The sequence below is a fragment of the Enterococcus sp. S53 genome, assembly GCF_016516865.1.
In the GTDB taxonomy this organism is placed as follows: Bacteria; Bacillota; Bacilli; order Lactobacillales; family Enterococcaceae; genus Enterococcus_D; species Enterococcus_D innesii.
On record NZ_JACVUH010000017.1, the window covers coordinates 1 to 57671 of the forward strand.

General features: G+C 42.0%; 54 protein-coding genes (1 of these 54 running past the window's edge). 8 read left to right on the forward strand and 46 right to left on the reverse strand.

All coding sequences use genetic code 11. The features are described 5' to 3' along the window. The 3 genes from IAE45_RS15850 to IAE45_RS15860 all read right to left on the reverse strand — a co-directional run. A partial coding sequence (locus tag IAE45_RS15850) for an Ig-like domain-containing protein (RefSeq protein ID WP_233619119.1) occupies positions 1–1551 on the reverse strand: 1551 nt, incomplete at its 3' end. A 169-nt stretch (positions 1552–1720) separates the two neighbouring features. Then, the gene (locus tag IAE45_RS15855) at positions 1721–2062 is read right to left on the reverse strand and encodes a hypothetical protein (protein ID WP_200125997.1); all 342 of its coding nucleotides are present in this window, start codon (positions 2060–2062) and stop codon (positions 1721–1723) included. After that, the gene (locus tag IAE45_RS15860) at positions 2052–3482 is read right to left on the reverse strand and encodes a helix-turn-helix domain-containing protein (protein WP_061053835.1); all 1431 of its coding nucleotides are present in this window, start codon (positions 3480–3482) and stop codon (positions 2052–2054) included. Before IAE45_RS15860 ends, IAE45_RS15855 begins: the two co-directional genes overlap by 11 nt. 500 nt (positions 3483–3982) lie before the next feature. Between IAE45_RS15860 and IAE45_RS15865 the strand changes: the two genes are divergently transcribed. Next, a complete protein-coding gene (locus IAE45_RS15865; RefSeq protein WP_077453606.1) occupies positions 3983–4303 on the forward strand; it encodes a DMT family transporter in 321 nt (106 codons plus the stop codon). A gap of 222 nt (positions 4304–4525) precedes the next feature. After that, positions 4526–7147 (forward strand): HAD-IC family P-type ATPase, encoded by a 2622-nt coding sequence (locus IAE45_RS15870; protein WP_200125999.1) that lies wholly within the window; start codon positions 4526–4528, stop codon positions 7145–7147. An 89-nt stretch (positions 7148–7236) separates the two neighbouring features. On the opposite strand, the gene IAE45_RS15875 is transcribed toward IAE45_RS15870, so the two are convergent. The 6 genes from IAE45_RS15875 to IAE45_RS15900 form a co-directional block, all read right to left on the reverse strand. Continuing rightward, positions 7237–8046: a MerR family transcriptional regulator gene (locus IAE45_RS15875; RefSeq protein ID WP_233619120.1), complete on the reverse strand. Its 810-nt coding sequence runs from the start codon at positions 8044–8046 to the stop codon at positions 7237–7239. 189 nt (positions 8047–8235) lie between these two features. After that, entirely contained in the window at positions 8236–8688 is a 453-nt protein-coding gene (locus IAE45_RS15880; RefSeq protein ID WP_200126003.1) for a hypothetical protein, read from the reverse strand. A 531-nt stretch (positions 8689–9219) separates the two neighbouring features. Beyond that, a complete protein-coding gene (locus IAE45_RS15885) occupies positions 9220–9573 on the reverse strand; it encodes a RidA family protein (protein WP_077453995.1) in 354 nt (117 codons plus the stop codon). Between the two features lie 114 nt (positions 9574–9687). Then, positions 9688–10068, reverse strand: coding sequence for a DUF7006 family protein (locus tag IAE45_RS15890; RefSeq protein ID WP_200126005.1), 381 nt, complete (start codon positions 10066–10068; stop codon positions 9688–9690). 304 nt (positions 10069–10372) lie between these two features. Continuing rightward, positions 10373–11860: a helix-turn-helix domain-containing protein gene (locus IAE45_RS15895; RefSeq protein ID WP_077453997.1), complete on the reverse strand. Its 1488-nt coding sequence runs from the start codon at positions 11858–11860 to the stop codon at positions 10373–10375. Positions 11861–12151: 291 nt separating this feature from the next. Beyond that, the gene (locus IAE45_RS15900; protein ID WP_200126007.1) at positions 12152–12628 is read right to left on the reverse strand and encodes a DUF1456 family protein; all 477 of its coding nucleotides are present in this window, start codon (positions 12626–12628) and stop codon (positions 12152–12154) included. Positions 12629–12886: 258 nt separating this feature from the next. Here IAE45_RS15900 and IAE45_RS15905 point away from each other — a divergent pair, with 258 nt between their 5' ends. Continuing rightward, on the forward strand, positions 12887–13336 hold the full coding sequence (locus IAE45_RS15905; RefSeq protein WP_200126009.1) for a DUF305 domain-containing protein: 450 nt from the start codon (positions 12887–12889) through the stop codon (positions 13334–13336). A 132-nt stretch (positions 13337–13468) separates the two neighbouring features. Here IAE45_RS15905 and hisIE read toward each other — a convergent pair whose 3' ends face one another. The 22 genes from hisIE to IAE45_RS16015 all read right to left on the reverse strand — a co-directional run bounded on the left by hisIE (position 13469) and on the right by IAE45_RS16015 (position 35678). Continuing rightward, positions 13469–14101: a bifunctional phosphoribosyl-AMP cyclohydrolase/phosphoribosyl-ATP diphosphatase HisIE gene (gene hisIE, locus IAE45_RS15910; protein WP_200126010.1), complete on the reverse strand. Its 633-nt coding sequence runs from the start codon at positions 14099–14101 to the stop codon at positions 13469–13471. Positions 14102–14139: 38 nt separating this feature from the next. Further along, entirely contained in the window at positions 14140–14898 is a 759-nt protein-coding gene (gene hisF, locus IAE45_RS15915; protein WP_086293280.1) for an imidazole glycerol phosphate synthase subunit HisF, read from the reverse strand. Beyond that, complete coding sequence (gene hisA / locus IAE45_RS15920; RefSeq protein ID WP_194199805.1) at positions 14895–15614, reverse strand: 1-(5-phosphoribosyl)-5-[(5-phosphoribosylamino)methylideneamino]imidazole-4-carboxamide isomerase; 720 nt, start codon at positions 15612–15614, stop codon at positions 14895–14897. Before hisA ends, hisF begins: the two co-directional genes overlap by 4 nt. Beyond that, complete coding sequence (gene hisH / locus IAE45_RS15925; protein WP_200126012.1) at positions 15611–16234, reverse strand: imidazole glycerol phosphate synthase subunit HisH; 624 nt, start codon at positions 16232–16234, stop codon at positions 15611–15613. Before hisH ends, hisA begins: the two co-directional genes overlap by 4 nt. A 65-nt stretch (positions 16235–16299) precedes the next feature. Further along, entirely contained in the window at positions 16300–16893 is a 594-nt protein-coding gene (gene hisB / locus IAE45_RS15930; RefSeq protein ID WP_086293286.1) for an imidazoleglycerol-phosphate dehydratase HisB, read from the reverse strand. Next, complete coding sequence (hisC, locus tag IAE45_RS15935) at positions 16890–17948, reverse strand: histidinol-phosphate transaminase (RefSeq protein WP_200126014.1); 1059 nt, start codon at positions 17946–17948, stop codon at positions 16890–16892. Before hisC ends, hisB begins: the two co-directional genes overlap by 4 nt. Beyond that, complete coding sequence (gene hisD, locus IAE45_RS15940) at positions 17945–19225, reverse strand: histidinol dehydrogenase (RefSeq protein WP_200126016.1); 1281 nt, start codon at positions 19223–19225, stop codon at positions 17945–17947. Before hisD ends, hisC begins: the two co-directional genes overlap by 4 nt. Then, positions 19222–20781, reverse strand: coding sequence for an ATP phosphoribosyltransferase (gene hisG, locus IAE45_RS15945; protein WP_010747551.1), 1560 nt, complete (start codon positions 20779–20781; stop codon positions 19222–19224). Before hisG ends, hisD begins: the two co-directional genes overlap by 4 nt. Before the next feature lie 452 nt (positions 20782–21233). Beyond that, positions 21234–22076 carry a Cof-type HAD-IIB family hydrolase gene (locus IAE45_RS15950; RefSeq protein WP_200126018.1) on the reverse strand — a complete coding sequence of 281 codons (843 nt, stop codon included), beginning with the start codon at positions 22074–22076 and terminating at the stop codon, positions 21234–21236. Positions 22077–22325: 249 nt separating this feature from the next. Then, entirely contained in the window at positions 22326–22709 is a 384-nt protein-coding gene (locus IAE45_RS15955; protein WP_195266056.1) for a DUF7006 family protein, read from the reverse strand. A 552-nt stretch (positions 22710–23261) separates the two neighbouring features. Continuing rightward, entirely contained in the window at positions 23262–23918 is a 657-nt protein-coding gene (locus tag IAE45_RS15960) for an HAD family hydrolase (protein ID WP_200126020.1), read from the reverse strand. Positions 23919–24194: 276 nt separating this feature from the next. Then, a complete protein-coding gene (locus IAE45_RS15965) occupies positions 24195–24809 on the reverse strand; it encodes a transcriptional regulator (protein WP_077454014.1) in 615 nt (204 codons plus the stop codon). Positions 24810–25061: 252 nt separating this feature from the next. Continuing rightward, positions 25062–26330, reverse strand: coding sequence for a CapA family protein (locus IAE45_RS15970; RefSeq protein WP_200126022.1), 1269 nt, complete (start codon positions 26328–26330; stop codon positions 25062–25064). A gap of 302 nt (positions 26331–26632) precedes the next feature. Then, the gene (locus IAE45_RS15975; protein WP_200126024.1) at positions 26633–28774 is read right to left on the reverse strand and encodes a BglG family transcription antiterminator; all 2142 of its coding nucleotides are present in this window, start codon (positions 28772–28774) and stop codon (positions 26633–26635) included. A 23-nt stretch (positions 28775–28797) separates the two neighbouring features. Then, positions 28798–29703, reverse strand: a complete 906-nt coding sequence (dapA, locus tag IAE45_RS15980) for a 4-hydroxy-tetrahydrodipicolinate synthase (RefSeq protein WP_200126026.1) — start codon at positions 29701–29703, stop codon at positions 28798–28800. Continuing rightward, positions 29700–30365 (reverse strand): SIS domain-containing protein, encoded by a 666-nt coding sequence (locus IAE45_RS15985; RefSeq protein WP_200126028.1) that lies wholly within the window; start codon positions 30363–30365, stop codon positions 29700–29702. Before IAE45_RS15985 ends, dapA begins: the two co-directional genes overlap by 4 nt. Positions 30366–30389: 24 nt before the next feature. After that, positions 30390–31676, reverse strand: a complete 1287-nt coding sequence (locus IAE45_RS15990) for a PTS ascorbate transporter subunit IIC (protein ID WP_077454019.1) — start codon at positions 31674–31676, stop codon at positions 30390–30392. Between the two features lie 25 nt (positions 31677–31701). Further along, a complete protein-coding gene (locus IAE45_RS15995; RefSeq protein WP_140966256.1) occupies positions 31702–32067 on the reverse strand; it encodes a PTS sugar transporter subunit IIB in 366 nt (121 codons plus the stop codon). 1 nt (position 32068) lies between these two features. Then, on the reverse strand, positions 32069–32515 hold the full coding sequence (locus tag IAE45_RS16000) for a PTS sugar transporter subunit IIA (protein WP_200126030.1): 447 nt from the start codon (positions 32513–32515) through the stop codon (positions 32069–32071). Positions 32516–32944: 429 nt separating this feature from the next. Then, a complete protein-coding gene (locus IAE45_RS16005; RefSeq protein WP_005237465.1) occupies positions 32945–33076 on the reverse strand; it encodes a hypothetical protein in 132 nt (43 codons plus the stop codon). Then, entirely contained in the window at positions 33073–35211 is a 2139-nt protein-coding gene (gene feoB, locus IAE45_RS16010) for a ferrous iron transport protein B (RefSeq protein WP_200126032.1), read from the reverse strand. Before feoB ends, IAE45_RS16005 begins: the two co-directional genes overlap by 4 nt. Further along, entirely contained in the window at positions 35208–35678 is a 471-nt protein-coding gene (locus IAE45_RS16015; protein WP_086293300.1) for a FeoA family protein, read from the reverse strand. The genes feoB and IAE45_RS16015 overlap by 4 nt, the downstream gene beginning before the upstream one ends. Positions 35679–36035: 357 nt before the next feature. On the opposite strand from IAE45_RS16015, the gene nrdH reads away from it, so the two are divergent. The 3 genes from nrdH to nrdF all read left to right on the forward strand — a co-directional run bounded on the left by nrdH (position 36036) and on the right by nrdF (position 39580). After that, entirely contained in the window at positions 36036–36260 is a 225-nt protein-coding gene (gene nrdH, locus IAE45_RS16020) for a glutaredoxin-like protein NrdH (protein ID WP_005225182.1), read from the forward strand. A gap of 97 nt (positions 36261–36357) precedes the next feature. Then, positions 36358–38517, forward strand: a complete 2160-nt coding sequence (gene nrdE / locus IAE45_RS16025) for a class 1b ribonucleoside-diphosphate reductase subunit alpha (RefSeq protein ID WP_200126034.1) — start codon at positions 36358–36360, stop codon at positions 38515–38517. Between the two features lie 97 nt (positions 38518–38614). Beyond that, entirely contained in the window at positions 38615–39580 is a 966-nt protein-coding gene (gene nrdF, locus IAE45_RS16030) for a class 1b ribonucleoside-diphosphate reductase subunit beta (protein ID WP_005225180.1), read from the forward strand. 59 nt (positions 39581–39639) lie between these two features. Here the strand turns inward: nrdF and IAE45_RS16035 are convergent, their stop codons facing one another. The 6 genes from IAE45_RS16035 to IAE45_RS16060 all read right to left on the reverse strand — a co-directional run bounded on the left by IAE45_RS16035 (position 39640) and on the right by IAE45_RS16060 (position 47719). After that, entirely contained in the window at positions 39640–40695 is a 1056-nt protein-coding gene (locus tag IAE45_RS16035; RefSeq protein WP_081119082.1) for an alpha/beta hydrolase, read from the reverse strand. 90 nt (positions 40696–40785) lie between these two features. Then, entirely contained in the window at positions 40786–41502 is a 717-nt protein-coding gene (locus IAE45_RS16040) for an MIP/aquaporin family protein (protein WP_005225178.1), read from the reverse strand. Beyond that, on the reverse strand, positions 41495–43324 hold the full coding sequence (gene glpO / locus IAE45_RS16045; protein ID WP_200126036.1) for a type 1 glycerol-3-phosphate oxidase: 1830 nt from the start codon (positions 43322–43324) through the stop codon (positions 41495–41497). Before glpO ends, IAE45_RS16040 begins: the two co-directional genes overlap by 8 nt. Before the next feature lie 3 nt (positions 43325–43327). Continuing rightward, positions 43328–44848 carry a glycerol kinase GlpK gene (gene glpK / locus IAE45_RS16050; RefSeq protein ID WP_005225176.1) on the reverse strand — a complete coding sequence of 507 codons (1521 nt, stop codon included), beginning with the start codon at positions 44846–44848 and terminating at the stop codon, positions 43328–43330. A gap of 131 nt (positions 44849–44979) precedes the next feature. After that, entirely contained in the window at positions 44980–46422 is a 1443-nt protein-coding gene (locus tag IAE45_RS16055) for a helix-turn-helix domain-containing protein (RefSeq protein ID WP_200126038.1), read from the reverse strand. Further along, positions 46412–47719, reverse strand: coding sequence for an NAD(P)/FAD-dependent oxidoreductase (locus tag IAE45_RS16060; RefSeq protein ID WP_200126040.1), 1308 nt, complete (start codon positions 47717–47719; stop codon positions 46412–46414). The genes IAE45_RS16055 and IAE45_RS16060 overlap by 11 nt, the downstream gene beginning before the upstream one ends. A 136-nt stretch (positions 47720–47855) precedes the next feature. On the opposite strand from IAE45_RS16060, the gene IAE45_RS16065 reads away from it, so the two are divergent. Beyond that, positions 47856–48680, forward strand: coding sequence for a DUF92 domain-containing protein (locus tag IAE45_RS16065; protein ID WP_200126042.1), 825 nt, complete (start codon positions 47856–47858; stop codon positions 48678–48680). A gap of 60 nt (positions 48681–48740) precedes the next feature. Here the strand turns inward: IAE45_RS16065 and IAE45_RS16070 are convergent, their stop codons facing one another. The 3 genes from IAE45_RS16070 to IAE45_RS16080 all read right to left on the reverse strand — a co-directional run bounded on the left by IAE45_RS16070 (position 48741) and on the right by IAE45_RS16080 (position 51143). Then, the gene (locus IAE45_RS16070; protein ID WP_008377072.1) at positions 48741–49451 is read right to left on the reverse strand and encodes an MgtC/SapB family protein; all 711 of its coding nucleotides are present in this window, start codon (positions 49449–49451) and stop codon (positions 48741–48743) included. Between the two features lie 230 nt (positions 49452–49681). Then, a complete protein-coding gene (gene nagB, locus IAE45_RS16075) occupies positions 49682–50383 on the reverse strand; it encodes a glucosamine-6-phosphate deaminase (protein ID WP_200126044.1) in 702 nt (233 codons plus the stop codon). Between the two features lie 157 nt (positions 50384–50540). Then, positions 50541–51143 (reverse strand): LysM peptidoglycan-binding domain-containing protein, encoded by a 603-nt coding sequence (locus IAE45_RS16080; protein ID WP_200126046.1) that lies wholly within the window; start codon positions 51141–51143, stop codon positions 50541–50543. Between the two features lie 234 nt (positions 51144–51377). On the opposite strand from IAE45_RS16080, the gene IAE45_RS16085 reads away from it, so the two are divergent. Beyond that, the gene (locus IAE45_RS16085) at positions 51378–51767 is read left to right on the forward strand and encodes a DUF1093 domain-containing protein (RefSeq protein ID WP_005237494.1); all 390 of its coding nucleotides are present in this window, start codon (positions 51378–51380) and stop codon (positions 51765–51767) included. Between the two features lie 319 nt (positions 51768–52086). Here IAE45_RS16085 and glnA read toward each other — a convergent pair whose 3' ends face one another. The 6 genes from glnA to IAE45_RS16115 all read right to left on the reverse strand — a co-directional run. Next, positions 52087–53427, reverse strand: coding sequence for a type I glutamate--ammonia ligase (glnA, locus tag IAE45_RS16090; protein WP_005225167.1), 1341 nt, complete (start codon positions 53425–53427; stop codon positions 52087–52089). Between the two features lie 59 nt (positions 53428–53486). Continuing rightward, a complete protein-coding gene (locus IAE45_RS16095; RefSeq protein ID WP_005225166.1) occupies positions 53487–53867 on the reverse strand; it encodes a MerR family transcriptional regulator in 381 nt (126 codons plus the stop codon). Positions 53868–54155: 288 nt separating this feature from the next. Beyond that, positions 54156–55400, reverse strand: a complete 1245-nt coding sequence (gene hflX / locus IAE45_RS16100) for a GTPase HflX (protein ID WP_005225165.1) — start codon at positions 55398–55400, stop codon at positions 54156–54158. Continuing rightward, positions 55397–56314 carry a tRNA (adenosine(37)-N6)-dimethylallyltransferase MiaA gene (gene miaA, locus IAE45_RS16105; RefSeq protein ID WP_200126048.1) on the reverse strand — a complete coding sequence of 306 codons (918 nt, stop codon included), beginning with the start codon at positions 56312–56314 and terminating at the stop codon, positions 55397–55399. Before miaA ends, hflX begins: the two co-directional genes overlap by 4 nt. After that, positions 56311–57060 carry a glycerophosphodiester phosphodiesterase gene (locus tag IAE45_RS16110; RefSeq protein ID WP_200126050.1) on the reverse strand — a complete coding sequence of 250 codons (750 nt, stop codon included), beginning with the start codon at positions 57058–57060 and terminating at the stop codon, positions 56311–56313. The genes miaA and IAE45_RS16110 overlap by 4 nt, the downstream gene beginning before the upstream one ends. 223 nt (positions 57061–57283) lie before the next feature. After that, positions 57284–57671, reverse strand: partial view of a hypothetical protein gene (locus tag IAE45_RS16115; RefSeq protein WP_005231097.1) — the 3' portion only. The gene runs 131 nt beyond the window's last position; the window shows 388 of its 519 coding nt (coding positions 132–519); its start codon lies beyond the right edge, outside the window; its stop codon occupies positions 57284–57286.

Consider the following 57671-nt stretch of genomic DNA (forward strand, 5'->3'; position numbering starts at 1 on the left):
GTCGATTGCATCGAAGTAAATTTTTCCGTTGGCATCATTGCTCTTAGTTTGGAGCACTTCTCCTTGCTCATCCAACAGTTGGAATTGAAATTCATCCGCACTTAGTGCTTTGCCAGTTAGTTCTTTACTTGCTTCTAGAGTCAAAGCGACAGGTTTTTCTATTTTCTTGTTTACAACAGTTTTCGTCACTTCTTTATCGTTGCCAAAGTCGCTTGGGGTAACAGTTAGTACCTGATCCAATAATTCATAACCCGCAGGAGCTTTTATTTCCTTTATCGTATAATTATCCTTCAGAAGATCATTGATAGAAGCTCGCCCCTCGTCATCTGTTGTCAATTTTCCTACAACTTGTCCCGTTGACTCACGTAGAACTTCAAATTGTGCACCAGAAAGAACTTCCCCTGATTCATTCGTTTTAATAATACTTACCGTGTAATTATATCCTTCGGCTTCGCCTCCTCCTTTTTGGTAATTTGTATAGGCAATGCCATCCTTTATCACTACGTCATTTGATGTCAATACAGCCGTATTAACGACATTCTCTCCATCAACAGGTGTATAGGCTAGTTCTGCTTTATAGTAAATTGCATATTGATCTTCACTACCAATATCTCCAAAATCTATTGAGAATGATCGTTGATCACTAGAAATATTGATTTCATAATCTCCAGTCACGTTGACACGATTTACTAATTCCCAATCATTTCCAGCAGCATTTAATTGCCACTTTCCTTTATAAATAATGAACGAACCTGGAACATAAGTGACAGCCTGACTATTTATCGCATCGGTGATCGTAGCATCAGGATAATTACCGCTACTTCGATTGATTGCAACATAATATTGAATCGTTTGATCACTTCCGTCTGTAAACCAACCAGATTTCGTTAAAGGATATGTGGTTGTATCTATACCAGCATAATCAATTTCAATTGGAAAGGTCGTTCCTTCAACATCAATCGTCGTCGTGATTGTCTGTTCCTCTTGAACAATTGTTGAATCAACACCCGCGTAAAAATAAAAAGAGCCATGTATATCTGAATGGGTTTCTGCATAATCTGTATAGGTCAGAATAATCTGTTTTGAATCTGACAGAACGGTTGCATTGGCGACGATGTTTCCATTCGAATCTTTTAGTTCAAACGATTCGTTACTACCAAATCTAAGTTCAGACGGTAAGGTGATCGTTGTCGTATCTCCTTCTTTTACTTGGTTATTTGGTAGATCAAACGTCCCATTGATTCGAAATGTCTCCCACTGTCCAACAGCTTCCGTCAGAGGATCTCCATTTTCATCCGTGATACTAAAGGAAGTGATCACATCATCAACTGCTGAAAATGGAGCAATGGTTGGCGCTCTTGATTGTTTCTCCGAAGTCTGTAAAGTTTCTGATTTAAGATCTGATTGTACCTCTGTGTTCTGTAAATCTGTAGATTCTACCGATCCACTTGATATGGTGGTTGATGTTTCACTTTGAGACTCACTTGTTCTATTTGTTACATCACTCGTCTCACTTGTGGCTTGTGTAGCTTGGGTTTCACCAATACTCATTTCAGCAATCGCGTGCAATGGCGCAACTAAGATAGATGTTACAATTACTAAAAGGCTAAAATAAGTAGAAATTCTTCTTTTCATATTCACCGATTCCTTTTCTATACTATTAATGTGTTGCATACTGACATTTTTATACCGTTGCTATAAGATTCATCTATTTCAACTACTATCTTTTATGTAAATATTCCGTGTACTTTCTTCCATATAAAATTCCTCCAGACATGCTTTCTAAAATTTTTCCTAAATAAATGGGTTTCTCATTTGAAGGCAAATAAGGTTGTTCCGTTAACATTGTTAATTGTTGCTCAATTGAGAGGAAATTTTCCTTTTGTTTTCTGTATTTTGCTAATTTTTCTGAATCATTCTCAACGACGATTTCATTCTCATTGGAACCTACTTCAAACGCGTATACAGGTTCTTCTTCTTTCGTATGTTCGCTAGGCAAAAAACTCAATTGATTGATTAGAAAAAAGGGCAAAACTACCCATGAAAAATATTTATCTTTCAAAAGCTACCTCCTTTAGTTTTACTAGCAACTCTCCCAGTTCCTTCCAATCATTAGATGTTGGCGGTTTTTTCCAAATAAGTTGTTCACAGTTCAATTTATCCATGGCACAGTCCGAAAGAAATAACTTGGTATTATTACTAATTTTGGCTTCAAAGATAAGATTCATCGATTGTAACGACTGTAGCATCATTTTTATATAGCTGTTGTAATTATTCCCATGAGAAAAATCAATACAGATATTTAAAGGTGTCTCAATTTTTTCCATGGGTAGCTGCGTAACTAATAAGAAAAGATAGTCATAATAAAGCTTGTTTTTCTCGGAATCAGATTGGAAAAAAGTGGATTTTTCTATTTCCCGAAAAAAATCCTGAATAAATTTATCAATTGCTGGATTGGTTTCCTGAAAATAATTAAACTTCCCTTTGATAATGAATGACTGATTTTTAAAGCGATAAACTAACCATTTAATATGTATATTTGTTAGTTCCTTCTCTATAAAATCATCTTTTATTTCATAACTGAATGTGTCAAAAAACATAGAAATAAATTTTTGAGTTAACTTAACTGCTTCTTGATACAAATCAAATGTCCTAAACTTCGTAACGAATTGTTCATTGTCGATTTCAAAATGACAGAACATCAAAAAATAACCAATTTCATTCTCTAACTGCTCATCGTCGATCGAAGAGTCACTGTTTATCGCTTTTTTCAACCACTTCGTGAAATCATTTTTCACATAGTCCACATAATTCTCTTGTATAAAATGTTTATTTTTTATTCGAATGAACCAAATACTAATAAAGATTGCTAGTTTTATTTCTTTTGTTCTGGGGATAGTTACTATATATTGTGATGAAAATTGCTTTATAATTTTATCGGTCATTTGACGGATTTCTTTTGGAAAAGGATTTTCAATGCCGTTAAATAATTCATAGTAAGTACTAAAAAATATACTGCGTACGCTCAACTCATTCCCAATAATTCTGCTCTTTTTAATCAAAATGTTTTCTTCATTTAATAAAGACTTTAAATGGCGAAACTTCACATAGCTAGCTGTCTGGCTGCTGTGAAGCAAAGCAACTTGCTTTTTCATAGGAATCTCATTAATGAAAAAATTATCCAAAATATTAAAAAGTTCACAAATTTTCATAAACTTAATTCTTATTTTCTTTACCGTTACGTAGTCGAGATTAGCACAAGTGATTTCTCCTGATTTTTTGATACAAATTGCAGTATCCTTGGAAATTAAGCTCAAATACGTATTCAATTCATCTATGTAAGTTTCAACTTTATAGCTAGAAATAGCCAAAATCTTACTTAATTCTGAAACTGTACAATAATGATTTTTATAATTCTCTATGTATTTAAGAATTACCCACTCATAACGATACCTATCAATCAATAGTTCTTCTGACAACATAGAAATACGCCCTCCCCTATATAAGTTTACAAGATTAGTCAAAAAGTAGTATAAGCTTTTTTAAACAAAATTGCTTATTTTTTTTATTTATTAGAAAAATATAGTAATTTTGAATTGGATCTTTTGATTAGAATCTAAATTAAGAATTGATAATATAACTTTACGTATGATTAATAACTAGTTTTCCTAACATCTTTTCTTTTTACAACTATTTATTAATTACTTGCTAAAAAATAACTTAATGGCTAGTCAAAGACAAACTGATTGAACCTTGATTTCCTTGGCTATCTAGACGACAAAATTACCTTTCGTTCTTGAAAAAAACTTGATAGCTGACTTCGCTTATCGTTGACATTTCGCCTCTTTTCAACTAATATTTTATTATTGTTACATTAATTGAATATCCAAACCACCACCGGGTGATAGAAGTGTTTGGTAAACTCATTAGGTCCTTGAAGAGTTTACTGAATGCTTATTTTTTTTGAGGAGGAGAACAAATTATGACATGGATTTATTTATTTTTAGGAGGATTTTTTGAGGTGGTATGGGCATCTACCATGAAACTGAGCAACGGGTTTAGCCACTTTTGGTACAGTTTTTCAACGGTCATCGGAATGATTTTCAGTTTTGGCTTCTTGGCTTTAGCGGTCAAAAATCTACCATTAAGTATCGCTTATCCTGTTTGGACAGGGATCGGCGCGGTGGGATCGATTATTGTGGGGGTCGTGTTCTTTAAAGACCAGCTGTCTCTCCTGACTTGGGTTTTCGTCATCTTATTAATAGTTGGTATTTTGGGCATCAAGTTTACCAGTGGCCACTGATTTAGCCCTTTGATAATAGTTTTGCTAGCCTTTTTGTAGGTACCTTCATCAATCAAGCGCCTTGACTCCTAGAACGAAACCCTGATCCAAATCGCCTTTTTCAGCCCATCTAAAGATTTTTTTGCAATTAGCCTATAGGTACAAAATATTTTCAAAAAACATTTGACCTTATAGTCACTCTAACCTTTATGCTATTCATGTAAAGAAAACGGAGGGAAAATAATGAAACAATGGCATAATTTGGATATTGACAAGGTGCAGTCAGCGATAAGTGAGACGCTTGTCACAAATGAGGTACGTAAAGCGTATCAAGAAAAACACGGGAAAAATAAATTACAAGCATCAGAAAAGACACCCGAATGGAAGAAGTTTCTATCTTACTTCCACGATGCGTTAATGTATGTCTTGATCGGTGCAGCTGTTTTAAAATTTATGACGGGAAGTCTAATTGAAGGAGCGATCGTTTTACTAGTGGTCGTTTTAAACGCAATGATTGGTTATTATCAAGAGAGAAAAGCAGATGATTCACTATCTAGCATTTCAAAATTACTTAGTTCAAAGGCGACAGTCGAATCTGAAAACGGACGTCTTTCAATCGATGCAGAAGATTTGATTCCAGGGGACCGCGTTTATTTAGCACCGGGTGATATTATTCCTGCTGATTTGCGTATGGAAACCGTGAATGAACTAAAAATCGATGAATCGATTCTAACTGGAGAGCCTGACGCAGTCGTAAAGACAACTGCTCGTTTAGAGGGGCAAATAGCACTTGCTGAACGAACCAATATGGCGTATTCAGGTACCCAAGTTCAGTCAGGAACTGGAAAAGGGATCGTTGTTGAAATTGGTTCGGACACTGAGATTGGTAAAATCAATGCTTCTTTAGCAACCATTGAAGTGAAAGAAACCCCTTTATTGAAAAAAGTGAACGAAATGAATCATGCTATTTTTAAAGGGATCGGCGTTTTTATCTTCTTATTAGGATTGATCAGCTACTTCATTTATGGCATGAGTCCGATGTATATCGTGTCAGCAATCATTGCTTTGATCGTTTCTTCTATTCCTGAGGGGTTGCCTTCTATTTTGACAATTATTTTGTCTTCCGGCGTGAAAAATATGTCGGATCAAAATGCGATCGTAAAGGGACTGCCTACTGTCGAAACACTTGGCTCAATGACAGTCATCTGTTCTGATAAAACAGGTACTTTGACCAAAAACGATATGACCCTTACCAATGTGTTTTCTAATAATCAGGTAACAGTGATTGGTCATGAAGACCAAACAGATCTTTCGAACAATGAACTACTAGCCAAAATCATGCAAAACTGTCAAGAAACACAGAGTTTCGATGATCGCCACTGTCCAGTGACCGGAAATGCAACAGAATTAGCGTTATTACGTTGGACCAATCGTATTGGCACACCGCGGATCAAGAGTCTAGAAACATTACCTTTTGACTCAAAATATAAATATATGGCAACAAGCCATTTGATCAATGGGAAAAAGCGGATTTTTGTAAAGGGTGCTCCAGATATCGTTTTAAATAAAGCGACTGCTGCACATATTGATGGGCAGATAGCGGAGTTTGATCATGCACAGTGGGAAAAGATCAATTTGGCTTTTGCTTCAGAGGGACAACGAGTGATCGCGTTTGCTTATAAAGATGTAGATACAACGACTGAATTGACTCATGAAGAGATGGACGAGCTCGTAATCATCGGATTAGCTGGCATTATCGATCCAGCAAAAGAATCAGCGATCGAAGCGGTAGCAGATTGTAAAAAAGCCGGGGTCAGAGTCGTAATGATCACCGGGGATCACCCAACGACCGCAAAAGCGATTGCCAAAAAATTAGGAATCGACCATTCTGAACGGGCAATCACTGGAACTGAATTGGATCGTTTATCCACAGATGAGTGGCAAAGAGTGGTAAAAAATACGAATATTTTTGCCCGAACGACACCTGAGCATAAACTGATGATCGTTACTTATTTACAAGAACAAGGCGAAATCGTTGGAATGACTGGTGATGGGGTCAATGACGCACCCGCACTTAGAAAAGCAGATGTAGGGATCGCCATGGGAATTAAAGGAAGCGATGTTAGTAAACAAGCTGCCGACATGATCCTCATTGACGATAATTTTGAAACGATTGCAAAAGCAATCAAAGAAGGCCGTCGAATTTTTGATAATTTAAAAAAGACGATCCTCTTCTACTTGCCAACCTGTCTGGCCCAGGGGCTTTTGCTGATCGTCTCTATGTTGGGAAATCTCCCTTTACCACTAAGTACCGTGCAGATTCTTTGGTTAAATCTAGTTGCGTCAATTACACTCTCCTATGCGTTAGGTTTTGAACCAGCTCACAAAATGATCATGAATCGTGCACCTCGAGATATGAAAGAAAAAATCATTTCCAACTATACACTCTTTCGAATCGTTTATGTTGGCCTACTCTTGACCTTCTTCGGCTTTCTAACGATGAATGCATTCAGCGACGAAGCTGTCAGACAAACCGTTTTGATCAATGCGATCGTTTTCGGTCAAGCTTTTTACATGATCAACTGTCGTGAGATCACGGATTCAGCCTTCAGTAACAAAATCAAGCAGAATAAAGCCTTGATTTACTCATTACTTGTTATGGCAATTCTCCAATTAGGAATGGTCTACTTTTCACCATTGCAAAGTATCCTACAGACCACCTCTTTAACTTTATCCGAATTGCTTATCAGTGTTCTCCCAGCAACTCTACTTTTCTTGTTAGTAGAATCCGAAAAGCACGTAACACGAGTCATTCTAAAGGAAAATGTTCCCGCCTACTCAATGGATACCAAAGTAGAGAAATAAGAACAGCTCCATTTCATAAGTTATCTTATCGATAAACTTGCTGAATCACTAAGTACCAATAGATACGTTTCTCCTTGATCGATCCCGTTTTAATCGGGTTGATCAAGGAGAATTTCTATTTTACTCACGTATTCTTCCGGTAAATTCGTCTCATGAAAATCAATCAAGTAGAACTCATAAAAATTCCCTTTCGCGACCAGTCTATTTTTCTTTAGGTAACTGTTTAGTTCTGCTAAAGCAGCTAAGCGCTGCTTATACGTGCCTGTATAATAAATAGCGAGATACTCTCCTGCCGGCATGGTAAATGCCTTCTCATCTGCTAAATCGTTTGTCAGACAATAGAAAACTTGATGCCTAAATGCGTCTTCGTGCGGCAGTAAAATCGTTCCGAAAACATTTTGATTGTTGGCATGGAGTTCTTTTTCAAATTGTTTGTGCAGGCGCTTAAGTTCAAAGTATAGGTCTTTCCCCAACGTATCTTTTTCTTGGCTTAAAACAAGGTAGCGTTCTTCATAAAAAGTACGTTCAATTTCATGGTTTTGCTTTTTTTCAGCATAGACAAGCAAGTCAATTCGCTCTTTTAACAAATCTTGTTTCTCTTTTAACGCATGGATTCTGTCTTCTAATTGCTCCATCTCGAAATGCAGGATTTTTTTAGTCAACGCTTTATTCTTTGTATCCAAGTAGTTCTTAATTTCCTCAAGTGACACATCGAAAAAACGCAGATCTCTAATGGTATTTAATCGCTCAATATCCTCGTATGAGTAATCTCGATAGCCATTCTCAGTATAGTTGGGTGACAATAAACCAATCTGTTCATAGTATCTAAGAGTATGCGGTGTAATATCATAATTTTCACTCACTTGTTTTATCTTCATCATTCCATCCCTATCTTTCATAGCGTGTCTCTGTCACAAAATCATATCATAGTTTTCTACAGAAAACGAAGGAGTTTTTGTATTAAAGCAGTCAAAATTTTTGGTGTTTGTCAGTACTCGGGCAAGATTCAAATCGTAACAAAAAGACTACTGATAATTTTCCAAAATTAGTATTGGAAATAATCAGTAGTCTCCTACTTCGTCAGTACTCTATTCCATTTCAGCTGGCGCCGTCCCCCAATTGCCTGACCAAAGGATATTGTCTGATTCCGCTGCTTTTATTTTCAACTCCTCATCAGATGTTGTACCACTCTCAGTTACTTCTGCCTCAGTGGATGGTTCTACTATTTGCTCTGCGGATGATTCTGATTGAGAATCATTTGCTGTTGATGATTCCGCTAACGCTTGTTCTTCTGCGCTTTTTTCTATTTGTGTTTCTGAATTAACGGTTTCTTCGACTACTGCTTGCTCGGCTGTGACTGATTGTTGTTCAGGTACTAATTCGTTAGTACTTAGTGTTGTTTCTTCTGTCGGTGATGTATTGATCGTTTCCGCTGCTGCCGGAATACTGACAAATACTTGGGTAATCAAGGGACTGCCTAATATAAAAACAGAAGAGCTGACCAAAATACGTGATAAAAGCTCTCTCTTCACGGGTATCATCATTTTTCCTTCTTTCAGTTTAAGTAAATGAAATCAACGACACTCTTTCCAATTAAAAAAAGCTGCCCTTTGACAACTCCGTCTTACAGCTATGTAATGCGTTCGTAGTCTCATTCCTTATGATTGCATTATTGCATGGTTTTCAAGTGCGGACACGACAACAATCGTCACGAAAAAGACAAAATAAGTCCTATTTTATAAAGCGAAAATAAAAGAATATAAACACATCTGTTTCTGAAAGTGTTAACAAAATAAAAAAATATTACATAATTTGTTACCTAAAATTGATGTGCACCATTTTTATAAACTATTTGGGTACCTAATGAAAAAACTTTGAAACAATCGAACACTCCAATTATTTCTAAGGAAAAGATGGTTACAGAGGGTTAAAAAAGGAGACTGGATATTCAGCCTCCTTTTTATTACTCCTTTTTATAGGAACAGCCAAAAATCCCTGTTCTTTCAAGTTCCCCTGCGATTAAGGGTGAAAAACTAAACCGAATTTTGAATCCTCCATGCTTCCCAGACATGTTATCCTTTGAAAGCAATGGCGTCGATTTGAAAAAGGATCCCTACCTCACCCGAATGAGCAAATGCTGTCTGAATCGATTTTCTCACCGGAAATTTTCTATGGAATTTTTCTTTCAGAATCTTTTCCATAATCGGGATATCAAAAACATCTTTAAAAAGTACATCCATTTTGACTACATCTGTTAATGACAAATCCACTAATTTCAAGCGTTCTTCCAATTGATCCAGTGCTCCTACAATCTGTTGTTCGATAGACTGTCCGATATTTCCCACACAGTAGCCAACAAAAACAAAATTCCCTGCTTCGATCACGCCTGAAAGTGCCCAATCCTCATTGATATCATATCGTTTCATTCGCTTCTCCTTTATATTTCTTTTTGTAATAGACGCTGTCTAATACTTGCCTTGTTCTATTCTTGACCTTGTATGACTTCAATCGTCAACCATGGCATACCAACTGATGAATTCCTAATCCACCGAAAAATGCAAAGAGTGCGGGGTTGGGGCGGTCAAAGTCAGCCCACATCTTTCTTTAAAGTAAGTCTTGCTGTCTTCTTTTGCCACTTGCAAGATTTCCGCTTCAGTAAAAGGCACGACATCGTCACTTCCTCGAAGCTCAATACACTCCAAAATAATCAAAATTTCTGCTTCAAGCGTATTGATTCTCGCAAGCTGTTCGAAAAAATTTTCTTGATTGACTTCTTGAATCGCTCTGCGAATTTCTAAACAGTTTCTGTGAATCTTTTCTTTGAGTTTTAGATACTCATACTTACTGAAAATCCGTTCAGATTCCTCAATATAAAAGTTCAAATATTCATGCAGTGTGTGGATCTTAAATGGTTCAACCATCTTCAGCACCTCCTTTATTTTAGCTGTTGATTCTTATGTAAAAGGAATTGTTCTAGCATTGTATGTCTGTATTATCACACGGTTTTTAGCTGGAAACGCGTCAATATGTGACTGATTAAATACAAAATACGTCCTGTTATATACAGCGAATTGATTTACCTCCAAACTTCGTTGGCATTCAAGAGAACCTGAAACACTCCTGTACAACGAATTTATATCCTCTGGGTATAAAGAAAAACAGTCAATACTCTCAGATTTGAGAATACTGACTGTTTGCTGAAACTTGGATAAATCAATCACTTTTTTATTTTTGATTGGACCTATTCTGAAATGTTTCCACCGCCTCAATTAGTTCTAGCCAACGATCGCCAGTTGGAAAGCTATTCCATTTAAAAAATTGGACGTTCGGATTTTGATCAAGAAAGGCTTGCCGATCGACTGGATAATCGGTCACAACAAAATCTGGTTTCTCAGAAACGAAAGATAGGGTATAGCCAAACCAGCGTTTCAACCGTTCTTTTTGCCTGATTTCTTGGATTTTTCCGAATTTTGATTCATGAAAAATCCGCACGGTCGATCGATCGATCTTTGCTACAATTGAAAGAAGCATGCTGTATTGAAATAACAAGCGATTATTGCCAGCGTACATACTAGCAAAGAGTGGTGTTTGTTGGGTAAGGGTTTGATACAGCTCCTGAACAAGTGGAAAAATCTTTGGAAACACTCTGCGATAGTCCTTATCCGTTGTCGTTTTTCCAAAAGCATCGATTTTGTTTTTCGATGGAAAAACAACAGAAACAGAATGAATGTACAAAGCATTAATAAGAAGATAGTCAGTCTCACCTTCTGGTACAAGAAAGATCTTCTGAGCAGTTTCCGCAAATAATCTTGCTGTTGCTAGTGCTTGTTCTGAGAAATGATCGTCAATTGATGGATGGCTAGGAATCTCTTCAGGTAAATACGTCGTCATTACAGAGAACATGTAATATAAGAAAAGAAATTCTGCTTCTGGAACGTCATTTAGAATCAAGTTATCTCTTAACAATGGTTTAATAAGCTCTTCTTTGAATTGTTCAAAGGAAATCGTGAGATGGACCATTTCCTTCATCTCCTGAGGAATCTCATTCACAGGAAACCCTCTTTTTAAACGATAAAGACTTATCGCAAGCAGCTGAACAAATTTTTCCTGATCAATACCGCGATAGCAGCTGGGGTAACTCGTTAACTTGTCCTTAAAGGAACGAATGCTCTGTTTCGACAATCCGAAATGACGGACATTTGTTGCATCATAGATCTGCCAATACATAATATGGAAAAAATGACGAATGCGGTATTCTTTTCCCACGAATAGTGGCTTCCTTTTTAAGTTAAGTTTGATTTGGTAATTTTCTAAAATACTCTCAATTTCCTTGAGTTTTCTTTGAACGGTGCGATTACTGACATAGTGTTGTTGGGCGGTTTCTTCTAAGGACACATATTTATCACTAAAGAGTCTGTCTATAATTTGAAATGGCATACTCTCTGAGAGCATGACCGAATAGAGCTTGGATAATAAAAAATTAGGAGCAAAATAAAGCACCAACTCCCTCCCCTCATGCATATCGATCTCAAAAAAAGGATAGGAGTTTTGTAAGTCTCTGGCCCGCTCAAAAACTAGCGCTATTCTTCTTTTTGACAGATTTACTTTGTCAGCAAGGTCACTCAATCGTTCACGATCAATCGCCTGTTCAAAAAAATACGCAAATAGTTCATAGACATCTTGGTCTAATTTAGTTAAAAGAAACTTATACATAGCACTACCTCTTAACTTTATTTTTAAGGTAATTATACTCTTTTAAACATGTATTTTCATTTAGTAGGTATTAATTCTCGTATCAGTGGTGAATGAGTACGTCAAGTTCCAACAAAAAGAATTGAAAAGAATAATCTGTCAGTTGAGTTACTCATTTTTACTCCTTGTATGAACCCTATCAGTTTTATAATTGTTCAACAAGAGCTGATACTATGAGATTTCAAAAAAAAAAGACACATAAAATGCATCTCTTTAACGGCCATTTTGTAAGCTCATCCTATTTTTAGATTTTTACTTGTTGCCCCGATACTCGATCGTCAATCCTTTTAAAAAGTTGCGGGCATATTTGTCTAAGCATGGTTTGTAATTGCGATGGCCTTCTTTGCGTAAAATGGCGCCTAGTTCACCTTTTGAAACCGTAACTCCAGCCTGCTGGAAAATGTCCAGCATTTCATCCGTGGTGAGGGAAAGGGCAATTTTTATTTTCTTCAACATCAAATTATTCACATTGCCATTGTTTAGCTCTAAGACAGGTTCTGCAGCATCTGGCATTGTTCCTCGTTGCGAGCGAATCAAACCATTTAAGAAACGCTCAAAGGCTTCATTGGTACACTCAATCTCGTAGGTCTCAGGATCTTTTTTCTTCAATAATTGTCTTACTTCTTCTTTTGTGAAAGAAGCGCCGCCAAGTTCAAAAATTTTCACCATGTCGGTATCCTTGATATCCAAAGCATAGCGTAAACGCGTCAAGCGATCATTGTGATTCATTCTATACACCATCCATTTCTTAGGTTGATTATAACAAATAAACCTAGACGAGTAATCCTGTTTTCGCTTTTTTACTCTGAGAATCCATTGTTTTCGTTCAGATGTATATCGCTTCTCTCCTTCCACTTCCTCCGCTATACTTGATTTAGGGAGTAATTTTCTTCTAACAGAACAATAAACGAAAAAAAGCATCAGTTACAATGATGTTTTGGATTGCTTTATTGTTTTTATTTTGTATACAAAAAGGAGAGGAAAGAAATGAAGAAATACGGGAAATTTTTGGTAATGATTGGGGTATCGACGGTGATTATGTTTTGTATGATGTATTTCAATGTCTACGCCCTCGATCATATCTTTTTCAGCCAAACCCGCCTGTTTATGGCACTGATGATGGGTGCGATGATGGCGATCATCATGCTGTTATTTATGTGGAAGATGTATGACAACAAGAAAATGAATATCGGCATTCTAGTTGTCAGTGTTGTACTCTTTTTTGGTTCACTGTTTATGGTCAGAAGCCAAACTGCCGTGGGAGATACGGCCTGGATGAAAGCCATGATTCCCCATCATTCGATTGCGATTTTAACCAGTAAAAATGCCGATTTGTCTGATCCAAGAGTAAAAGAACTTGCAGAAAAAATCATTGACGCACAGGAAAAAGAAATCAAAGAAATGAAAGAATTGATCGAAGAGTTGGAAAATAATTAGCCATTTTGTGTGCTCACTCAAAGAACCAGCAGATCAACTTTATCGCCACGGATGCAAAGCCCTTCAAGCAATAGCTGAAGGGCTTCTTTTTTTATCGTCAGTTGCTTTCTTTCTACTGAATAATCCTGACCGTTATTGCATCCGTTCTTGTTTGACTTTCTTATCCACAACATGACGCTTGGCAAGCTCTTGGCGAATAGCCGCTAACTCAATCCCCATTTCTGCCATTAAAACCAATGTGTGGTACGCCAAATCAGCAATCTCATAAACGGTTTCTTGACGGTCTTCCTTCATCGCCCCAATCACGACCTCGGTTGCTTCCTCGCCGATTTTTTTTAAGATTTTTTCACTGCCTTTTTCAAACAAGTAGCTGGTATAGCTGCCTTCTTGTGGCGTATCTTTACGACCTTTTATCAGCTCATACAACGCATCGATGGTTGGAGAGGATTCTGTACCATAAAGCACTTCTGTAAAGCAGCTTTCTGTGCCTGTATGGCAAGCAGGTCCGTCTTTTTTTACTTTGGCGACTAAGGCATCTTGATCGCAATCTGCTGTCAAAGATACTAAGTGCTGGTAATTGCCGCTGGTTTCTCCTTTGCGCCACAATTCTTGACGACTGCGGGAATAAAAGGTCATCAATCGGTCCTTCAAGGTCAAAGTCAAACTTTCTTGGTTCATATAAGCCAAGGTCAAAACTTTATTCGTTTCCACATCCTGCACGATCACTGGAACCAATCCTTGTTCATCAAATCGTACTTGCACCATGTTATCCACTCCTTCTATTGCCTATCAAAATGCCAACGCTATACGATTCGTACGGGAATATCAACGGCCTGTAATTGTTTTTTCAGCTCTGGGATTTTTACCTCGCCATAGTGAAAAATCGAGGCTGCCAACCCTGCTTCAATATTTGGCAATTGAAACAGCTCGATAAAATCGGCACTTTTGCCAGCACCACCGGATGCGACGATCGGTAATTTGGTGATTTCGCTGACAGCTTTCAGCAAGTCGAGATCAAACCCCTGCTTCACGCCATCGGTATCCATGCTGTTGATGACTAGTTCACCAGCACCTAACTGCTCAGCTTGGTGAATCCACGCCAATGCTTCTAAGCCTGTATCTTCCCGTCCGCCTTTGGCAAACACATGCCAGTTCTCCCCGACGCGGCGAACATCAACGGATAAAACAACGCACTGGCTGCCATAGCGTTTCGCGCCTTCTGCGATCAGCTCTGGTCGGCGAAGCGCTCCCGAATTGACGCTGACTTTGTCGGCGCCACAGTTTAAGACTCGCTCAAAATCTGCTACTTGATTGATGCCACCGCCCACCGTCAAGGGAATAAACACTTCTGACGCTACGCGCTGCAAAATGTCCGTGAATAAGCCGCGTTCTTCTGCAGAAGCAGTAATGTCATAAAAAACCAGCTCATCGGCGCCTTGTTCATTGTAAAAGCGCGCCAAAGTCACCGGATCATTGACATCTTTTAAGCCAGCAAAGTTGACCCCTTTCACGACTCGCCCATCTCGCACATCAAGGCAAGGAATGATTCGTTTGGCGATCATGCTTCTGCCTCCCCTGCTGCTAAGACATCGGCCAATTGGAGACTGCCGTTATATAAGGATTTCCCGACGATCACGCCAGAGATGCCCAACTGTTTTAATCCTTTGATATCTGCCAATGAAGCCACGCCGCCAGATGCCACGATGTCGCAATCCAATTGATTGAGTTTTTCGTATAGCGGCAGATTGATGCCTTCTCCTGTACCGTCACGGGAGATTTCGGTAAAGATGATCGTTTGCGCTCCCCATGCCACCAATTGTTGGCAAAAAGTAAACGCGTCTGTTGCCGTTTTCTCGAGCCAGCCTTCCACTGCCACTTTTTCTTCCTTGGCATCGACACCAATGGCGATCTTGTTGCCGTATTTCTTGAGCATCGCTTTTGTGAATGCTGGGTCTTTCTGGGCAATCGTGCCGAGGATCACCCGATGAACGCCTGCTGCCAAACAATGCTGGATCGTTTCTTCCTCACGGATTCCGCCGCCGACTTCGACAAACAGATTGGTCTGCTGGACGATGTTTTTTGCGACATCAAAGTAATGGAGTTTGCCGGCTTTGGCACCATCTAAGTCGACGAGGTGTAGGTAGTTGGCACCTTCTTCTTCAAATGAACGAGCAAATGCTACTGGATCATCTCCAAACACTTCTTTTTGCTCATAGTCTCCTTGGTACAAACGGACCACTTTTTGATCTAACAGATCGATTGCTGGAAAAATTTTCATAGCGGCACCTCCGTGAATGCTTTTAAAATCTTCAACCCGACAGCCCCGCTTTTTTCTGGGTGAAACTGAGTGCCGAAGACATTGTCTTTTTGCACGATACCGGGAATCGCCAGACCATAGTCACTGTCTGCTATGACATACTCTTGGCAATCAGCAGCAAAATAACTGTGGACATAGTAGACAAAGTCTTGTTCCCCTAACCCGCTGACGAGGGGGCTTTCTTTTCTGACATTCAACCGATTCCAACCAATCTGTGGCACTTTCAGATTCAGTTTGGCTTCTTCAAAGGCGCTTTGCATGGAAACGATCCTTCCTGGAATCAAACCGAGCCCCGCATGTGTGCCAAACTCCTCACTACTATCAAACAACAGCTGCATCCCTAAACAAATGCCTAAAAAGGGTTTGCCAGCTGCTGCCAATTCTTGGATCGGTTCGATCAGCGACAACTCTGCTAACTTTTGGCGGGCATCGCCAAAAGCGCCTACGCCAGGTAAAAGAATGCGGTCGGCAGCTTTTAATTCCGCTAGTGAACGCGTGATTCGGCACTCAACACCCAAGTAGTCCAGCGACCGAGACAAGCTGAACAAATTGCCGACACCATAGTCGATGATTGCTAACATAATACGCCCCTTTCCTTATCTCATCCATCTGTGTGGAAGATACGTAATCATTTCCCCCTCATGAATCACTGGATCGTCCCTTTGGTTGAAGGGATCTCATCTGGGGCTGCTTGATTGATCGCTACTGCTTCACCTAAAGCACGCCCAAAGCCTTTAAAGCACGCTTCCACAATGTGGTGGCTGTTTTTGCCAGCGATTTGATGGAGATGGATCGTAGCACCTAATTCACGGGCAAAAGCAATGAAGAATTCTTCAACCAATTCCGTATCAAACTGCTGCCCGATTTTTTCACTCGGTATCGCCAATTCTGCGACTGCCATGCCGCGACCGCTAATATCGATCGCCGTCATGACTAAGGCTTCGTCCATTGGCAGCAGCATACTACCATAACGTTTGATGCCTCGTCGCTCCCCAAGACTTTCTGAAAACGCTCGGCCAATGGCGATGGCAACGTCTTCTGTTGTGTGATGGGCATCTACTTCTGTATCGCCATCACAAACCAACGTCAAATCAAAGCGACCGTGGCGGACAAATAATTCCAGCATGTGGTCTAAAAACCCCACACCAGTCTTGATTGATTGCTGACCAGTACCATCGATCGTCAACTGCAGGTGGATCTTGGTTTCAGTCGTATTACGGGTAACTTCTGCTTTTCTCATTCCTTCACCTCTTCTATGATCGTTGTTAACACCGTCATCAATCGTTCCATCTGGGCCTTCGTTCCTACCGTGATCCGTAAGTACTCTTTGATGAGGGGCTGATTAAACCAGCGGACGAAGATTTTCTGCTCTTTCAGTGCCTGATACAACTCTTCCCCAGCAATCGCAGGGTGCCTTGCAAACAAAAAATTCCCTTGGCTGTCGGTCTGCTCAAAGCCGAGTTTCGCTAGGGCTTGCTTGCTCCACTCACGCACCTGGATCGTTGCTTGGATTTTCTCATCGACATACGCTTGTTCCTGCAAAACGGCTGCACCAGCGGCTTGGGTCAAACTATTGACATTGTAAGGATTCAAGCTAAATTTCAACCGATTCAAGTCTTGGATCAGTCCTTCATTAGCAACCGCAAAGCCTAGGCGTGCCCCTGCCAACTGCCGAGATTTTGAAAACGTCCCCACGACTAAGAGATTTGGGTATTGATCGATCATAGAAACCATTGAAGAGCCGCCAAAATCGATATAGGCCTCATCGACAATCACTAAGCGATCAGGATGCCGTTTTAGAAAGGCACAAATTTCGCTTTGTTCTTGATAAACCCCAGTCGGCGCATTGGGATTGGCAAAAATGACAGTCCCTTTGAGCGAATCGTAGTCCGTTAACGCGATCGAGAAATCTTCTTGCAGCGGAACAACGGTGGCAGCGACTTGGTACAAGACACTATACACTTGATAAAACCCATAGGTCACATCGGGAAAGGCGATGCCGTTTTCCGTGAAGCCTTGAAAGAGATAGGACAAGACTTCGTCACTGCCATTACCGAGAAACAGCTGGGCTGGTGTAACGCCAAGATAAGCAGCCAGAGGGGTTGTCACCACTTCAGCAGCAATATCCGAGTAACGATTTAGCTTGTGGGCGGCATCGGCAACCGCTGCTTGAACACTTGGCGCTGGCGGATAAGGACTTTCATTGGTGTTCAGTTTAATAACGGCTTGCTCGTCTACTTGTTCCCCTGGTGTATAAGGAGTCAGCTTGTGATACTTTTGATGTAAAAAGGTCATTTTTCTCCCTCTCTTCGTACATTGATCGAACGGGCATGGCCGATCAAGTCTTCGGTCTCTGCGAACAACGCTATGGCTGGACCAGCCGCCTTCATGGCTGCTTCTGGGTAATACAAGTAGCTGCTTTTCTTAATAAAATCATCCACGGATAACGGCGAGTAAAAACGGGCGGTCCCTTCCGTCGGTAGGGTATGATTTGGTCCAGCAAAATAATCTCCCAGCACTTCTGGTGTATGATGTCCTAAAAAGACACTGCCCGCATTTTCTACTTGTCCCAACAAAGCAAAAGGATCTGCCACTGCTAATTCAAGGTGTTCTGGAGCAATTTGATTGGCAATGGTAAGTGCTTCGGTCAAATCTTTGACTAGGATCAGCTTTCCGCTAGATTCAAGCGCCGCAGCAGCAATGTCTTTACGGGGCAGTTGCTTCAGCTGCAAGTCAAGCTCGGCTTGGACTTCTTCAATCAGGGCTGCTTCTGTTGTGACTAAGATGGCTTGCGCTAACGTATCATGTTCGGCTTGTGCCAAAAGATCCGCCGCCAGCCAGCGAGGATTTGCACTGGCATCGGCGATGATCAGCACATCGCTGGGCCCTGCGATCATATCGATATCAACTTCGCCGTACACCATTTTTTTCGCTGTGGCGACATAGATATTTCCTGGGCCGACGATTTTGTCGACTTTGGGAATCGTTTCTGTTCCATAAGCCAATGCCGCTACGCCATGGGCCCCACCGACTTTGTAGATTTCATCCACTCCGGCAACGGAAGCTGCCGCTAAGATAGCAGCCGGAACTTTTCCCTGACTGTCCGTCGGTGTGATCATAACGATTTTTTTAACCCCGGCGATTTTTGCCGGCAAGACATCCATCAAAACCGTACTAGGATAAGCTGCTGTGCCGCCAGGAACATAGACCCCGACTTTTGCTAATGGCAAGACCCGCTGTCCCATCACAACACCATTTTCCTTCGTTAAGACAAAGCCTTGCTGGACTTGCTTTTGATGAAATGCCAAAGTGTTTTCTTTTGCCTGTTCCATCACCTCAAGCAGCTCAGGGGAGACGGCTTGGACAGCCGCGTCTATCTCCCCTGGACTGACGGTTAAGGAAGACAAGGTCACTTGATCGATTTCTTCAATTAATTGAAACAACGCCTGATCTCCTTGCTGCTGAACACGGGCAATGATTTGGGCGACAACGGTTGAAACATCCTTCGTTTCCGACTGTTTCCTTGCCACAATCGTTTCGATCGTATCTTTTTGGGTCGAAAAAATTCTCATAATTGCTCCCTCACCTTCTCAATCACTGTTTGAATACGTTCTTGCTTGAAACGCCACGTGGCGTGGTTGATCACTAAACGCGCTGAAGACGGCGCGATGTCTTGGATCACTTCTAAATCATTTTCTTTTAGTGTCGTCCCCGTTTCGACGATGTCAACGATCACATCGGAGAGACCTAATAAAGGAGCCAATTCAATGGATCCATGCAGTTGGATCAATTCCACCGAGCGACCTAATCCTTGATAAAACTGGCGGGTGATCTGCGGATATTTTGTAGAGACCCGCAGCGGGCGGGAGAAGTCTTCCTCGAAATCCGTACGCGCCGCTACTGCCAAACGGCAGACCCCCATATGCAAATCAAGAAACTCGATGACTTCTGCCTTGCTTTCCATTAAAATATCTTTGCCCACGACACCGATATCCGCCACTCCGTGCTCCACATAGATTGCCACATCACTAGGCTTGACTAAGAAAAAGCGCAGTTTGTTTTCTTCATCACAAAAAATCAGTTGGCGATTGTCTTTGAAGACGCCTTGCGCAGCGACTCCAGCTTTCGTGAACAAATCGTATACGGCATCCCCCATGCGGCCTTTAGGTAGCGCAATGTTCAAATAGCCTGAACTTTCGTTGTCAGTCGGCACCTTTTGCCCTACATGGTTGAGTTTCATACCAAAACCGATCGCCCCTTGCTCTTTGCCTTGGCGACTCATCAAGCGATCATAACGGCCCCCATATAAAATCGTCTCTCTTGCTTCTTCGATGAATCCTTGAAACAGCAAACCACTGTAATAATCGGCATCATTTAAAATCGAAAAATCCAGCCTTATCCGAATGGAGGCTGACAGTTGTTCTTTTTGCAATGCTTGATACAGTTGTTTCAGTTCTGCTAAACCAGCTTGAGCTTGCGGATATTCTGCCAGCAGCTCTTTGGCTTTTTGATACTTGGTTTCAAAATCACCTGACAAACGTACCAGTTTCGCTAATTTTTCAGCTTCTGTTGCTGACAAGCCAGCTTTTTCAGTCAGTGCATCCATGCCATGAGAACTCTTGTCTCGCAGGCAGTGCAGTACTTTTTGTCGATCCGCTTCGGGGAAGCGTTGGCAGATGCCATCCAAAATCCCCATATGGGACAGATCTAAGGTCCCTTTTCCCACCTGAGCCAAACTTTCCCAAGCCAGTTTTACAACCTCCAGTTGATCTTCCCACGTGATTTGATCAATGAGCTCCAAACCGATTTGATCGATCTTTTGGTATTCCCCTGCTTGACGATCCTGTCGATAGACATCTTCCACATAATACACTCTACGGGCTTCTCCAGACGGTGTATTTTTGGCAATCGACAAGGTGACATCGGGTTTTAGCGCCATCGTCCTACCATCCGTACCCGTAAACGTGATGATGGAAGAACCACGTAAGAACTGATCATTTTGCTGATAGTTGCGATACTCTTCAAAGTTGTTCGAGTGATAAGGGGAAAAATGATGCTGCGTATACAATTTTCTTAATTTCAGTTCGACTTGTTCGGCTGGTTTCAATACATTCCATAACTCTTCCACACTTATCACTCCTATTTCATGCCACTGATCCGGCTTTTCCGTTGTTAAAACTAAATTTTTTCATCGGTTCACCATCAGTTTTTCTAATAATACTAATGGTTTTGCCATAAATAAGCAATGGTATTTTTCGAAATATTCTGGATTTTTTCAAAGTAAATCTAGCAATTATTCTTAATAAAGAACTGTCTCTGCAAAAAGGACCAAAATAAAACGAACCGATTCTTCGTTTTGTTTTGGTCCTTTACTATTTTCTATAAACAGTAGCTTGGGCATTCACCCATTCATTCTTATACAGTCTTGCGAAATACCTTTACTAGACACGTGCTTTCCTCTTCATTATAGAACAAGTCTTTTTTTCATACTTATTCAAAATAACAAAAAAGGTGTTTCCCATCGTCTTTATGAAACCTGACTAGCATAAAAAAGCATGTGCTGGACATGCTTTTTGGTGGCTACACAAGACCGTGCTTTTGTAACGCTTGCGCAATCCCGCCGTCTTCTGGTCGAGCCGTCACCTCGTCAGCTACTGCCAATAGCTGTTCACAGGCATTGCCCATCGCAATTCCTGTCGCAACAGCTTCAAACATTTCGACATCATTATGGCCGTCACCAAACGCCAATGTATCTTTGTTATCGATCCCTAGATGGTTCAAGAGAAAATCGATAGCTGTTTTCTTATGGATATTCTTGATGCCGATCTCGCCACTGTCTTTGCCAAAAACAGGTACCGTACTGCGAATCATTTGGAATTGATGGTGGTATTGGTCATGGACCCGTTCATAAGGAATCGAATGATTGATAAAGGAAACTTTATTCACGTCATCATAATCAATTTTCGCTTCGTCCTCAATCAGTAAGTCAAGGAACCACTGAATAGTTTGAACGCGTTGTTTTCCTGCTTCACTTTCAACAGGCTCACCTGCCAAGACGATCTCCAGCAAGCGATTTCGTAGATTGGTACTTGCAAATAATCCTTGATTCGATTCTAAATAATATTCGATTTGGTTTTCTTTTAAGAAATCGACCAATCTTAATAAAGCTTCTTTTTCAAAAACTTTGTGTAAAATCACCTCATCGTGCACCTCACAATAACCGCCGCCGGCACCAATCATTCCGCTTAAGGGCAGGGTCAGTACATCTTCTGTGATTTCGGCTTTTGAACGACCGGTACATAAGAAAAACTCATGTCCCTTCTTATGTGCCGCTGTGATCGCTTGGCGTGCACTTTCTGGTACGTTCCCCGCGTCATCACATAATGTTCCATCTACATCTAAAAAGACAATTTTTTTCGTCATTTCTTTCCCTCTTTTCTCACTCAATCAATAAAGCGCTCACATGAACGTACTTGCCGAATACAAGATGTCAAGATCAGCTACTTAGATTTAGTATAACAAATCACAAGGAAAGTGCGCTAGACTATTTTAATTGATCATAAGATGGGATTCTGTTATTGTGGTCGCTCTTTCTATTCCTTTACTCCGTGTTCATCACGCTATTACTCCATGTGTTTTTTCTTGAGATGGTTGAATTTTCCTAAATTGTGCTTACTCCTCACTTAAATAAATTAAGCTCCATTTTGGTAGTTGATTGTTTTTTTGGCCTGTAAGCTCGCGATAATAAGATTTTTTATCATTTTTGATCATACAAATTATTTCATGCTCATCCATACAAAACTCTTGGCATAAGTTTGTTCTACTATTTTCAAAAAGTTCCAGTAAAATTTGAATCTGCGCATCTATTGCTAGAAGTGCTTTGAGCTGAACAAATAAACTCTTTGATTGATCATAGTAAATGTGCTCAAATTCATCACAGAGTTCTTGATAATAATGGAAGATTTTTGGATAATCAGTCACTACCCCTACACTTAGCAACACTTCTTTTGAATAACACAAATAGTCTTTCGGTTCCTTGATATTTTCTGATATCATATCCTTACTCCTTTACATCTATGTTTTTTTCGGTGAAAGTAGCGCTATCACTTCTGCTCGCTTTGATTTTCTTCCGCTAGGTGTTTTTATTCGCTCAGACAAATTGAAGCTTAGCTGTCCAAAAACGACTAAAAGTGATTGGGTCCTTAGCTCTTACCAGTGCAGACACGTTAAGAAAATCAGTTACTCCTATTATAGTTTCCCTTTCGTGTCCTCTTATAATTACTTTTTATTAAATAAGAGAAATAAGAGTGAAAAAGTGGCGGACAACTCGTCTCCTTCTACTAAAAAGTAGTGCTCGAACGAAACTAGATCGGTTCTAGTAAAAAGAAAATGACTACAATATCGATAAAAATCAACAGATAGCTAAAGTTGTTGCTTCAAGGAACAAAGACACCCCCTATACATACCAAAAAAACCAATAATCGAATCTATCGATCATTGGTCGAAACCTTAAATATTTTGTTGGAAGAAGACGTTCAGTCCATACTATTTTATCACTCTACAGGTCAAAAATAGTATGGACTTTGGGACAGTGTCAGTAAAAATGGATCAAGCATAAATATAATCTAAAATCTCCTGCGGTGTCTCTGCCACAGCATCTGGTTTTTCGGCAGAAAGTTTTTTTGCATTGTGGCTGCCCCACGTTACGGCGATGGTTTTGACACCAGCTGCTTTGCCCATCTGAATATCAAAAATAGCATCTCCTACCATGATCGTCTTGGTCGGATCAAACTGATACTGCGTTACTAATTGATTGATTCCTTCTGGATGAGGCTTGTAGTGGGACACCGCATCTGAGCCGATGATTTCCTCAAAGAAATCCACAAGATCCTGAGCAGCCAAGTTTCGTTTGACGACTGCTGTCTTCTTACTTGAAACGACGAAACAAGGAACCTTTCGTTTATTTAAAATCTCTAAGATATGGGGAATTTCAGGAAATACTTTCAAGGTACTTTCTTCATATGTTTGGTAATAGGCACGAAAAATCTGAATCAATTCCGCTGCGATTTCTTGATCTAATGGCTGTTCTGACATTTTAAAAAATGATTCTTCGATCGGTATCCCCATATAATGTTCAATGACTACTTCACTGGGTACTTTGAGTCCCATCTCTGTAAAAGCCGCTTTTGTTGCCTTAACACTGCACTCTTTTGAATCCAATAAAGTTCCGTCCAAATCAAATATCACACACTCAATCTTCTTCACGCCATTTCCTCCTCTGAAAGATACTACAACACTTTTCTACCAAGCACTTTTTAAATCCTGCAGTATTCCTTTTCATTACTGATTATCTCTATTTTAACACTAAAAAAAAGCATTATCATAATTTTCAATACCATCACTCATTTAATACTAATGTTTTTATATAAAAAAACGACTCAATTTGAAAACAGAGTCGCTTCTACAAAATAGACTGATTTAAAGAGGTTTACTCTTGATAGAAAAAGCTTCAATACACTTCTTATCACACATTGGTTCTTTTTATTGTAAAATATAGCCTTTGCCCCAAGCGGTTCGCACCCGCTTTTCAGTATAGTCGTATTCATCTAGTTTTTCATTGATGCGTTTCGCTAATATCGACAACTGGGATTTTCTTGAGTTCGTTCCACCATTCCCCCAAATTTTCCAACACAAATCTTCCCGGTTGATGAATTGTTCTTCTCCTAAATTGTTAAAAAAAATCTGTTCTTGCAGACTAAGAAACTTAGGAAAGGATTCTTTTGTGACGGATGCTTTTTCTAATTTACGACTATTTGGTGGTAATGCTGCTAAAAATTCTCTCAGCTCGACAAAAGAGCGATTCAGGTACGTGGCATTCTCAGCTTTTTCAATCATACCTTCTTGTTCACGATCCCCTGCCAAGATGCGGACGATCCGCTGTTGATAATAAGGAGCCAATGTCTGATTGATCAATAAAAATTCTGGATCAGCAATTGTTTCACTGACAAATAAACAGTCAAATAACTTGGCGCTTTCTATCAACCATTCTTCCTCTTCCGTAGTTCTCCCTACGAATACTTCATGACTCAACATCTGTAGCTCCCGCTGCAAATCAATCTCATATGATATGTTTTTTGTCAGTATAATAATTCTCATGACACATCCTGCTTTCATTCCCCATTTATTCAGAAATCATTTACTGAATCCATTCGGACTCATTTCTGAATGCTTTATGTTGACATTATTACTTATTTTTGTCCGCTTGAGGTGTCATTTTTTGTTCATAAATACTGATATGGTGTCATGTTTTGTGGGAAAGCCCAACGTTCATTTCATAATTCGTTTTTTCGATAACCTATAAAAAACAACCATTGTCAGATTGCCGTATTTGCCATTTTGAGTTTCTCATCACTGCTCCCACTTCAAATCCAACAGCTCCAGCATTTCATGGTAGACGGTTTCGATTCGCTGGCGCTTTTCTTCAGGGACATTTTTGGCATATCGCCCATCTGGCAGATAATCTTCAGCAAGGCAGACTTGAAAATCAAAGGCCTGCAAGACGCCGTATTCTGGATCATAATAGGTACGATCAGGGATTGGTTCTTTGGAGACCCAAGTTGGATGCAAGGCAATCTGGCTTAAATAGGTTCGCTGCCCTTCTTTGGAGATTTCAACTTCTGGAATGACGCCTCGTTCGGTCCAATAGTTGTCATTGACGGTTTCATAACGTTGATTCGACAGTAAGTTCCCCATTGAGTAAATGATAAATTTCTTTTCGCCGTCCTTTTCGATGATTTCGGTTGGTTCTGCTACATGCGGATGGCCGCCGAAGATAATATCAGCACCAAAATCGATCATCTTCCGATAAACAGTTTGTTGTTCTTCCGTTGGTTCTAAAGAATACTCAACACCAGACTGAGGCATCACGATGGTGATATCCGCCAAGCTTTCCGCTTCTTTGATCTCTGCTTCCACTTTATCTAACGACAAGTCTTTCAAGTAGGTATCATACTCTGCTTGAGTTAAGCTTTCTTCAAGGCCATTGAAGCCGTAGGCATAGGCCAAGAGAGCAACTTTGATCCCGTTGACTTCTTTGACCAGGATTCCACTGTTGTCGACCGTGACACCAATCGTTGCCAAGCCTTGGTCGTGAAAAGCAGCCGCCGTCGTTTTGATTCCTTCGATCCCCGTATCTAAAATATGGTTATGGGCAAGATCGATCACATCAAAGCCCGCGTCTTTGATGCTGGCAACAGCATCGATAGGGGCGTTGAATAAGGGAAAACCGCCGAGCGGTTTATTAGGATTGATGGTTCCTTCAAAATCACCTAAAGCAAGGTCCGCCGATGCAATCAACGGGTTGACCTGCTCAAAATCGTTGTCAAAATCATAACGCTTTCCGTCGTAAGCGCTTAAATAAACAGGTGTATGATAAAGCATATCACCACTAGCTGTCACTGTGATAGTTTTTATTGCTGGCTTTGTTTCGGTAGAACTACTTGTTTCTTGCATTGTTTTTGTCGGTTTTGTCGACTCTGCTGTAAGACGCTGTTCGGGGATACCTATCGCTTGAATCACTAGATAAATCACTCCAAGTGTGATTGCCAGCAGCGCTACACTTAACCCCGCAATGATCCGCTGCCTTTTCTGACGCTCCCGTCTTCGTTGTTGTCTCATACCCTCACCCTTTCACTCTGCTTTATCAAAAACCTATCTTCGTTTACGTTCTACCTAGATTCCCTGCTTCCTTCTCTGCGAGTCCCACTAAATAATATCTTTTTATTAAATAATTATACTATACTTATCAGCCCTTTAATAGGTCATTTTACAAAGCATAAAAAAACAGCCCGATCGTAATCGAACTGTTTCACACATCTCTTAGCAGTGGATTCCTCTAAAATCATTCCTGCAGGTCTGTGTTGTCTAAGGTCTTGTATCATTTAGTATCTTAGGCTACGATTTTTAGCTAAGGATTCTTCTCATTCATCATGAATGATAGACTTCCGATCATATATGGACTCCGTATCCCCTGTACGTAAAAGCTCTACAAACCATTGATAAACTGTTTCCGGACATTCATGTTTTTCTAATTCTTGAAAAAAATCTTTGGATTCAATAAGGGTAATAAACTGAGTCATCGCATTTAGATGCTGCTTGCTGTCTAACGCAGAAAGGGTAAAGATGTACTTTACAGGAATCGTTCCCAAGACATATACTTCAGATTCTAACGTTGTCAATCCCATGCCAAGTTTTTTTGCACCTGCTTCAGGAACCGTATGCGGTAAGGCAACTTGATCGAATATCACCATATAAGCGCCTTCTGATCGGGTTTGTTGAATGATCGAATCGATGTAATTTCTAGTGATGATCTTTCTTTCAATCAATGGATTGGCTGCGAGATAAAAGGCCTCTTCCCACGTTCTGACTTTTTTGTTTAATTGTATCAATTCTGGACGCATCATATCCAACAGCATTGCAGGTTCTTTTGACTTTTTCTCTTTTTGAGACATGATAGATGCCGTTGGCGAGCAGGTCTCTTGTACAAATTTCTCTAGATGATGTCGCAGAGCTGACTCGCTAGTAACTGTTGAATATTGTTGAATAATTTGCATCAAGCCGTCGATCGTAACAGTATTGGGCTTGATACTTGTACTGGTTTCAAATTTGACATCTAAAAATAACTGGGTTCGTTCCTCGTAAGACATGATCGGGTTTACTACAAAAATCGGTTTTTTTAACGGATAAAGTTGAAAGTTGGGTTTTGTCGTAAAAATGATATCGTACGACTGATCAAATGAATGTAGTTCGCTTGTTTCAATCGGTCCCAATAAGATAAAAGAGGGAAAGATTTCCTTTAATTCATTGTAAATGATTGCTGAGCTTCCAATACCATTTGGGCAAACAACGACCCCCACTTTTTGTTGCACCATATATTCTTCAGAATTCCTGATCAAAAGCGCAAAGTGCATGGTTAAAAAGGCTACTTCTTCATCTGGAAGCTTTGAATCAAAACTATCACTGATTGGTCTCAAGGTTTCTTTTACGATCTGATAAAGGTCATTATATTTTTCAAAAATTTTCTCCTGCATAGGATTGATGATCGGTAATCGAAACAGCATTCGGAAATAGGTCGGTCGAAAATGACTATATAATTGCTTGATGACAGAGTGTTTATCCTTGAAACGAATACCTGAAAGCAATTCAAATCGCTCGACAATTCTTTCTACCAAGTCAATGATGACCAAATTTCCTTGAAGCCATTCCTTTTCATTCCCTAATGCCATTCCCAGTACCCACCCACAGAGATAGTTCTTTTCTATACTATTCATCACCCCTGCGTTTTCTAAAACTTCTTCAGCAAAACGGTACTCCTTCATTTTTACTAACTCATGATCATTAGAAAAGGTCTTTAGATCAAATTCATTCAAGCCCATTCTTGGGTATAAAAAAATAAGGATATAGTTCAATTCAATCAACCTATTTTCAACTAACTCTATCGCATGTTTTTCTAAAAGAAGAGAAAGATAGGTGTCCTGATCATCCGCCAATTGTATTCGTTCATTATGAATAAAGTAACGGTAAATAAAATCATCGTCCTTGCTAGTCACATCTTCCAAAATCATTCGAAATAAAGCGTAACGAATCATCAGTTCATCACCTGTTAAGTGATACCCCTCTTTTCTCGAGTAACTGATTGAAATATCATACCCCTGCAATTCCGCTTGTAATTTACGCAGATCACTCATAAAGGTTGTTTTGCCGATTTTTAACGCATCTAAAAAATGGTTGACCGACAGATAGTCTTTCTCGTAGTAAAAGAGCGTCAAAAAGATATATTTTCCTCGTTCTTTTGAACTCATCTCATAATATTTAAACATACGCTCACGTAAAAATGACTCCAACAAATATTCCTTGCTTTTTTCAGGAAGTCGAATCACACTTTCCTTATTCACGCTAAGTGGTAGTTTTTGGGCAGATAGAAACTGGTTGATTTTATCAATGGTATACTCTATTTGAGTGCGGTTCATAGAATAATTCCGCTGAAGATAATCGTAACTGATGGTCGGTTTTTCAATCAGAGCCATCATCATCTTTCTCGTCCTATAGTCAATTTTTACCATCAATGTTCCCCCATTTCTGCAGCCTACTGTTCTACTTTCAATGTAAATCCTTCCGCTTGTACATATTTTTGAAGCACTTGATCTACCTGCTGCTTTTCTTCTTTAGTAAGATCTAGCACAGGCAATTTCGGTAAGCCCACGTCTTGCCCAATTGTCCTCAGACAATACTTTAAACCGGCCGGGATTGTCGAGAGTTTGCAGGCCTCTCTAAAATCATCAATACTTGCTTGTGCTTGCCGCGCTTGTTCTATGTTTCCAGCTACAAATTGTTCATAGATCGCCACATCTGTTTTCGTCACAACATTTGCGGTTGAAGCCACAGAGCCATCTGCTCCTAACTGTAGCGCTTCTAAAATCTTAGAGTCGCTTCCCATCAGCAAAGAGAAATCCTCTCGATGATTTAATTCAAGATAGCCCTTGAAGTTTTCTAGATCACCGCTTGAATCTTTTATCCCAATAATCGAGTCAATTTTGAGTAATTCCGAGAAAACATGACGATTGATGAAATTTCTAGTATTTGGCGGAATATTGTACAAAATGATTGGTAATGTCGTTTGCTCAGCAATCACACGGTAATGATGAATCAGCTCCTCATCGGTATACTTCAAAAGATATGGCGTTATGATGGAAGCAGCATCAACGCCGATTTTTGCAAACTCATTTACTAATTCAATCACTTTATTCGTTGCGATGTCTCCGGCACCTGCAAATACTGGTACTCTGCCCGATACTTCATCGACAACGATTTTGGCAAACTGGATTTTCTCTTCTTTGCTTAAGGTATGAAATTCGCCATTGGTTCCTAAAATAAACAACCCGTGGACACCACCAGCAATCAAATGCCTGACAAGCTTTCTGGTGCCCTCTTCATTGATGCCGTTCTCATTTAATGGTGTGACCATTGCTGGTATAATTCCTCTGATTTTCATTGTGTAAGCTCCTTTTTTGTCGTTGCTCCTAAGCTTCCCCCTGGATGCCATTTAAGGTAATCTTCTAAATTGATTTCTTTTGCTTCTTGCAGCAACACCGACAGAATCTGCAGCTGGATCATTTGGGCAATCACAGAGGAACGTGGCGGTTTATTCAATGAGTCCCCTTCTTGGGAAACATAAGAAGACAATGTGACTTCAGCACAGGAAGCTAGGGAAGAATCTTCATTTCCTGTTATCGCTAAAATTACAGCGCCATTAGCTTTTAAGGTAGCAAGCGCATATTCTAATTCTTTGGTATTCCCACTATTACTTATCGCAATCACTACATCGCCAGCCACGACTTGTCCTGCCGATCCGTGCACGGTTTCGGTTGTGTCTAAAAAATAGGCGGGTGTACCGACAGATGAGAAAAGTGAAGCTGCATAGCCTGCTACATAGGAACATTTTCCCACGCCGGTTACATGAACGCGCTTATGATTTTTTTCTGCATGGAGAATAAGTTCTTTGGCCTTCACCATCTGTTGATAGACTTCTTCGTCTTCAAGCCGATAAAATTGAGCATCGCTTTGGGCTTTTAAATTCGTACTATATGCAAACAAAACGTTTTTTTCATTCAATACAGATGTTCCTTTCTTATAGCAAGGAGAAATGGTATTCATCCTTCTCCTTGCTAATCATACTGTTTAACTAAATAGTTTTAAGATTTTGTCTAGTAAAATTCCGATAATATTGTAGTCGATTTGAGGAAATCCAGCGTCTGTGATGCCTAATTCAGAAAAAGCTGGGAAAAGCACCAAAGGCAATGCAGTCAGCAAAATACCGCCTAAGAAGGATGCGATGATCGCCCCTTTCAACCCGCCTCTTATTGAACCAAAGACACCCATGGTTCCACCCGAGAAAAAAGCAATCCCAGCTGCTGGCAAAAGCACAACGGGAGAACCCATAGCAGCCATGGCAAACGTCGCTGTTAACCCACCTATAAACGAGGTAATAAAACCGACAGGAACCATGGTTGGCGCATATTGGAAAAACACAGGAACATCTACTGCCGGCATTGATCCCGGGATATATTTTTCAGAGATCGCCACGAAGGCAGCCGTTAATTCAGCAATAAATTGACGCACACCATAAATCAGTACAGACATCCCCGCCGCAAATTGCAACCCTTGAATCAACGGATACAAGAACCATAAGTCGTTGCCAGCCATTTCTTGAACGACATCCATATGACCACTTATAACTGCTGCGATCGTTGCAATGTAGAAAAGAATAATCATGAAAAATGCAACAGAGAAGACAAAATCTCGGAATACGGAGAAGAAATCAGGAAGCTCGCGATTGGCTGCTTTCTCTTTCTTTGCTTGCCAATTTTTCCCGCCAATGACACTGCCGATGACACCTGAGAACCAGTAAAAAATCAAGTTAAAGTGACCTAGTGCAACCCCTGCATTACCTGTCAGCTCATCTGTATATTTCTGAGCCAATTTGGGCAACCCTGCTCCTGCAAAACCTAGCACCAAAGAACCAAAGATAACTGTTACCCAAGTGGGCATACCATTCGAAATAAAAATCAACCCAATGACAGCAGCAAAGAAAAGATAATGCTGACCGGTTAAGAAAATTGATTTTAAAGGCGTCAATTTCGCAATAACTAATCCGAATATGAACCCTAGCCCCATAATCATTGATATTTCAAAACCATATACATCCATAGCTAACGCTGTAGCAGGCTCTACTGCTAGAACCGTCCCTTGAACACCAAATGCGGTCTGAAACAACGTGGCGAAATTTGCAGCAATCGTTCCTACATGACCACCACCAATATTAAAAATCATAAACCCAATGCCCACTTTGAGGACACCGCTCAGGGTCTCCTTCGCAGGCTTTCTTTGTGCAAGTAACCCGATCAAAGCCAAAATCATTAGCAACACAGCAGTATTTCTGAATTGGTTCATTACTAAAATTGCCATTCAATTTATTCCTCGCTCCATCAATTTATTTTGTTTGCATCGTTTCAAGAAATGTTTCTAGTTTTCCTTGGATCTCTTCTTTACTCATAATATTTTGAATGCCTATGACTTCATAAGGTTTGTTTTGAAAATCAGGTTCCGCTGCGATATCTGCCATACTCATAAAGGCATCGCCGGTAAAACCAATGAGAACGTCTAGATTTCCATGAATTGTTTCAATAGGATAGCCGTTTTCTTCAATCACTGATTTTACTTTTATGTGAAGCAACGTTGAACTCCCCATCCCTGCACGGCATGCAACCGCTATCAAATATTTCTTGCCAATACTCGCCTTAGGCTTTGCATCTGATTGGATCGATGCATCATTTTTCTTTTTTTGAAAAAATCCCATCTTAACTCCTCGTTTCTTCTAATAGTTGTATAAATGCTTCTGGTGTCTCCACATTTGCTAAACGATCAATGATACTGTCCCTTGCTAAAACCTCTGCTAACTCACCCATCAGTTCCAAATGACTCGTCGGGTCTATCGCTGCTAAACAAAAAATGACTTTCACTGGATCATTGGGCGAACCAAATGAGATGGGGGTATTTAATGTCATCGCACTTAGTCCTAAGCGACAAACCCCATCTTCTGATCGGGCATGCGCCAAAGCAAACCCAGGCATAAGCACGATATACGGCCCGGCATCTAAGACGGATTGAATCATCGCTTCGACATACTGTTTTGTAACGTTGCCATTCCTCAATAACGGCTGGGCAACTTTTTTGATTGCTTCTTGCCAACTGGTACTCTCTTGCTGAAGTAAAATGTTTTCTTTTGTTAATAATGTAGTTTGCAAACGACAATTTCCTTTCTAAAAAAATTTCTTTAGGTTTTAGTAAAGAATTTCTCGAGATAATTCCTATACACACACTATAAGTGAAAAGTTTCGGCCTGAATAGACGATTTTAGACCACATGTTTGTACACGCTTCCAGATTAAGTGAACTGCTCTTCTCAAAAAGACCAGGTATACTGGCTATTTTTTTTATTAGCCTCCATTTTTTCTCGATAACCTTCTTGAGCAGTTCACAAAACTTATTCCATCAAGGAAAAAGTGAACCAAAAATGGACAGATCTTTTGCTTGCATCCACAAAAAAAGAAGCTCTTAAATAAACTAAGAACTTCTTAAGGCAAACACTCTATTCATGGCTATAGATCTACCGTTTTAATTGTATTTCTAGCCGTAGGTATTTTCACACGAATTTTTACTTGCAACTGCTATTTTCTACTTTGCTTCCTCATGCTTCACGGGACAACTGCTGTGGCAATCAGAACAATGATCCTTTTTCACCATACGGTAAACCACACGGCCGCCATAGCCAAAGATCAGTCCGCTTAGAATTACTGTAGCAATCATTTTTCGCCTCCTACGACTTGGATCAAGGGCGCACTCCCTCGGAATGGTTTCTTCACCAGAGCAAATACCAATAGACCAGTAACGACTATTGCCGCGAAAACACCTAGCGTGAGGTGTCCGCCTTCAAAGATGACGTGTCCGAATTGGTAGACCAACAAACTGGCGCAGTACGCCAAGCCACATTGATAGCCAATGGCTAACCATGTCCACTTGCTGTCCCCCATTTCACGGTGGATCGCACCGATGGCAGCAAAACAGGGGGCACATAGTAAATTAAAGACGAGGAAAGAGTATGCCGCCACAGCAGTGTAATCGCCGCGCAACACTTGCCAAATCTCCGTACCACTTTCTGACAACTCACCGGTTTGTCCGTAGAGAATCCCGAATGTGCCGATCACATTTTCTTTGGCCACCAAGCCAGTGATCGTCGCCACGGCGCCTCGCCAGGTTCCCCAGCCTAGGGGAGCAAAAAGCGGCGCCAAAAGTCGACCGAAAAAGGCCAAAATGCTTTGGTCTTCACTGACCCGCTGCAAGGCAAAGTTGTAGCTGGAGGTAAACCAGACAAAGATACAAGCTACAAAAATTATCGTACCGGCTTTTTTTACAAAAGCAACGGCTCGATCACAGGCACTTTTCAAAATCGTTGTGAGCTGCGGCAAATGATACGCTGGCAGTTCCATAATGAATGGTGCCAGATCACCCGAAAAAAGCGGCGTTTTTTTCAAGACGATCCCTGAAAAAATCACAGCGCCCATGCCGACAAAATAGGCCGATGGTGCGACCCAACTATACTGAGGGAAAAAGGCTCCGGAGATCAATGCGATGATCGGCAATTTGGCAGAACAAGGCATGAAGGTCGTGACCATCACCGTCAACCGACGATCCTTTTCGTTTTCAATCGTTCGGCTTGCCATCACCCCCGGCACGCCGCAGCCTGTGGCAATCAACATAGGGATAAACGACTTGCCGGATAGACCAAATTTGCGAAACAACCGGTCCATGACAAATGCCACCCGTGCCATGTATCCACAGTCCTCCAAGATAGCCAAGCAAAAAAACAACACGAAAATCTGCGGCAAAAAGCCTAAGACCGCACCGACCCCTGCCACGATGCCATCCAAAATCAATTCTTGCAGCCACTGGGCGACCCGCAGCTGTTCTAGCCAGTGCGCTGCTGTTTCGGGTATCCAGCTGCCAAATAATACATCATTGACCCAATCGGTGCCGATCGTGCCAATCGTCTGAATCGATAAATAGTAGATTCCCCACATAATGAAGGCAAAAATTGGTAGCGCCAATACGCGATGGGTCAACACGCGGTCGATTTTGTCGCTGAAGGCTAAGTGCTGATCTGTTTCCTTGATGACTGCCAGCGCCAACAATTTTTCAATGAAGCCATAGCGCTCATTAACGAGAATGGCGTCACTGCTGTCTTTAAAGATCATCTCTAAAATCGAAATCGTCTCCTGAAGGACTGCTTGCTGGGAATCAGTCAGTTTACACATTGCTTGAATCGCTTCATCTTTTTCAAAGAGTTTTAGGGCAAACCAGCGTTTTTGTTGCTGAGGGATCGTCTCTGGCAAAATCGCCATAATCTCGGTCAAGCCAGCTTCTAAACGATCATCGTAGCGGGGAGGGAGCTGTTGTGTGTTGACTGCGTGCTTCGCTGCCTCGATCATTTTGGCTAAACCACGTTGTTTCAAAGCACTGATCCCCACTACCGGAATCCCTAATCCGTAAGCCAATTTTTCGAAGTTGATCTGCAAGCCTTTTTTCTTTAATAGATCGATCATGTTGATGGCTGCCACGGTGGGAACATTCATTTCTAATAATTGCAAGGTTAAATACAGATTTCGCTCAAGATTAGTTCCGTCAATAATATTGATTACCGCATCCAGCGATGCTTCCATCAAATAATTGCGGGAAATCAGTTCTTCCGGCGTATAAGGCGACAAGGAATAGATCCCGGGCAGATCTTGGATCAACACGTGCCGGTCTTTTCTCAGTCGCCCCGCTTTACGTTCTACGGTGACACCCGGCCAATTGCCCACTGTTTGTTTGGCACCAGTCAATTGATTGAAAGTACTTGTTTTCCCGCTATTGGGATTTCCTGCTAATGCAAAGTGATAGGTCATACCGTTTCGACTCCTTTTTCGACAAAAACCAACGCTGCTTCTTGCTTTCTCAAAGACAATTCATAGCCGCGGAGCCGAATCTCCATTGGATCACCCAATGGAGCCAGTTTCACTACTTCCAAATGTACGTTTTTCGTAAGACCCATATCCATCAAACGACGGCGCAAAGCACCTTTTGCACCAATCTGATTGACCTTCCCGCTTTCACCGACTTGTAGCTGATCTAAAGAGGTAATGACGGTTTGCTGCTGGATCTCTGTGACATCGATTTGTTCCATGACCCTTGCATCTAAAGCAATCCGCGTTCCCTGGTGCAAAATGATGCCGCCTTTGCGATCTTTTTGTACCACAACGATGTCAACGCCCGTGCGAATGCCAAGATCGTTTAAATGAGCCGTGATTTCTTTGGTGGTTGCCAACGAGTCGATTTTGTATGTCCCAGAAGCCCGAGTTTGCGCCATTTTCATTGGTTCTTACTCCTTTTGTGAAGTGTTGTTTTAATTAACCTACTTTAATTGAGAATGATTATCATTATAATAGAGCCATTTCCACAGGAAGTCAATCTGTTTTCGACTTAACTTTGAATTTCCCTTCACAATGGAGATTTTTTTTACTCATTTTGATTGCATATCCCCTTTAATAATTACGCAAAAACCTTGTAATTCTACGTATTTTCCGCTTTTTTCATTTGCATAAAAAACACAGAAACACTATAAATTGTGTATGTCGAATTCACAAGCACAAGATATAGTGTTTTTTCGTTGACTTTCTCCGAGACTTATTTATACTAGGTTTATAACTATTACAACTCGGAGGAAACAATTATGAATATCAAACTATTTTCTAAAAACAACTGCATGCAATGTAAAATGGCGAAACGCTTTTTAAGTGAAAATCAGATTGCCTTTGAAGAAATCAATATCGATAATGAGCCTGAAGCATTAGAATTTTTGAAAGAACAAGGATTCCAAAGTGTGCCAGTCATTACCTCTGATGCGCAAACGATCATCGGTTTCCGTCCAGATCAACTACGTCAATTAGCGAGCTAAGATTTTTCTCAATGTGATGCTTTTGAGGGATTTGTCAGTCGTCCAGACCGCAAGTCCTTTTTTATACGAACAAAACAAGAAAAGAGGTTAGCCATTTATGAGCTTGAAAGAAATCAAAGATGTCAGTTATTTCAAATTGAATAATGAGATCAACCGTCCAGTAGATGGTCAAATTCCATTAAATAAAGACAAAGAAGCCCTAGCGGCATTCTTTAAAGAAAACGTTGAACCAAACACCTTAACCTTTGCGACTGCAATGGACAAAATCAATTATTTGATTGAAAATGATTATTTAGAAGAAGAATTTATCAAAAAGTACCGTCCTGCTTTTATTGAGGACTTGTATCAATTCTTAGACGAGCAACACTTTACTTTCAAATCATTTATGGCTGCTTACAAGTTTTATTCACAATACGCACTAAAAACCAATGATGGTACCGCGTATCTAGAACGTTACGAAGATCGGGTCGCTTTCAACGCCCTTTACTTTGCGGATGGCAATGAAGAGTTAGCCATGAGCTTGGCAGATGAAATGATCTACCAACGTTACCAACCAGCAACTCCTTCTTTCTTGAATGCAGGACGCAAACGTCGGGGTGAATTGGTTTCTTGTTTCTTGATCCAAATCACTGATGACATGAACGCGATCGGTCGTGGGATCAACTCCGCGCTGCAACTTTCACGGATCGGCGGCGGTGTCGGGATCACATTATCAAACTTGCGGGAAGCCGGCGCGCCTATCAAAGGCTACGAAGGTGCAGCAAGTGGTGTAATGCCTGTAATGAAATTGTTTGAAGATAGCTTCAGCTATTCAAACCAATTGGGTCAACGGCAAGGGGCTGGCGTGGTCTACTTGAACGTCTTCCACCCAGATATCATCAGCTTTTTATCAGCGAAAAAAGAAAATGCGGATGAAAAAATCCGTGTCAAAACCTTATCATTAGGTGTGATCGTACCTGACAAATTCTACGAATTGACGCGTAAAAATGAAGAGATGTATCTCTTTAGTCCGTACAGTGTCGAAAAAGAATATGGCGTACCCTTCTCTTATGTCGATATCACCAAGGAATACGACAACTTAGTTATGAATCCACGGATTCGCAAAACCAAAATCAGAGCCCGTGATTTAGAAAACGAAATTTCTAAATTGCAGCAAGAATCTGGTTATCCTTATATCATCAATATCGATACCGCAAACCGCAGCAACCCAATCGATGGCAAGATCATCATGAGTAATCTTTGTTCCGAGATCCTTCAAGTCCAAGCACCATCTGTGATCAACGGCAAACAAGAATACGAGGTTTTAGGAACAGATATCAGCTGTAACTTAGGTTCCACCAATATCGTGAACTTGATGGACAGCCCTGACTTTGGGAAATCTGTTCGAGCAATGACTCGTGCCTTGACCTTCGTTACTGATGCGTCTGACATTGACGTGGTACCATCGATCCAAAATGGGAATGCCTTGAACCACACGATCGGTTTAGGCGCAATGGGCTTGCATACCTATTTTGCAAAAAATCAAATGGAATATGGTTCACCAGAATCTCTTGAATTTACTGATCTTTATTTCATGTTGTTGAACTATTGGACATTGGTTGAAAGCAATGCCATCGCCAAAGAAAAAGGCGAAGTTTTCCATAACTTTGAAAAATCAGCTTATGCAGATGGCAGCTACTTCACCGATTATATCCAAGGTGACTACCAACCAAAATCGGAAAAAGTCAAAGCATTGTTTGAAGGCGTCTTTTTACCAACTGGTGAAGATTGGGCAGCCTTGGCACAAACCGTCAAAGAAACCGGCTTGTATCACCAAAACCGCTTAGCCGTTGCACCAAATGGTTCGATCTCTTATATTAATGATACGAGTGCCAGCATCCACCCGATCACTCGGATGATCGAAGAACGCCAAGAAAAGAAAATCGGCAAGATCTATTATCCAGCACCTTACTTGAGCAATGAGACGATCGGCTACTACAAATCAGCCTACGATATGGATATGCGCAAAGTGATCGATGTTTACGCAACTGCTCAAAAACACGTCGATCAAGGGATGAGTATGACCTTGTTTATGCGTTCAGATATTCCAGAAGGTCTTTACGAATGGAAAGAAACGACAAAACAAACCACCCGTGATTTGAACATCTTGCGTCACTACGCTTTCCACAAAGGCATCAAATCGATCTACTATGTACGGACCTTTACAGATGATGCAGAAGAGATCGGCAGCAACCAATGTGAAAGCTGTGTCATCTAATCCAACTTTTGCCTGAAAACGAACTAACCGCCTGCCCCTGCTCTTTCTTGACAGCGGGTCGGCTGTTGTCTTGATACGATTATTGGAGGAACCGACTATGGGTAAGACTTACTATGAAGCAATCAACTGGAATGAGATCGAAGATATCATCGATAAATCCACTTGGGAAAAATTAACAGAGCAATTCTGGTTAGATACGCGGATCCCTTTATCAAATGACCTTGATGATTGGCGGACGCTATCACCATTAGAAAAAACGACGGTGGGCTACGTCTTTGGCGGCTTGACCTTATTAGATACCGTTCAATCAGAAAGCGGTATGGATCAACTGCGTAAAGATGTCCGCACCCCACATGAAGAAGCGGTCTTGAACAACATCCAATTTATGGAATCTGTCCATGCAAAAAGCTATTCATCGATTTTCAGCACCTTGAATACAAAAGCGGAGATCGCTGATATTTTTGAATGGACCAACACCAATCCATATTTGCAAAAGAAAGCCGAACGAATCAATGAGATCTACAAAAATGGGACACCGCTAGAGAAAAAAATCGCCAGTGTGTTTCTAGAGACCTTCTTATTCTACTCAGGTTTCTATACACCCCTTTACTACTTAGGCAATAACAAACTAGCGAACGTAGCGGAGATCATCAAATTGATCATTCGTGACGAATCCGTTCATGGCACGTATATTGGCTACAAATTCCAATTAGGTTTCAACGAATTACCAGAAGACGAACAGCAAAAGCTGAAAGACTGGATGTACGACTTGTTGTATGAGTTGTATGAAAACGAAGAGCGTTATACCGAAGAATTATACGATGAGATCGGCTGGACCGAGGAAGTCAAAACCTTCTTGCGTTACAATGCCAATAAGGCTTTGATGAATCTAGGACAAGACCCGCTTTTCCCAGACACCGCCAACGATGTCAATCCAATCGTCATGAACGGTATTTCAACTGGTACCAGCAATCACGACTTCTTCTCACAAGTTGGGAACGGGTATCTGCTTGGTTCCGTGGAAGCGATGAAAGACGATGACTACTTCATCGGACTTGATTGATTTGCTTACAAATAAACACCTTGTTTCTCGCCAATAGAGGGTGAGAAACAAGGTGTTTTTTAGTGAGCCAGCTGGTCTTTGATAAAGGTCAATGTTTCTGTCAAACAGGCCTGCGCTTGTGGCAAGCTATAATCAAATTGGTATTCGTGGGTCACCGTTTCCGAATCCCCTTTGTAAAAACGACTTGTCACGGGAATATCAAGAGCTTGCAGCTGGTTGGCAAAGGCAATGCCTTGGTCTTCAAAGGAATAGGCGTTGCCATCAGTGATATACGTTGGTGGAAAATCAGCCGTCAATTTATCCACCAGTGAGATCTCCTGCAGTTGGGGACTATCTTGCCATTCTTTTTTGCCTAATAACGACCAAGCCACTGTTTTAACAAAGAATTTCATAAAACGATCATCCGAAGAAGTTCCAACGATCTGCTTCAAATCAAGGGGGCCGCAATAGGAAATAAACCCTTTCAGGGCCGATGCAGGAATGTCTTGATCAAAGGACATTTCCTTCGCATACGCTGGATTGGTTTGCAGCGCCACATATTGCCCGGCAATTTGGGCACCTGCAGAATCTCCACCAAAGAAGAGTTGATCGAAATCAAGCATGGGGTATGCTTGGGCATCTGCTTTGATCGAGTCTACCGCTTGGGCTAACTGTTTGACCTGTCCCGGATAATGCAAACTTGGCGCCCATTCATAATTAATCGAAATCACAGCGGCTTTGGTTTCATCGACGACATAGGTCGCAAACTCTTTGACGCCTTCTTTGTCTCCCCCGACATAGCCGCCCCCATGGACCCAAAAAATGACGGGAACAGGGCCTTGTGCCTCTTTGGGATAATATAGATCAAAGGTACTGCGTTGATAATCCGATTGATACGTCAAGTCCTGTTTGACCGTCACATTCGGCAAACTTTTTTGATAAGCTGCCTCATCCTTGATGGTCACTTCTTGGTTAAACAGATGACCGATCAAAAAAGCCCCCGGTCGTGGGGAGAGTTGAAAAGCCAGAAAAACGGCAGCTAAGAGTCCGATCAGGACCATCGCTACCCACATGAAAAAGCGCAGAATTTTTTTCACGCAAAAGCTCCTTCCTTCGTTCTGTTTCAGCTTTTTCATTTAACCATGTTTTTTTAGCAAATTCAATGACAATCGCTAAAGATTAAAAAAGGATGATACCAATAGGCACCATCCTTAAAATAACATCGTTTATAATGGCAACATCATAAACAAACCAGCTGCGATCGCTGCACCGATCATTGGACCGATGATTGGTACTAACGCATAGCCCCAATCGGAAGTCCCCTTGTTTTTGATTGGTAAGATTTGGTGAGCGATCCGTGGTCCTAAGTCCCGTGCCGGGTTGATGGCATAGCCTGTTGGTCCACCAAGAGACAGTCCGATCGCTAAGATCAAGATCCCAACAACGATGGGATTTAATCCATCCGTAAAGGTATTGGCGCCAAAAGCCAATAAGCCAAAGACTAAGACAAAGGTACCAATTACTTCAGTGATCGTATTCGATACTAAATTACGAACTGCAGGCCCTGTTGCAAAGGTACCTAAAATCGCGCCTTGGTCTTTTGTTTCATCCCATAATGGCAAGTAGTTGAGCCAAACGAGGATCGCCCCTACGATCGCACCAGCAATCTGCGCCAGCATAAACGGTACAGCTAAGCTCCAAGAAAAATTCCCTGTCATCGCCATGCCTAATGTAACGGCTGGATTCAAGTGAGCAGGTCCCATGTACCCTGAAACGTAAACGGCAATCGTTACCGCTGTCGCCCAGCCCATCGCGATCACGATCCAGCCAGAGGCTTCCGCTTTACTCTTTTTCAGATTGACAGCCGCACACACACCATCCCCTAACAAAACCAAAATAGCCGTTCCTAGAAATTCACTAAAGATCTGGGTTGTTTCATTCATCTTTTTTTCCTCCTTTTAAGGCTGTTAAATCTGATTCTGCGATCACTTGGTTCAATTCTGCTACATGGGCTGCTTTTTCTTCCTCGTCCCAGACAAAGAAGTCGGTCATAGCTGCAACGACACCGGCTTTGACTTCATCTAAGGTATCTCGCATAAATAGGATATGGTTGGTCCGACGCAATAGATAATCGACAGGCGTCAGAACCATTTCTTCATGCAAGGAATAGTTCAAGGCAGTGCTTTCTTTTTCATCTAAGCCCTCAAACTTCGTCTTGTAGTTCAACACTTGGGGAAGATTCGACCCATAAAGATGAGCCAAATACGTCGCATCTGCTTCATTGAACCCAGCGGCTTGCGCTTGGTCAGCCAGCTTCGCTAATTCTTCCTCTACATTGGCTGCATCAAGCTCCCCACCAGAAACTGGGTACGTGGTTGAATCCACTAACTCGAAGGAAGCACCTCTTTCTTGAAGCAATTCATTGATCCGTTTGACTGCTCCTTCCGCCATCAAACGATAGTCGGTGATTTTTCCGCCTGCCAACGTCAATAGTCCGTCTTTTGAGCGTTCCAAACTGCTGCCGCGAGAAACTTGCGATGGATCCACTTTGCTGGCTTCTACTCGTTCTTGTGCTTGTTTTACGGCTTTTTCTACAACCGGTCGCTGCCGCTTATCTGCAAGATATTCTTTGACGCTTTCAACGATCTGCTCAAAGCTTTCATCCGATAGTTTGCCTTTACCGCCGCCATTGTAATCCGAACCGCCATTATTCGTAATCAATGGACGTAGACCAGCCCAGCTCGCTTCGATATCATCAAGGGTGATTTGTGCATGTGGGAAGCGTTCATTCACGATGGTCAGTAGATAATCGACATCTTCTTGTGTGACCGTCGGATGGGCAAAATCGCCTGTATAGTCCGTATCGGTTGTGCCAAAATAGGTCTTGTTTTCTCTTGGTACCACGAAAACCATCCGACCATCATTTTTCCCAGTATCAAAATAGGTTGGTTGCGGCACTTTTAGTTTTTCCCGATCGACCACTAAATGGACACCTTTCGTCGGACGCATTTGTGGCGGCAGCTCATCATTCTTGTCTAATTGACGAACGATGTCTGACCAAGGGCCGGTCGTGTTGATCACGACTTTGGAGTGAACCTCAAAGCGCTCGTTTGTCAGTTGATCCTCCACTTCTACCCCATTGATGATGCCTTGCTCATCATGTAAGATGCCGACGACTTTGGCTTTACTGATCATTGCTGCCCCATCGGCTTGTGCTCGTTTGATGTTTTCGATCACCAAGCGGGCATCGTTGTTGCGAAAATCAAGATAGACTCCGCCACCAACTAAGTTTTCCGCCTGCAGCTGTGGTTCGCGTTCTAAGACCTCTTCTTTCGTCAACAGATAATTTTCGTATTTACTGCCTGTCACATTTGCTAAGCGATCATAAAGATCCATCGCCACTTTAACAGAAAACAAGGAGAAGGTTGCCCCCGGTTCATCGTAAATCGGTAAAAGCATCGGATCGGGTTTCGGGATATGCGGAGCAATTTGTTGAACGATCGCCCGTTCCCGCACGGTGTCAGCGACCACTTCCACGTCAAAGGTTTTCAAATAGCGAATACCGCCATGAACGAGTTTCGTGGACCGCGAAGACGTCCCTTCGGCAAAGTCTTGCATTTCCAAAAGAGCCGTCTTCATCCCAGCGGCTGCGGTTTGAACAGCAACCCCTGCGCCAGTGATCCCACCACCGATGATCAATACATCATAGGTGGTCTTTGCCGCTTCTTGAATGGTTTGCTTCCGATCTTTCTGAGAAAAGGTCATGGCTTACTCGCCTTCTTTCTTCGCTTTGAATTTGAAGGTCTGAGTAGCCGCCACCGCTTGTTTCCAACCTTCGTACAAATTGTCTCTTTCTTCTGCTGGCATTTCTGGTGTAAACATTTGCCCTTCTTCTGCCATTGATTTCAATTCATCCAAGTCTTTCCAGAAGCCAACCGCTAGCCCTGCCAAGTAAGCTGCACCTAATGCGGTTGTTTCCAGATTCGCAGCTCGTTGCACGTCAATGTCTAAAATGTCCGCTTGGAACTGCATCAATAAATCGTTTTTGGCTGCACCGCCATCGACTTTCAGCAATGGGATATCGATGCCAGAATCTTTTTTCATCGTGTCGATGACATCTTTTGATTGATACGCAACAGCTTGCAATGTTGCCCGAACAAAATCTTCCTTCGTCGTCCCACGAGTCAAGCCAAAGACGGCTCCTCTTGCATCTGAATCCCAATAAGGTGCACCCAATCCAGTAAAGGCAGGCACCACATACACTTCATTATCGCCTTTTGCTTTGGCAGCTATTTCTTCTGATTGCGGAGAAGACTCGATCATTCGTAGACCGTCCCGCAGCCATTGGATCGCTGATCCAGCAACGAAGATACTTCCTTCTAAGGCATAATAGACTTTGCCGTTGATGCCATACCCGATGGTCGTCAGTAGGTCATTGTCAGACAATTGTGGTTCTTCACCCGTATTCATGACGATAAATGCCCCAGTGCCGTAAGTATTTTTGATCATGCCTTTTTCAAAGGCCATTTGTCCAAAGAGGGCGGCTTGTTGGTCCCCAGCCATTCCAGCGATTGGTACTTCACTGCCGTAAAAATGGTAGCTGCGGGTGTGACCATAGACTTCTGAGTTGCTTTTGACTTCTGGCAACATCGAGCTTGGAATGTTCAAAAGATCCAAGATTTCTTGATCCCACTCTAATTTATGAATGTTGTAAAGCATCGTCCGACTAGCATTGGAGTAATCGGTGACATGGACTTGCCCATCTGTCAGTTTCCACACAAGCCATGAATCGATCGTTCCGAAAAGTAGCTCGCCATTATCCGCCTTTTCTTGTGCCCCTTCGATATTGTCTAAAAGCCAGCGCACCTTGGTCGCTGAGAAATACGCATCAATGACTAACCCAGTTTTTTCATGAATCATCTCTGTATGGCCATCTGCTTTTAATTGGTCAGCGATCGGTGAAGATTGGCGGGATTGCCAAACGATTGCATTTGCGATCGGCTGGCCTGTCGTTTTGTCCCAAACCACTGTCGTTTCACGCTGGTTAGTGATCCCGATGCCGGCGATTGCTTCTGGTCGGATACCTGATTCAATAAATGCCCCTGCGATGACTGATTGGACAGAGTTCCAAATTTCATTGGCGTTGTGTTCTACCCAACCCGATTTTGGAAAGTATTGCGGAAACTCTTTTTGTGAACTGCCGATTTTTTTCCCGTTACGATCAAAAATAATTGCTCTTGAACTAGTGGTTCCTTGGTCGATCGCCATTACATAATTTTTTTCTGCCATTTGATTCGCTCCCTTTAGTTTTTTATACGCTCTTCTTGTTAGCGCTTTCTGACTTGCTTTTATTTTAGCCGAACTTTCGCTATGTGGTTCGTCAATTTTTTTTCAAATTTCTAAGAAATTGACGAAATCCACTATTGAAAGCGTTCGCGGATCATTTTTTTGATCGTTTCCCGATCATAAGCGGTACCTAGTTCACTGATTCGATAAGTCGGTGTTTTCGTCTCGATAGCATAATTTGCCAAGATCAAATCATATTCTTGTTCCGGGCGATAGCGTTCCACGACTACGCCATTCAAATTTTTGAGATACAGCAGCCACATGTAGTAGAGGGCTTCTTTAAACAGTTCATCCATTTTCAAAGCGATCCCGACGCGAAACTCCCGATTGATTTGATAATCGATGATCGTGATCACGCTCAAGTATTTGACCATCGTCATCATCAACAAACTATTTTTATCAGATGGCTTGATATCAAGCTCTGCTAAAGCCTTATCCAATAGTTCGTGACTGATTTGCTGGATGTTACGACTGGATAGCTGCGCTTCTAACTGCCAAATATTTTCTCGATCAAAAACCTCCACATCCCCTTTGAAAAAATAGACGCGGCTGTGGATCTGCAGCAGGTGACCATAACAAGTGGCTTCGATTTCACGGGGAACAAACGATGGGCGGTAGAGATGCAAAATATGTTCCAAAATCAAGGTATCCATCAAGGCAGTTGGCGTAAACCGAGAACGCTGCAGCATATACACTTGCAGATCGTGTTCGGATAACACCGAGAACGACAGTAAAAAGACAAAGTGCAGCATCGCCTCCTCTTCTCTGACTTCTAATGCATAATGGCCAAACCCACGAAATACCAACTCCCGTAATTGCTGAAACAAAGGATCTTTCATGTAAGGTGCCATTTTCTCCCGTAAGACTTGAAAGGATTGAGTAGCAATTTTCAGTCGCGCCTTCATGATCCTCAGCCATAGGGACAAGCGCTGCTGGGCTTCTTTCGTGAAGGTCATGTTCAGACCTCGTGTGATCAGACCGACGTATTTTTCATCGATCGGCAGCGGCTGACTGTCGAAAGAATGGACATACCAAAAGAGTTCAAAATAGAAATAACGAATTTGCGTTTCTTCCCCAATCAGCTTTCCTTGCCAGATCTCTAATTCGAATTCTGCTAGCAAGCCATTTAGCTCTTTGATTTTGCGAAACAAGGATGACTCGCTGACCGCTAATTTTTGTGCCAGCTGGACAGTCGTCACTTCTTGATGTTGTAAAAGATGCTCAAGAATTTGAAATTTCAATGCTGACCGATAAAACGCCCATTCGATTTGATTGAGGGAAAAAGTGGGACTCATTTCAAAAACCAGTGAACCATTTCGGTAATACAATCGACACTGCTCTTGGTAGTGAGCCAGCTCATCTTGCAACTCCTCCACATATTTTTCCAAGGAAGGCTTACTGATGCCAAGATAGAGCGCTAATTCATGTAGCTCCATTTGACCGCCAACTAGTAAAAGTTTTTTGAGCAGCTGCAATTGCTTTGCTTCTTTTTTTTCTAATAACTGATCAAGTCTCATCGGCATCACTTCCCGACCATATGAAGGTTTGATCCAACACATTCGTGAACCGTGGATGGAAGAAAAAGTCTTTTTGGGTCAGCTCCTCCATCGTTGCCTGCTGCTCGATCGCAAATGCTAGTAAATTGATTTTTTCCAAAATATTGGCTTTTGATAATAGCTGCGCACCAACGATTCGGCCGCTGGCTTGATCGATCATCACTTTTCCATGAACCTGCGTCGAATCAAAAAGGGAAGCGGCAGCCGTAAAAGTGTGACAGACGATCGGGGATTCATAGAAAAACTGATCCGACTCGGTCAAACCAGTACTGGCTAAATACCACTCAAACAATTGTGTACCGACTGTCCGCAATCCACCACGAAACGGAGTTGTTTTGCTTGCTAGATTGCGAGCTGCCGCGATCCCTGAGCGAACAGCATTATTGACTAAGGGCATATAGACCGTGTCTTTCGTAATAGCATTCGGAATTTGGATCAAATCGCCGACCGCAAAAATATCCGTGGCAGAAGTTTCCAAGTAGGCATCTGTCCAGATGGTTTGATCACTGTGTAATTCAAAGACCTCAAATGCCTCTGGCAAGCGAGGATGAACGTTAACTGTCGTCAATACAAGGTCACTTTCATAGCCTTGATTGGCGGTTTCGATCCGAAAGCCTGTTTCCGTTTTGACGACTGCCAAAGTTGGCTCCGACCAATGCAGTTGCAAGTTGGGGATTTTTTCGATCTCCGTTAAAAAGGGCTGCAAAAAATCGCGATCAAAGTACTTGAACAAAGGATATGACATTGATTCGATCACACTGACTTTTTTTCCGATCGCCGTCAAGGTATTCGCCGCTTCCATCCCCGCTTGACCAGCACCGACGATGGTAATCGACTCTGCTTGGGGCAATTGCTGCAAGAAATGCTTCGCTGCTTCATATTCTTTGTAGGTCAGCAGTGCTTCTTCTGGTTGTGGCAAAACAGTGGAATCCTGACTAGAGCCTGCTGCCAAGACGAGTCGATCATAACTTAGTTCCCGCTTATCCGTTCGAATCCGATGATCCGAAGGAAAGACTTCTAGAAGGGTTTCTTCTAAGGCTACGTCGATTGTTTCTGCCTCCAGCTGCTCCTTCGTACAAAAGAATGCTTCTTCCAGCGAAGCGATCCTGCCTTCGATCAGCAATAACAAGCCGCTTGGAACAAACCCAAGATGGGCTTTTTTTTCTATCAGTAGAATCTCTGCGTCAGGGTATAATCGACGTGCTTCACGGGCGCAGCTGACACCACCAAAAGACCCACCTATAATTATGATTTTCATTGGATCACCTCTCTCCTTTAGCTTAAATGAAACGCTCTCATTTGACGAGTAAAAAGCTATCAAGCTGACTATTTTTTTGTTAACTGCGATAAAATAAATGAGACCTATGCTACACTATACGCAAAGGAGTGTTCAAATGGTTTTCTTCTATCAATTCATGCTGGGCTTGTTTGCCAGCCTATTCGTTGCAGCGGCAGCATTCGTCTTTCAGTGGCTGACTATTTCTGGCGCACTGGCTGCGATTCTTTGCGGCACACTAGTCATTGGCTTTGGTCCGTGGTACAGCATCTTTTTGATTGGCTTTTTCTTTGCCAGCTCTGGCATCATTGGTCTTTTAAAGAAAATGCGCAGTCAGCCAGAGTCAGCTGTGCTTGCCAAAGGTGCTCGCCGTGATGCAAAACAAGTCTTTGCGAACATCGCACCAAGCATCTTTGCTCTACTGCTTTCCTTTTGGACGAAAGAACTGCTATTCCTTTGGGGATTTGTGGCGGGAATCGCTAGCTGTACAGCTGACACTTGGGGCTCAGAAATCGGCGTGCTGAGTCCAAGTGCACCGCGTCACTTACTAACGGGAAAAAAATTACCACCGGGACTTTCCGGCGGCGTCAGTTGGTTGGGAACTGCTGCTTCCCTAGCAGGAAGCCTCGCCATCACTGGTTTATTCGCAGCAGCCTTATGGTTGAACGGCAAGCCGTTCTCCTTTGATCTCTGGTTGACCTTGACTGTCTTAGGCTTTTGCGGTAGTCTCTTGGACAGCTTACTGGGCGCAACGATTCAGGTACGCTATCAATGCCCTGTCTGTCTCCAATACACCGAAAAAAAAGTCCACCACGACGTTGCCACCAAGCAAGTCGGCGGTCTTTCCTTTGTAACGAATGAAGGGGTCAATTTGCTGACTTCAATCGTGATCGTTATTTTGACTGTTTGTTTCTTTTACTTAAAAATGTCTAACGCATCATAAAAAAGCAGCAAGGCATCTCACTAATGTGAGGTGTCTTGCTGCTTTTTGATTCAATATCCGTTAAGCAATATCCACCAAGCGGATCTTCGTGACATTTTTGTAGACAGACAATTCTTCGATCACTTCAGAAAAGCCTAGTCCTCGTGGGAGATCAATTGTATAAATGTTGGTATAAATGCGATAGTCTTCCATGAATTTGACATCAAAATTGACATCTTCGATCACGATATTTTTCTCTTGGAAGTACTCCGTCAAAAATTCTTTGGTCTCGGTGCGGTGGATGTACTGGATTTCTAATTTCTTTGCGGTTGGTACGCGGACGATCCGCTTAACGATCGTCAATGCAAAGAAGATCCCGATAAAACTACTTAATGCGATGGTGTAAAAGCCCATCCCGATGGCAATTCCTAAACCGGCGATCGCCCATAAGGAAGCAGCCGTCGTCAACCCCGTCACCGAGCGCTTCGTCACAATGATCGTTCCGGCGCCTAGAAAACCGACCCCGCTGACGACTTGCGCAATCAATCGTGCTTCGTCCGAACGAATCACGCCTGCTAAATCTGGATGATCCAGCGCATCTCGCATGGCACCTGTGGCGATCTCCACTTGGATCAAAGCAATGACACAAGCCCCCATGCAAACCAAGATATGGGTTCTAAGACCAGCTGGTCTGCTTTTGTACTGCCGCTCGTACCCAATCGCGCCACCCATGACCATCGCCAACAGCAACCTCAGTGCTACTTCGGGAATAGATAAATGCATATCAACCATTTGCATCCCTCTTTTCTTCGTATTCTCTCTTTTAACTATAGCATCTCTGATGGAAAAAAGGAAAAAACATCGCTAGAGCGGCCAAATAAAAAAAGCCTCCTCAGAAATAAGCAAGATAGATCCGAACCATCGCTCGCAGCTGCGCTGGCATTACTGCACAAGCGCAGGGGGAAGCTGCAAGGATGGCGCGTTTTCCTTCTGACTTATTTCTGAAAAGGGCTGATTTTGTTTTACAGGTTGCTGGCAGCAGCCTCATCGATGATCACGATCACGTCATCATGCTTTTGTAAAACTGAAGCTGGTAATTCGTTGGTTACGGGTCCTTCGATCATTTTTTGGATTGCATCCGCTTTGACTTCGCCAAATGCCATCAAAATGATTTTTTTGCTTTGCATAATTGAACCGATTCCCATTGAAATTGCCGTCGTCGGGACGTCTTCGACTTTATCAAAGTAGCGTTTGTTGGCATTGATGGTCGATTCAGTCAAATCAACGACTGAGGTCGTTCCTTCAAAGGATGCACCAGGTTCGTTGAAGCCGATATGTCCGTTTTGACCGATACCCAAGATTTGGATATCAACTGGGTGTTCCGCAATCACGCTATCGTAGCGTTGGCATTCTGCTTCTAAGTCTTCCGCTTTACCGTTTGGTACGAAGGTTTCTTTGAATGGTTTTTTATTGAATAAATGAGCATTCATGAAGTAGCGATAGCTTTGTTCGTCTTCGCCGCCTAGTCCTACGTATTCATCTAAGTTGACTGAAGTCATTTCTGAAAAATCAACTTCACTGGCAGTCATTTCTGCATAAAGGGTCTCTGGCGTGCTTCCTGTTGCTAAACCTAGCACTTTGGCGCCATTTGCCATACCTTCTTGTATCAATTCAAAAGCTTTCTTTCCGCCTTGAGCAGCATCTTTAACGCGAATAATTTCCATGATCAGCGCTCCGTTTCTATTTGGTATAGTCCAATAATACCACAGGTTGTGTTTGATTACAATAATTAGTCTAGACCAGATGACGATTTTTTCTTTATCCCCAATCAAAAAAAGACGAGCTCTAAAATGCGCTCGTCTCTACTCGTATTCTACTTGCTTACCAATTCGTATAAACATCAATACCGCTATGACCAACACCTGTGTCATAGACTTTGTAGGCACCTAAGGATGATTGACCAGTCGAACCTTTCGGTTGATTGTCGCTGGCAACAACGATGTACCCATCGGCATCACGGATGGTTCCGTCTGATGCTACATGGCGACCAGGGATGTTCAAGCCTCCTCCTGGCAAGACTTTTTGTGAGTAGTATGATTCTCTCACACCATTGAAGTAGTTGATACCGTCCACTGGATTCAAGACACCAGAACCAGCACCAGGAATGCTTGAACGGGTTTGACTCACGTTAGCAGTCGCTGTAGATTCACTTTTTTCTGGGCTTTCTTTCGTACTTGTTTCTTTGTTTTCTACTGATTGGCCATCGTTAGAAACCAACAATGTTTCGCCATCAAAAATCATATTTGGATTTTCGATCGAATCATTCAAAGCTAAAAGATCTTCGACCGTTGTTTGATAAGTAGCAGCGATCCCAGATAGGGTGTCTCCTGGTTCGACAACATGGGTTTGTTCTGCTGCTGAAACAACTGTTCCTCCAACGAATAAACCAAATCCTGCAACAACTGTAAATGCAAATTTTTTCAAATGAAAAAACCTCTCTTTTGATTATTTGTCCCGCTATCGGGCACAAGTAAGAGAATAACATTACAATATTGCAGGAAGGTTTCAGAAATATTTTTCATTATCACAATTGTTAAACAGAAAGTTACGAGCTTTTTGATGATAAACAGTAAACTTACAATATTGTTATCCATTTCGATGAATGATTTTGGCTCCATCATGCTATAGTAAACCCAGTAATTGAAAGGATCGATGCACATGAAAAAACTACTTTTGACGCTTGGCGTTTTGATTTTAGCAGTAGGTGGCTACTTTGGCTATACGTACTATACAACAACTTATCAAGGGATAACGGCTTATGCCATCACGCCCAACAAAGTCCCAGAAAAGACCCAAACGTACAGCGATTCCGGTGAAAAAATCGATGGCTCCTTTACGTATAAGTACACGTTTGAGTTTGTTAAGAAAAACGGCGAGAAAGAACTCATGACCTATGATCTTTCTGGTGAAAATGTGAAGCCATTCGCGCCAAATACCTTAGTCAAAGCAGAGATCAGTAAAACCCGTGTCATCTCGGGTCCCAATGAAGTCCCTCAATCAGAAGTCCCAGCAAAAATACTGTCTGAGCTGGAAACCTTTGACGAATAAGGACTTCTTACAAGAAACTTTCTACTTTTTAAGGTTCATTTTACTTTGACGGTCTATGCTAACGTTATACCAAAACTATTTTTCTTCCTCTTACCAGTCCTCGCCCGACTGGTATTTTTTATTTTTTCTCAATGGTCAGGCAAGATTTACGCTTCTTATAGACAGAACCGCTCTAGCTTCGCAAGGTTTTTTCTGCTCAAGCTTTGATCAAGTAGCTATTGACTATCGGAAATAAATAAACCGAGAATCATTAGGATAAAAGCTGAGTTCATCATAAAAAAACCGCTAGATTGTTTATCTCTAGCGGCTTTCTTCGATTTTAATAGAGTTCCAAGTATTGTTCTCTTTCCCACTCGGAGACTGTTTGGCGGAAGGCTGCCCATTCTAATCGTTTTGCTTCGACAAAGTTGGCATAGATGTGTTTGCCTAAAGCATCGATCATCACTTGGTCTTTACGCAATGCTTTGATGGCATTGTGGATCGTTGATGGCAGATCTTCGATTTGTGCTTCTGCACGTTCTGTTTCGTTCATGATGTAGATGTTGCGGTCGACAGCTGGTGGTGGTGTCAACTCACGTCTAACGCCATCAAGTCCTGCTTGTAATAAAACAGCCATTGCTAAGTATGGGTTAGCGGATGGGTCAACCGAACGCAATTCCAAACGCGTTGACAAGCCTCTTGATTCTGGCACCCGAATCAATGGTGAACGGTTGCGTCCTGACCATGCCACGTATACAGGCGCTTCGTAACCTGGCACTAAGCGTTTGTAAGAGTTGACGGTTGGGTTGCAGACAGCCGTGTAGGCACGGGCGTGTTCGATCAAACCGCCTAAGAAGTGATACGCTGTTTGGCTTAATTGCATTGGTCCTTCTTCATCAAAGAAGACATTTTCATCACCTTTGAACAAGGACATGTTGCAATGCATGCCTGAACCGTTGATGCCGAATAATGGTTTTGGCATGAAGGTCGCATGCAAGCCGTGTTTACGAGCAATGGTTTTCACGACAAGCTTGAAGGTTTGGATGTTGTCACATGCTTCCACTGCGTCCGCATATTTAAAGTCGATCTCGTGTTGCCCTGGTGCCACCTCATGGTGAGACGCTTCAACTTCAAAGCCAAGGCTTTCTAATTCTAATACGATATCGCGACGGCAGTTTTCCCCTAGATCGGTTGGGGCAAAATCGAAGTAGCCGCCTTTGTCGTTTAATTCAGTTGTGATTTCGCCTGCTTCATCTAATTTGAATAGGAAAAATTCGGGTTCTGGTCCAAGATTGAAAGAAGTAAAACCAAGGGATTGCATGTCAGCTAATGCCCGTTTTAAGTTGCCGCGAGGGTCGCCTGCAAATGGGGTGCCATCTGGATTGTAGATATCACAGATCAAACGAGCCACTTTGCCATGTTCACTTTCCCAAGGGAAGATCATCCAGGTGGACAAATCAGGATACAGATACATGTCACTTTCTTCAATACGGACAAATCCTTCAATAGAAGAACCGTCAAACATCATTTTGTTTTCCAGTACTTTATCTAATTGACTTACAGGTACTTCAACGTTCTTGTTCGTTCCTAAAATATCAGTAAACATCAAGCGTAAAAAGCGCACGTTCTCATCCTTTACGATTTGTTTGATGTCTTCGGCAGTTCTTTCAAATTTTGGCATAGTATCCCTTCCTTTTTCCCAATTCTTTTTTTATATCACAGCAATGATCTACAAATGTTCTACATTCGTGGACCTTTTTGCTGGTATGGCTGTTGTTGATTCAATCCACCTTGAGCCAAGAGTTCATCATAAAAAATTCGACGAACATCTTCATCGGTCAGCGGCGGTTTGTTCTTCGCTTCTTTTTCTTTGGCAACTTTCATTTCATAAACTCGTTTGATCCCAGCCATGTTCAGTCCATCGGAAAGATAGTCTTTGATCTCTAGCAAGGTATCAATATCATTCAGCGAATACATGCGTCGATTGCCATCGCTGCGTTCCGGGTGGATCAATTCTTGTTCTTCGTAATAACGAATTTGACGGGCGGTGAGATCGGTCAATTTCATGACTGTTCCGATAGGAAAGACTGACATTGAGCGCCGCAATTCTTTTTCCCGCATAACTTGGCTCCCCTCCGTTTCAATGATGCTGCGTAACTTTATGGAAACTATACCAATTCTTTTTTTGCGTGTCAACCCCTCATGTTAGAAAAAGTGACATGAATGCAAATTTTTTTGATTTTTTCATTAGGTCCTTGATTTGATCGTATGTTCAAGCAGTTGTTTTTATGGAAGAAATGGTGCTTTAGCCAAAAATGTTCGGTTTTTGCGTTCAAAGCAAGCCAAACCACTTATACTTCATAATTTTGTCACGACAAAAAAACGGTGCATCGGTTGCACCGTTTCTGCTTATTCCTGTTCTTGCGCCATTCTGCGTAGTGGATAGGTATCCTCCAGCGCAAATCCTTTGATATGATAGGTCTGTGTTGCTTCATCGAAGGCATTGCTCAAAACTAGTGACTCCCGTTTTAAACGATTCAGCGCATTGCCTTCATCGGCTTGCAGAACCAGATGATAAGGCTGCATGATCTGCATCAACTCCATTTTGATCGCCTGAGTCAAGCGTTCTTTGCCTTTGGTACTCTTTGCCGAAATCAAGACGTTGGGAAAGAGCGTTGGGACAAACTGATCGGCGTCGATGCGATCCGCCTTATTATAGACCGTCAACATCGGTAATTGGGTCAAAGAAAGTTCTTCCATTAACTTCAAGACGGTCTCCTCTTGCTGAACCCGTTCTTCGGAACTGGCATCGACGACATGCAGCAAGAAGTCCATGTTTTGACTTTCTTCCAGTGTGGAATGAAACGCATCGATCAATTGGGTCGGCAATTCTTGGATAAAACCAACCGTATCGGTAATGGTGACTTCAAATCCTTCCGGCATCCGCCAGCGTTTCGTCAAAGGATCGAGTGTCGCAAACAACTGGTCTTGTTCATACGTATCCGCACTGGTCAAAATGTTTAAAATAGTTGATTTTCCAGCATTGGTATAACCAATCAAGCCCATTTGAAAGACTTGGCTGTCTTTGCGCTTTTGGCGTGTCCGGTCTCGATGGGCTGCCACTTCCTTCAATTCCCGTTTGATGATGGTGATGCGGTTGCGGATGTGTCGACGATCGGTCTCCAGCTTGGTTTCCCCTGGCCCTCTCGTTCCGATTCCGCCCCCTAGCCGAGACATGTTCTTTCCTTGCCCTATCAAGCGTGGAAGCAAATAATCCAGCTGCGCCAATTCTACTTGCAGCTTTCCTTCTTTGGAACGGGCACGCATCGCAAAAATATCGAGGATCAGCTGGACGCGATCAATCACCGGCACTTCTAGCGCATCACCGATCAACTGGCTTTGCCTTGGTGTCAGTTCATGATTGAAGATCACTAGATCTGCTTCATGTGCTTCTGCCAACTGCTGCAATTCCGCAACTTTCCCCTTGCCGATCACGGTTTGTCGATCGACTTGCTGCCGTTTTTGCACCAGTGAAAAAACAACTTCACCATTGGCGGTTTTTGTTAAGCTTTTCAATTCTTTCATTGACGAATCAAAATGAAGATAGTTTTTCTCCGTTTCTACTCCGACAAGAATCACACGTTCTTGGCTCATCTTTTCTCCTCCAACCATTGGTCGATTTCTGTTTCAAGGGTACGTTGTTCTTCAGGTTGTCTCACTAAATCAATCCATCGGGGCTGTGCTCGGTTATTGAACCACGTCAGCTGCCGCTTGGCGTAGCGGCGTGAGTTTTGCTTGATTTGTTCAATGGTTTCATCCAATGTGGCCTGCCCTTGAAAATAGGGCAAAAATTCCTTGTAGCCGATCCCTTTAGCGGCTTGCGTTTCGGGATACTGCAAAACAGCTTTTGCTTCTTCGATCAAGCCTTGATCCATCATCAAGTCCACTCGCTGATTGATTCGCTGGTATAACACTTCTCGCTCAGTGGTTAAACCGATCATGAAGAAATCGTACAAAACTTGCGGTATTTCTTTTGGTGCAGCGATACTTTCGCCGGTCATTTCAAAAACCTCCAACGCACGAATCACTTTCCGCTCATTGTTGTAGTGGATCTTCGCTGCTGCCAAGGGATCGACCGCCTGCAACTTTTGCCATAAAGCTTCTTTGCCGATGGCTGTTGCTTCTTGTTCATAGCGCTGACGAATCGTTGGGTCGCCTTCTTCTGCCCCTAAACGAAAGTCATACAAAAGCGCTTGGATGTATAACCCTGTTCCCCCTACAACGATCGGCAGCTTTCCTTGCTGCTGGATCGTCTCGATGGCTTCACGCCCCATTTGCTGGAAATCAGCGGCAGAGTATGCTTCCGTCATCCCACGAATATCGATCAAATGATGAGGAATCCCTGCCATTTCTTCCTTCGTCACTTTGGCGGTACCGATATCTAATTGTCGATAAATTTGCATGGAATCCCCGCTGATGATCTCCCCATGGTATTTTTGGGCTAATTGGATACTCAAGGCGGTTTTACCGACTGCGGTCGGTCCCACGATCACTAAGACTTTTTTCATCCTTTTGTTTCCTCGCGGACCTGCTGCACAATTGCCCGAGCGTTTTCTGGAAAATCGGTGATGATCCCCGTCAACCCCAAAGCCAAGCAGGTGCGAATCGCCGCTTCTTCATTGACAGTCCACGGACGGATCGCGATCGGAAAATCAGTCAAGACCGTCGCTGTCTCTTGGACCCAGCGATAGGCCGGATGAATCCCTTCGATATACGGTCGGCTGAGCGCCAACGGTGGTTTGTCTTCCCCGCGTCCCATAATAAAATCAAGGATCGCATCCGGTTCGATCGCATGCATCCGATCCAAAGTCTCGATATTGAAGGAACAATACCAATGAGTAAAGGGCCATTCTTGGCTATTCAATAAGTCGGAGACTTTGGCTTCGATTCCTTCATAATCATAATGATCGGTTTTTAATTCGATCGTCAAAATACCACGATAATTCTTCGCTGCAAGTAAATCCAACACTTCTTTTAGCGTGGGGACTTTGGCGGCTTGGAATTCCTCAGAAAACCAGCTGCCAGCATTGAGTTCTTTTAGTTCAGCAACCGTCAGGTCACAGATCCGACCTTTGCCGTTGGTCGTTCGATCAACCGTTTCATCATGCATGACAATCAAGCCGCCATCTTTTGATAGATGTACATCTAACTCAATGATATCAGCTTTGACCCGCACCGCTTCCGCAAATGCTGGTAGCGTGTTTTCAGGTCGGTTGCCGCTACTCCCGCGGTGGGCAACGATTTGTACCATCATTCTTTCACTCCATTCTCACTCTTTATTTTACCATGGAATCTCCTAGAACCAAAAAACCTCTGTTTGTTTCGATCCTCTTAATGAATAATAACGCTTTGTTTCGGTCAAAGAAAAACACCCTTACTATGATCGCAGTAAGAGTGTGTGTGATCAGTTAATAAAGCGCAACCGTCGATACTCTGGTTTGGTTGCCTTAACCAAGGAAAACGGCTGACCAGTAGAATCAAATCGTTTTTGAAAAATAGGTCAACGGTTCGCTCGTCATGTTTTTCATTTGGGTTTTACGCTCATTGACCATTTCGACTAATTGATCAAGGAAATTTTCCATAATGATCCGACCGCCTTTATAGGTATACCCACCGATTTTAACAGTTTCCTCTGGGGATAAAATCACCCGACGTGTTCCGATTTTTTTGAAAAATTCTTCCAAGAAAAAATTCGGTAGATAAAAACTGTTTTGCGCCGCAAAAGATTGTAGATAGGCAAAATCATCGATGGTGATATAACAGTCGTCAAAGGCATCAAAGCTGACATACTCATCCATCAGCATGACCCGTTTTTGTAGAATCTCACTGATTTTTTGATTCAATAAAACCAGCGTTTCGATTTCT

Excerpts from the sequence above, each read along its gene's own strand:
- IAE45_RS15895 (WP_077453997.1), bottom strand. The coding sequence starts at position 11,860 with ATGTATAAGTTTCTTTTAACTAAATTAGACCAAGATGTCTATGAACTA.
- IAE45_RS15905 (WP_200126009.1), top strand. The coding sequence starts at position 12,887 with ATGAAGAAATACGGGAAATTTTTGGTAATGATTGGGGTATCGACGGTG.
- IAE45_RS16085 (WP_005237494.1), top strand. The coding sequence starts at position 51,378 with ATGAAAAAACTACTTTTGACGCTTGGCGTTTTGATTTTAGCAGTAGGT.
- hisC (WP_200126014.1), bottom strand. The coding sequence starts at position 17,948 with ATGACCTTTTTACATCAAAAGTATCACAAGCTGACTCCTTATACACCA.
- hisH (WP_200126012.1), bottom strand. The coding sequence starts at position 16,234 with ATGTTAGCAATCATCGACTATGGTGTCGGCAATTTGTTCAGCTTGTCT.
- IAE45_RS15870 (WP_200125999.1), top strand. The coding sequence starts at position 4,526 with ATGAAACAATGGCATAATTTGGATATTGACAAGGTGCAGTCAGCGATA.
- nrdH (WP_005225182.1), top strand. The coding sequence starts at position 36,036 with ATGAATATCAAACTATTTTCTAAAAACAACTGCATGCAATGTAAAATG.
- hisF (WP_086293280.1), bottom strand. The coding sequence starts at position 14,898 with ATGATCGCCAAACGAATCATTCCTTGCCTTGATGTGCGAGATGGGCGA.
- IAE45_RS16005 (WP_005237465.1), bottom strand. The coding sequence starts at position 33,076 with ATGATTGCTACAGTAATTCTAAGCGGACTGATCTTTGGCTATGGCGGC.
- IAE45_RS15885 (WP_077453995.1), bottom strand. The coding sequence starts at position 9,573 with ATGAAACGATATGATATCAATGAGGATTGGGCACTTTCAGGCGTGATC.
- IAE45_RS15990 (WP_077454019.1), bottom strand. The coding sequence starts at position 31,676 with ATGGCAATTTTAGTAATGAACCAATTCAGAAATACTGCTGTGTTGCTA.
- IAE45_RS16060 (WP_200126040.1), bottom strand. The coding sequence starts at position 47,719 with ATGAAAATCATAATTATAGGTGGGTCTTTTGGTGGTGTCAGCTGCGCC.
- IAE45_RS15860 (WP_061053835.1), bottom strand. The coding sequence starts at position 3,482 with ATGTTGTCAGAAGAACTATTGATTGATAGGTATCGTTATGAGTGGGTA.
- hisA (WP_194199805.1), bottom strand. The coding sequence starts at position 15,614 with ATGAAAATTTTTCCAGCAATCGATCTGTTAGATCAAAAAGTGGTCCGT.
- hisD (WP_200126016.1), bottom strand. The coding sequence starts at position 19,225 with ATGAGAATTTTTTCGACCCAAAAAGATACGATCGAAACGATTGTGGCA.
- IAE45_RS16040 (WP_005225178.1), bottom strand. The coding sequence starts at position 41,502 with ATGAATGAAACAACCCAGATCTTTAGTGAATTTCTAGGAACGGCTATT.
- nrdF (WP_005225180.1), top strand. The coding sequence starts at position 38,615 with ATGGGTAAGACTTACTATGAAGCAATCAACTGGAATGAGATCGAAGAT.
- dapA (WP_200126026.1), bottom strand. The coding sequence starts at position 29,703 with ATGAAAATCAGAGGAATTATACCAGCAATGGTCACACCATTAAATGAG.
- IAE45_RS16095 (WP_005225166.1), bottom strand. The coding sequence starts at position 53,867 with ATGCGGGAAAAAGAATTGCGGCGCTCAATGTCAGTCTTTCCTATCGGA.
- IAE45_RS15995 (WP_140966256.1), bottom strand. The coding sequence starts at position 32,067 with ATGGGATTTTTTCAAAAAAAGAAAAATGATGCATCGATCCAATCAGAT.
- IAE45_RS15900 (WP_200126007.1), bottom strand. The coding sequence starts at position 12,628 with ATGAATCACAATGATCGCTTGACGCGTTTACGCTATGCTTTGGATATC.
- miaA (WP_200126048.1), bottom strand. The coding sequence starts at position 56,314 with ATGAAAAAAGTCTTAGTGATCGTGGGACCGACCGCAGTCGGTAAAACC.
- IAE45_RS15890 (WP_200126005.1), bottom strand. The coding sequence starts at position 10,068 with ATGGTTGAACCATTTAAGATCCACACACTGCATGAATATTTGAACTTT.
- nrdE (WP_200126034.1), top strand. The coding sequence starts at position 36,358 with ATGAGCTTGAAAGAAATCAAAGATGTCAGTTATTTCAAATTGAATAAT.
- hisB (WP_086293286.1), bottom strand. The coding sequence starts at position 16,893 with ATGAGAAAAGCAGAAGTTACCCGTAATACGACTGAAACCAAGATCCAC.
- IAE45_RS15985 (WP_200126028.1), bottom strand. The coding sequence starts at position 30,365 with ATGAATACCATTTCTCCTTGCTATAAGAAAGGAACATCTGTATTGAAT.
- glpO (WP_200126036.1), bottom strand. The coding sequence starts at position 43,324 with ATGACCTTTTCTCAGAAAGATCGGAAGCAAACCATTCAAGAAGCGGCA.
- IAE45_RS15975 (WP_200126024.1), bottom strand. The coding sequence starts at position 28,774 with ATGGTAAAAATTGACTATAGGACGAGAAAGATGATGATGGCTCTGATT.
- IAE45_RS16055 (WP_200126038.1), bottom strand. The coding sequence starts at position 46,422 with ATGAGACTTGATCAGTTATTAGAAAAAAAAGAAGCAAAGCAATTGCAG.
- glpK (WP_005225176.1), bottom strand. The coding sequence starts at position 44,848 with ATGGCAGAAAAAAATTATGTAATGGCGATCGACCAAGGAACCACTAGT.
- IAE45_RS15950 (WP_200126018.1), bottom strand. The coding sequence starts at position 22,076 with ATGACGAAAAAAATTGTCTTTTTAGATGTAGATGGAACATTATGTGAT.
- IAE45_RS16110 (WP_200126050.1), bottom strand. The coding sequence starts at position 57,060 with ATGATGGTACAAATCGTTGCCCACCGCGGGAGTAGCGGCAACCGACCT.
- hisIE (WP_200126010.1), bottom strand. The coding sequence starts at position 14,101 with ATGGTGCAAGTACGATTTGATGAACAAGGATTGGTTCCAGTGATCGTG.
- IAE45_RS16065 (WP_200126042.1), top strand. The coding sequence starts at position 47,856 with ATGGTTTTCTTCTATCAATTCATGCTGGGCTTGTTTGCCAGCCTATTC.
- nagB (WP_200126044.1), bottom strand. The coding sequence starts at position 50,383 with ATGGAAATTATTCGCGTTAAAGATGCTGCTCAAGGCGGAAAGAAAGCT.
- IAE45_RS15965 (WP_077454014.1), bottom strand. The coding sequence starts at position 24,809 with ATGAGAATTATTATACTGACAAAAAACATATCATATGAGATTGATTTG.
- hflX (WP_005225165.1), bottom strand. The coding sequence starts at position 55,400 with ATGAGCCAAGAACGTGTGATTCTTGTCGGAGTAGAAACGGAGAAAAAC.
- glnA (WP_005225167.1), bottom strand. The coding sequence starts at position 53,427 with ATGCCAAAATTTGAAAGAACTGCCGAAGACATCAAACAAATCGTAAAG.
- IAE45_RS15875 (WP_233619120.1), bottom strand. The coding sequence starts at position 8,046 with ATGAAAGATAGGGATGGAATGATGAAGATAAAACAAGTGAGTGAAAAT.
- feoB (WP_200126032.1), bottom strand. The coding sequence starts at position 35,211 with ATGACCTATCACTTTGCATTAGCAGGAAATCCCAATAGCGGGAAAACA.
- IAE45_RS16015 (WP_086293300.1), bottom strand. The coding sequence starts at position 35,678 with ATGAAAATGGCGCAAACTCGGGCTTCTGGGACATACAAAATCGACTCG.
- IAE45_RS15970 (WP_200126022.1), bottom strand. The coding sequence starts at position 26,330 with ATGAGACAACAACGAAGACGGGAGCGTCAGAAAAGGCAGCGGATCATT.
- IAE45_RS15865 (WP_077453606.1), top strand. The coding sequence starts at position 3,983 with ATGACATGGATTTATTTATTTTTAGGAGGATTTTTTGAGGTGGTATGG.
- IAE45_RS15880 (WP_200126003.1), bottom strand. The coding sequence starts at position 8,688 with ATGATACCCGTGAAGAGAGAGCTTTTATCACGTATTTTGGTCAGCTCT.
- IAE45_RS16035 (WP_081119082.1), bottom strand. The coding sequence starts at position 40,695 with ATGAAAAAGCTGAAACAGAACGAAGGAAGGAGCTTTTGCGTGAAAAAA.
- IAE45_RS16070 (WP_008377072.1), bottom strand. The coding sequence starts at position 49,451 with ATGGTTGATATGCATTTATCTATTCCCGAAGTAGCACTGAGGTTGCTG.
- IAE45_RS15955 (WP_195266056.1), bottom strand. The coding sequence starts at position 22,709 with ATGATATCAGAAAATATCAAGGAACCGAAAGACTATTTGTGTTATTCA.